58 protein-coding genes, 1 pseudogene and 1 riboswitch (2 of these 60 only partly in view) are annotated in these 57671 nt (G+C 45.1%); of the genes and pseudogenes, 16 read left to right on the top strand and 43 right to left on the bottom strand.

Going from position 1 to position 57671, the window contains the following annotated elements; translation table 11 throughout:
• On the top strand, window positions 1-653 hold the 3' portion of the coding sequence (locus OA34_RS01495; protein ID WP_039672065.1) for a DUF4405 domain-containing protein. The gene continues 175 nt to the left of window position 1, outside the view; 653 of the gene's 828 nt are visible here — the last part of the coding sequence; its start codon lies off the left edge, out of view; its stop codon occupies window positions 651-653.
• Window positions 650-946 (top strand): EF-hand domain-containing protein, encoded by a 297-nt coding sequence (locus OA34_RS01490; protein WP_039672064.1) that lies wholly within the window; start codon window positions 650-652, stop codon window positions 944-946. The genes OA34_RS01495 and OA34_RS01490 overlap by 4 nt, the downstream gene beginning before the upstream one ends.
• A 27-nt stretch (window positions 947-973) precedes the next feature.
• Here OA34_RS01490 and OA34_RS01485 read toward each other — a convergent pair whose 3' ends face one another.
• From OA34_RS01485 to aroQ, 15 genes are all read right to left on the bottom strand, one after another.
• Window positions 974-1336 (bottom strand): EamA family transporter, encoded by a 363-nt coding sequence (locus tag OA34_RS01485; RefSeq protein WP_039672063.1) that lies wholly within the window; start codon window positions 1334-1336, stop codon window positions 974-976.
• On the bottom strand, window positions 1336-2469 hold the full coding sequence (gene rffA, locus OA34_RS01480; protein WP_039672062.1) for a dTDP-4-amino-4,6-dideoxygalactose transaminase: 1134 nt from the start codon (window positions 2467-2469) through the stop codon (window positions 1336-1338). Before rffA ends, OA34_RS01485 begins: the two co-directional genes overlap by 1 nt.
• Before the next feature lie 124 nt (window positions 2470-2593).
• Window positions 2594-3283: a WbqC family protein gene (locus OA34_RS01475; RefSeq protein WP_039672061.1), complete on the bottom strand. Its 690-nt coding sequence runs from the start codon at window positions 3281-3283 to the stop codon at window positions 2594-2596.
• A complete protein-coding gene (locus OA34_RS01470) occupies window positions 3280-4209 on the bottom strand; it encodes a glycosyltransferase family 2 protein (protein WP_039672059.1) in 930 nt (309 codons plus the stop codon). The genes OA34_RS01475 and OA34_RS01470 overlap by 4 nt, the downstream gene beginning before the upstream one ends.
• A gap of 21 nt (window positions 4210-4230) precedes the next feature.
• Window positions 4231-5922, bottom strand: a complete 1692-nt coding sequence (locus OA34_RS01465) for a hypothetical protein (protein WP_254376791.1) — start codon at window positions 5920-5922, stop codon at window positions 4231-4233.
• Between the two features lie 2 nt (window positions 5923-5924).
• Window positions 5925-6659 carry an LOG family protein gene (locus OA34_RS01460; protein WP_039672451.1) on the bottom strand — a complete coding sequence of 245 codons (735 nt, stop codon included), beginning with the start codon at window positions 6657-6659 and terminating at the stop codon, window positions 5925-5927.
• A 10-nt stretch (window positions 6660-6669) separates the two neighbouring features.
• A complete protein-coding gene (gene fliY / locus OA34_RS01455) occupies window positions 6670-7542 on the bottom strand; it encodes a flagellar motor switch protein FliY (RefSeq protein ID WP_039672057.1) in 873 nt (290 codons plus the stop codon).
• 15 nt (window positions 7543-7557) lie between these two features.
• Window positions 7558-8613 carry a flagellar motor switch protein FliM gene (gene fliM, locus OA34_RS01450; RefSeq protein WP_039672056.1) on the bottom strand — a complete coding sequence of 352 codons (1056 nt, stop codon included), beginning with the start codon at window positions 8611-8613 and terminating at the stop codon, window positions 7558-7560.
• Window positions 8606-9319, bottom strand: coding sequence for an RNA polymerase sigma factor FliA (locus OA34_RS01445; protein WP_039672055.1), 714 nt, complete (start codon window positions 9317-9319; stop codon window positions 8606-8608). Before OA34_RS01445 ends, fliM begins: the two co-directional genes overlap by 8 nt.
• Entirely contained in the window at window positions 9291-9659 is a 369-nt protein-coding gene (locus tag OA34_RS01440) for a hypothetical protein (RefSeq protein WP_039672054.1), read from the bottom strand. The genes OA34_RS01445 and OA34_RS01440 overlap by 29 nt, the downstream gene beginning before the upstream one ends.
• A gap of 22 nt (window positions 9660-9681) precedes the next feature.
• The gene (locus tag OA34_RS01435) at window positions 9682-10557 is read right to left on the bottom strand and encodes a MinD/ParA family protein (protein WP_039672053.1); all 876 of its coding nucleotides are present in this window, start codon (window positions 10555-10557) and stop codon (window positions 9682-9684) included.
• Entirely contained in the window at window positions 10538-11815 is a 1278-nt protein-coding gene (flhF, locus tag OA34_RS01430; protein WP_039672052.1) for a flagellar biosynthesis GTPase FlhF, read from the bottom strand. Before flhF ends, OA34_RS01435 begins: the two co-directional genes overlap by 20 nt.
• Before the next feature lie 3 nt (window positions 11816-11818).
• The gene (folK, locus tag OA34_RS01425; RefSeq protein WP_039672051.1) at window positions 11819-12286 is read right to left on the bottom strand and encodes a 2-amino-4-hydroxy-6-hydroxymethyldihydropteridine diphosphokinase; all 468 of its coding nucleotides are present in this window, start codon (window positions 12284-12286) and stop codon (window positions 11819-11821) included.
• Complete coding sequence (locus OA34_RS01420) at window positions 12283-13308, bottom strand: M24 family metallopeptidase (protein WP_039672050.1); 1026 nt, start codon at window positions 13306-13308, stop codon at window positions 12283-12285. Before OA34_RS01420 ends, folK begins: the two co-directional genes overlap by 4 nt.
• Window positions 13309-13788, bottom strand: a complete 480-nt coding sequence (gene aroQ / locus OA34_RS01415) for a type II 3-dehydroquinate dehydratase (RefSeq protein ID WP_039672049.1) — start codon at window positions 13786-13788, stop codon at window positions 13309-13311. It lies immediately after the preceding gene.
• A 360-nt stretch (window positions 13789-14148) separates the two neighbouring features.
• Here aroQ and mqnF point away from each other — a divergent pair, with 360 nt between their 5' ends.
• Genes mqnF through OA34_RS01400 form a run of 3 tightly spaced genes read left to right on the top strand, consistent with a single transcriptional unit; the run spans window position 14149 to window position 17077 of the window.
• A complete protein-coding gene (mqnF, locus tag OA34_RS01410; RefSeq protein WP_039672048.1) occupies window positions 14149-15375 on the top strand; it encodes an aminofutalosine deaminase family hydrolase in 1227 nt (408 codons plus the stop codon).
• Complete coding sequence (gene sppA, locus OA34_RS01405) at window positions 15369-16229, top strand: signal peptide peptidase SppA (RefSeq protein ID WP_039672047.1); 861 nt, start codon at window positions 15369-15371, stop codon at window positions 16227-16229. The genes mqnF and sppA overlap by 7 nt, the downstream gene beginning before the upstream one ends.
• Window positions 16226-17077, top strand: coding sequence for a YitT family protein (locus tag OA34_RS01400; RefSeq protein ID WP_254376797.1), 852 nt, complete (start codon window positions 16226-16228; stop codon window positions 17075-17077). Before sppA ends, OA34_RS01400 begins: the two co-directional genes overlap by 4 nt.
• Before the next feature lie 4 nt (window positions 17078-17081).
• Here OA34_RS01400 and OA34_RS01395 read toward each other — a convergent pair whose 3' ends face one another.
• A complete protein-coding gene (locus OA34_RS01395) occupies window positions 17082-18107 on the bottom strand; it encodes a YeiH family protein (protein ID WP_039672046.1) in 1026 nt (341 codons plus the stop codon).
• Window positions 18108-18303: 196 nt separating this feature from the next.
• On the opposite strand from OA34_RS01395, the gene OA34_RS01390 reads away from it, so the two are divergent.
• On the top strand, window positions 18304-19185 hold the full coding sequence (locus OA34_RS01390) for a LysR family transcriptional regulator (RefSeq protein ID WP_039672044.1): 882 nt from the start codon (window positions 18304-18306) through the stop codon (window positions 19183-19185).
• A 1-nt stretch (window position 19186) separates the two neighbouring features.
• Here the strand turns inward: OA34_RS01390 and ribB are convergent, their stop codons facing one another.
• Window positions 19187-19822, bottom strand: coding sequence for a 3,4-dihydroxy-2-butanone-4-phosphate synthase (ribB, locus tag OA34_RS01385; RefSeq protein WP_286682786.1), 636 nt, complete (start codon window positions 19820-19822; stop codon window positions 19187-19189).
• A 95-nt stretch (window positions 19823-19917) separates the two neighbouring features.
• Window positions 19918-20071, bottom strand: a riboswitch (FMN riboswitch).
• A gap of 32 nt (window positions 20072-20103) precedes the next feature.
• Window positions 20104-20988, bottom strand: coding sequence for a DMT family transporter (locus tag OA34_RS01380; RefSeq protein ID WP_039672043.1), 885 nt, complete (start codon window positions 20986-20988; stop codon window positions 20104-20106).
• Window positions 20989-21061: 73 nt separating this feature from the next.
• Between OA34_RS01380 and OA34_RS01375 the strand changes: the two genes are divergently transcribed.
• Both OA34_RS01375 and OA34_RS01370 read left to right on the top strand, forming a co-directional pair.
• Window positions 21062-22054, top strand: a complete 993-nt coding sequence (locus OA34_RS01375) for an adenosine deaminase (RefSeq protein WP_039672042.1) — start codon at window positions 21062-21064, stop codon at window positions 22052-22054.
• 46 nt (window positions 22055-22100) lie between these two features.
• Window positions 22101-22289, top strand: coding sequence for a CCE_0567 family metalloprotein (locus OA34_RS01370; protein WP_039672040.1), 189 nt, complete (start codon window positions 22101-22103; stop codon window positions 22287-22289).
• Window positions 22290-22324: 35 nt separating this feature from the next.
• On the opposite strand, the gene OA34_RS01365 is transcribed toward OA34_RS01370, so the two are convergent.
• The 9 genes from OA34_RS01365 to OA34_RS13420 form a co-directional block, all read right to left on the bottom strand.
• Complete coding sequence (locus OA34_RS01365; protein ID WP_254376801.1) at window positions 22325-23152, bottom strand: hypothetical protein; 828 nt, start codon at window positions 23150-23152, stop codon at window positions 22325-22327.
• A 3-nt stretch (window positions 23153-23155) separates the two neighbouring features.
• Window positions 23156-23773, bottom strand: coding sequence for a penicillin-binding protein activator LpoB (locus OA34_RS01360; RefSeq protein WP_039672037.1), 618 nt, complete (start codon window positions 23771-23773; stop codon window positions 23156-23158).
• Between the two features lie 11 nt (window positions 23774-23784).
• Window positions 23785-24192, bottom strand: coding sequence for a DUF1425 domain-containing protein (locus OA34_RS01355; RefSeq protein WP_039672036.1), 408 nt, complete (start codon window positions 24190-24192; stop codon window positions 23785-23787).
• Window positions 24179-25522: a COG3014 family protein gene (locus OA34_RS01350; protein WP_039672035.1), complete on the bottom strand. Its 1344-nt coding sequence runs from the start codon at window positions 25520-25522 to the stop codon at window positions 24179-24181. Before OA34_RS01350 ends, OA34_RS01355 begins: the two co-directional genes overlap by 14 nt.
• Window positions 25523-25729: 207 nt before the next feature.
• Entirely contained in the window at window positions 25730-26989 is a 1260-nt protein-coding gene (xseA, locus tag OA34_RS01345; RefSeq protein WP_039672034.1) for an exodeoxyribonuclease VII large subunit, read from the bottom strand.
• Complete coding sequence (gene ubiE / locus OA34_RS01340) at window positions 26986-27705, bottom strand: bifunctional demethylmenaquinone methyltransferase/2-methoxy-6-polyprenyl-1,4-benzoquinol methylase UbiE (RefSeq protein ID WP_039672033.1); 720 nt, start codon at window positions 27703-27705, stop codon at window positions 26986-26988. The genes xseA and ubiE overlap by 4 nt, the downstream gene beginning before the upstream one ends.
• Before the next feature lie 62 nt (window positions 27706-27767).
• Entirely contained in the window at window positions 27768-28535 is a 768-nt protein-coding gene (locus tag OA34_RS01335; RefSeq protein WP_039672032.1) for a hypothetical protein, read from the bottom strand.
• A gap of 11 nt (window positions 28536-28546) precedes the next feature.
• The gene (locus OA34_RS01330; protein ID WP_039672031.1) at window positions 28547-29464 is read right to left on the bottom strand and encodes a manganese-dependent inorganic pyrophosphatase; all 918 of its coding nucleotides are present in this window, start codon (window positions 29462-29464) and stop codon (window positions 28547-28549) included.
• Between the two features lie 72 nt (window positions 29465-29536).
• Window positions 29537-30214 carry a hypothetical protein gene (locus OA34_RS13420; protein ID WP_286682785.1) on the bottom strand — a complete coding sequence of 226 codons (678 nt, stop codon included), beginning with the start codon at window positions 30212-30214 and terminating at the stop codon, window positions 29537-29539.
• 182 nt (window positions 30215-30396) lie between these two features.
• Between OA34_RS13420 and OA34_RS01320 the strand changes: the two genes are divergently transcribed.
• The gene (locus tag OA34_RS01320; RefSeq protein ID WP_039672030.1) at window positions 30397-31662 is read left to right on the top strand and encodes a coproporphyrinogen III oxidase family protein; all 1266 of its coding nucleotides are present in this window, start codon (window positions 30397-30399) and stop codon (window positions 31660-31662) included.
• On the opposite strand, the gene OA34_RS01315 is transcribed toward OA34_RS01320, so the two are convergent.
• The 11 genes from OA34_RS01315 to pdxR all read right to left on the bottom strand — a co-directional run bounded on the left by OA34_RS01315 (window position 31652) and on the right by pdxR (window position 46646).
• The gene (locus tag OA34_RS01315; protein ID WP_254376807.1) at window positions 31652-32503 is read right to left on the bottom strand and encodes a cache domain-containing protein; all 852 of its coding nucleotides are present in this window, start codon (window positions 32501-32503) and stop codon (window positions 31652-31654) included. The two genes, OA34_RS01320 and OA34_RS01315, sit on opposite strands and share 11 nt — an antisense overlap.
• The gene (locus OA34_RS01310; protein ID WP_039672028.1) at window positions 32500-33681 is read right to left on the bottom strand and encodes a sensor histidine kinase; all 1182 of its coding nucleotides are present in this window, start codon (window positions 33679-33681) and stop codon (window positions 32500-32502) included. Before OA34_RS01310 ends, OA34_RS01315 begins: the two co-directional genes overlap by 4 nt.
• Window positions 33668-34339, bottom strand: coding sequence for a response regulator transcription factor (locus tag OA34_RS01305; protein ID WP_039672027.1), 672 nt, complete (start codon window positions 34337-34339; stop codon window positions 33668-33670). The genes OA34_RS01310 and OA34_RS01305 overlap by 14 nt, the downstream gene beginning before the upstream one ends.
• 8 nt (window positions 34340-34347) lie before the next feature.
• Window positions 34348-35316 (bottom strand): NrfD/PsrC family molybdoenzyme membrane anchor subunit, encoded by a 969-nt coding sequence (nrfD, locus tag OA34_RS01300; protein ID WP_039672026.1) that lies wholly within the window; start codon window positions 35314-35316, stop codon window positions 34348-34350.
• On the bottom strand, window positions 35313-35879 hold the full coding sequence (locus OA34_RS01295) for a 4Fe-4S dicluster domain-containing protein (RefSeq protein WP_039672025.1): 567 nt from the start codon (window positions 35877-35879) through the stop codon (window positions 35313-35315). The genes nrfD (OA34_RS01300) and OA34_RS01295 overlap by 4 nt, the downstream gene beginning before the upstream one ends.
• 2 nt (window positions 35880-35881) lie before the next feature.
• The gene (phsA, locus tag OA34_RS01290) at window positions 35882-38146 is read right to left on the bottom strand and encodes a thiosulfate reductase PhsA (RefSeq protein ID WP_039672024.1); all 2265 of its coding nucleotides are present in this window, start codon (window positions 38144-38146) and stop codon (window positions 35882-35884) included.
• Between the two features lie 74 nt (window positions 38147-38220).
• On the bottom strand, window positions 38221-41022 hold the full coding sequence (locus tag OA34_RS01285; protein WP_039672023.1) for an EAL domain-containing protein: 2802 nt from the start codon (window positions 41020-41022) through the stop codon (window positions 38221-38223).
• 124 nt (window positions 41023-41146) lie between these two features.
• Window positions 41147-42100, bottom strand: coding sequence for an NrfD/PsrC family molybdoenzyme membrane anchor subunit (gene nrfD / locus OA34_RS01280; protein WP_039672022.1), 954 nt, complete (start codon window positions 42098-42100; stop codon window positions 41147-41149).
• Window positions 42097-42669: a 4Fe-4S dicluster domain-containing protein gene (locus OA34_RS01275; RefSeq protein ID WP_039672021.1), complete on the bottom strand. Its 573-nt coding sequence runs from the start codon at window positions 42667-42669 to the stop codon at window positions 42097-42099. Before OA34_RS01275 ends, nrfD (OA34_RS01280) begins: the two co-directional genes overlap by 4 nt.
• Window positions 42670-42684: 15 nt before the next feature.
• The gene (gene phsA / locus OA34_RS01270; protein WP_039672020.1) at window positions 42685-44976 is read right to left on the bottom strand and encodes a thiosulfate reductase PhsA; all 2292 of its coding nucleotides are present in this window, start codon (window positions 44974-44976) and stop codon (window positions 42685-42687) included.
• Between the two features lie 287 nt (window positions 44977-45263).
• Window positions 45264-46646, bottom strand: a complete 1383-nt coding sequence (gene pdxR, locus OA34_RS01265; protein WP_039672019.1) for a MocR-like pyridoxine biosynthesis transcription factor PdxR — start codon at window positions 46644-46646, stop codon at window positions 45264-45266.
• Window positions 46647-46736: 90 nt separating this feature from the next.
• Here pdxR and OA34_RS01260 point away from each other — a divergent pair, with 90 nt between their 5' ends.
• From OA34_RS01260 to OA34_RS01250, 3 genes and pseudogenes are all read left to right on the top strand, one after another.
• Window positions 46737-47105 carry a hypothetical protein gene (locus OA34_RS01260; RefSeq protein ID WP_039672018.1) on the top strand — a complete coding sequence of 123 codons (369 nt, stop codon included), beginning with the start codon at window positions 46737-46739 and terminating at the stop codon, window positions 47103-47105.
• Between the two features lie 10 nt (window positions 47106-47115).
• Entirely contained in the window at window positions 47116-47724 is a 609-nt protein-coding gene (locus OA34_RS01255) for a pyridoxamine 5'-phosphate oxidase family protein (RefSeq protein WP_039672017.1), read from the top strand.
• 139 nt (window positions 47725-47863) lie between these two features.
• Window positions 47864-48771 (top strand): annotated as a pseudogene (locus tag OA34_RS01250) (sensor domain-containing diguanylate cyclase).
• 212 nt (window positions 48772-48983) lie between these two features.
• Here OA34_RS01250 and OA34_RS01245 read toward each other — a convergent pair.
• The 4 genes from OA34_RS01245 to OA34_RS01230 all read right to left on the bottom strand — a co-directional run bounded on the left by OA34_RS01245 (window position 48984) and on the right by OA34_RS01230 (window position 53208).
• Window positions 48984-49934 carry an ankyrin repeat domain-containing protein gene (locus OA34_RS01245; RefSeq protein WP_039672015.1) on the bottom strand — a complete coding sequence of 317 codons (951 nt, stop codon included), beginning with the start codon at window positions 49932-49934 and terminating at the stop codon, window positions 48984-48986.
• A 101-nt stretch (window positions 49935-50035) separates the two neighbouring features.
• Complete coding sequence (gene mnmL / locus OA34_RS01240) at window positions 50036-51688, bottom strand: tRNA modification radical SAM protein MnmL/YtqA (RefSeq protein ID WP_286682784.1); 1653 nt, start codon at window positions 51686-51688, stop codon at window positions 50036-50038.
• A 30-nt stretch (window positions 51689-51718) separates the two neighbouring features.
• Window positions 51719-52066, bottom strand: coding sequence for a nitrous oxide-stimulated promoter family protein (locus OA34_RS01235; protein ID WP_039672013.1), 348 nt, complete (start codon window positions 52064-52066; stop codon window positions 51719-51721).
• Between the two features lie 137 nt (window positions 52067-52203).
• On the bottom strand, window positions 52204-53208 hold the full coding sequence (locus OA34_RS01230; protein ID WP_039672012.1) for a c-type cytochrome: 1005 nt from the start codon (window positions 53206-53208) through the stop codon (window positions 52204-52206).
• 175 nt (window positions 53209-53383) lie between these two features.
• On the opposite strand from OA34_RS01230, the gene OA34_RS01225 reads away from it, so the two are divergent.
• Genes OA34_RS01225 through OA34_RS01215 form a run of 3 tightly spaced genes read left to right on the top strand, consistent with a single transcriptional unit; the run spans window position 53384 to window position 56077 of the window.
• Complete coding sequence (locus OA34_RS01225; RefSeq protein ID WP_286682783.1) at window positions 53384-54274, top strand: cache domain-containing protein; 891 nt, start codon at window positions 53384-53386, stop codon at window positions 54272-54274.
• On the top strand, window positions 54271-54936 hold the full coding sequence (locus tag OA34_RS01220; protein WP_039672009.1) for a response regulator transcription factor: 666 nt from the start codon (window positions 54271-54273) through the stop codon (window positions 54934-54936). The genes OA34_RS01225 and OA34_RS01220 overlap by 4 nt, the downstream gene beginning before the upstream one ends.
• Window positions 54917-56077, top strand: coding sequence for a sensor histidine kinase (locus OA34_RS01215; RefSeq protein WP_039672008.1), 1161 nt, complete (start codon window positions 54917-54919; stop codon window positions 56075-56077). The genes OA34_RS01220 and OA34_RS01215 overlap by 20 nt, the downstream gene beginning before the upstream one ends.
• Before the next feature lie 5 nt (window positions 56078-56082).
• Here OA34_RS01215 and OA34_RS01210 read toward each other — a convergent pair whose 3' ends face one another.
• Window positions 56083-56298 (bottom strand): cold-shock protein, encoded by a 216-nt coding sequence (locus tag OA34_RS01210; RefSeq protein WP_039672007.1) that lies wholly within the window; start codon window positions 56296-56298, stop codon window positions 56083-56085.
• A gap of 208 nt (window positions 56299-56506) precedes the next feature.
• On the opposite strand from OA34_RS01210, the gene OA34_RS13415 reads away from it, so the two are divergent.
• A protein-coding gene (locus tag OA34_RS13415; RefSeq protein ID WP_286682782.1) for an EAL domain-containing protein crosses the window boundary here: on the top strand, window positions 56507-57671 show its start. It continues 1331 nt past the right edge of the window; the window shows 1165 of its 2496 coding nt (coding positions 1-1165); the start codon lies at window positions 56507-56509; its stop codon lies beyond the right edge, outside the window.

Genomic DNA, 57671 nt, shown 5'->3' with positions numbered 1-57671 from the left:
TTCTTTTTTTAATAGGCTCGATCGTGCATATATACCTGAACGTGCCGGCGTTACTGAGTTACCTTAAAACGAAAGCATCAACGTTTTCGTTTTTCAATAAAGAGTTGTTACTAGCATTGGCGTTCAATCTTTTCTTTTGGGTCGGAACGCTCTATTTTTGGCAACCTTTCGATGCCTTTTTGGACTTTTCCGATCAGCTTAAGAACTCTTGGGAGCAAAAAGCGGATTCAAAAGCACCTTACGGTCATGCCGAACTTTCAAGCCTAGAAGAGTTTGCGATGCGTACCGGCACACCGCTTTCCCAGCTGGTGCAAACCTTAACCGATGCACAGCTTATAGCCGTCGATCCTTCCAAACGTATTATCGATATTGCACAATCAAACGGTTACTCGCCCGCACAAATGTTCGGCTTGATGGCAAAACAAAAACCTGCTTCGTCATCGTTACAAGAAGGCGGCGGATACGGTCGATTAAGCCTTGAGGAGGCTTCCAAACGCCAAGGATTTTCGCTACCGCGTGCTCTTGTTTTTCTTCGCGAAAAAGGATTTGACGCACGTGAGACATCGACACTCAAAGAGATTTCGGACGCACTCAATACAAAACCTATGATGCTCTTAGAGCAACTTAAAACGCTAGAAAAGGATTCCCAATGAAACGTTTTTTATGGCTATGCGCCTTTGCCTCTTTACTCTTAGCCGCCGATACGACGCGAGGACCGATGAGCTTTGACGATTTCGATACCAACAAAGACGGAACACTCAATCAAGAAGAATTTGATGCGGCAAAAGCGCAACGTATGAGTGCAAGAGCCCAAGCGGGCGGAGGCATGAAAAATGCGGCGGATGCTCCCGATTTTGCTTATTTTGATATCAATCACGACGGAAAAGTAACCAAAGACGAGTTTCGTCAAAAACAGTTGGAACGGCTTAAAAACAGACGTAATTAACGCAAGAGGCGTCTTTACGCCTCTTGTTTACCCTCGACTGGAAATAAAAATACCCAGCACGATCAATGCAAGCCCGAGAATTTTATACAGTGTCACACTCTCGCTAAATAAAAAGACAGAAGAGACAAACACCACGACAAAGGTGAGTCCCATAAACGGATAAGCGTAGCTCAGTTCAAACTTAGTCATCGCCGCCATCCAGCACAACGAGGCGACAAATGCGGAGATAAAGCCACTTAAAATAAACGGATCTAAAAAAAGTTTCAATAAAAAAATCAACTTTTCAACCGATGCATCGGGCAAATGCCCGTGAAAAGGAATGCGCCATTTGATAACAAGCTGTCCGTAAACGGTGAAAAAAATTGTTCCAAAAATGTATAAATGCGCCATTAGCATGCACTCCATTGTTTTAAGACATCGCACACCGTTTCGATCTCTTCGTTGGTAATGCCATAATAAAGGGGTAAACGAATCAATCGCTCACTCTCTTTGGTCGTGTAAAGATCTTCACCAAACATGCGTCCAAATTTAAGCCCTGCTGGAGCACTGTGCAATGGAATATAGTGAAAAACAGCGCCGATATTGTGTGTTTTAAACTGCTCGAGTAAAGCTGTTCGTGTTTCCAAATCTTTCACTTTAAAGTAGAACATATGCGCATTATGCACACACCCCTCAGGAATAAACGGAAGCTCGATTAGCCCTTTTTTCGCTAATGGTTCTAGCATTGTGTAATACGCTTTCCACGCATTCAAACGGTGGTTTTGAATCACATCCACCTCTTCTAAATTCCCCCAAAGGTACGCGGCTTGAAGTTCACTGGGAAGGTAACTGCTTCCGATGTCCATCCAGCCGTATTTATCGACCATACCTCTGAAAAATTGGCTACGGTTCGTTCCTTTTTCGCGAATAATCTCAGCACGGTGGGAAAAACGCTCATCGTTAATCAGTAAAAGTCCACCTTCGCCGCCACTGGTGACGTTTTTCGTTTCATGAAAACTAAACGCACCCAAATGTCCAATGGTTCCAAGAGGCTTTCCTTTGTAGGTAGCTTCAAACCCTTGCGCCGCATCTTCAACAACAAACAGATTGTGACGCTTTGCAATATCCATGATGACATCCATATTGCATCCTACCCCTGCGTAATGCACGGGCACGATCACTTTGGTTTTCGGTGTAATCGCCGCTTCAATCAAGCGCTCATCGATGTTCATCGTCTCAGGTCGGATATCGACAAAAACGATTTTCGCCCCACGCAAGGCAAAAGCATCAGCCGTGCTCACAAAGGTGTAACTGGGCATAATGACCTCATCGCCCTCTTTGATCTCCAAAAGTAACGCCGCCATTTCAAGTGCGTGTGTACAAGAGGGGGTTAAAAGCGTTTTAGCACATTTGTAACGCTCTTCAAACCATTGTTGTGTGCGTTTGCCAAAGGGGCCATCACCCGAAATTTTAAGGCTGTTCATCGCCTCTAGGACATATTTGTCTTCATTGCCTGTTCGTGGAGGTTTATTGAAATGGATCATTTGTTTACTCTTGAATAAGTTTTAGAGAGTTTTTGCAACTCTGTACACGCTTTCAAAGCAAAGCTTCTCAAGCTACGCTAACGCTGAGTTTTCCTCGGCGGAAAGCCCGCGCACCTTTGGTGCTTTAGTGACTACTTTTAAGAAAATTTTTGGCATTTTCGCCTTCATTGAAGATGAGATCGATCACACTCACACCATGTTCAAACGGTGGAAACAGTTGACGGTACTCAGCGTACCCACTGTAATCCATCCATTCAACCGCTATTCCTGCTTCCACAAAAATGGATTCATCCAAATAATCTTTTGCCGCAGGACCACTCAGATAGGTCGTGGCACCTAACTCTTGACATAACGCCAAAAGCCGCTCGCTTTTTCCTTCAGCCAAGACAAACTCTCTAGAATCACGAATCACCGTTTTGATCTCTAGCATTGCGCAGATCGCATCGATAAAATGACGATTGATCTCGCTAATCGTCTCCATCGTCGCATTCCTATACAACGCTTCAAAGGACTCTTTGTACGCTTTAAAATAAGGCGCTTTGGCATAACTTTGCGCGATGCTTCGCCAATGGTTCACGTTCCATTTGGCATCGGTGATTTTTGTCTCATTGATCTTTTGGTGCAAACTCTCCTGACGCACCGGAATACTGAGCCATTGAAGCCCGTTTTTCGTCTTAATTTTGTTGCGATTGCGCCAGTCGTTTTTAGTGTACTGCATATCATCGTACAAAACAAACTCGTCTACGCTGCCGATAATATCGAAATACCCTTTCCACGGGATATAATTCGATTGTAAAATAGCGATTTTTTTCATAAATTGATCGTTTCTTGAATAATATAAAGCGGTCGGCGTTTGACCTCGTCAAAAATCTTGCCGATGTAAAGCCCCGTAATGCCGATAATGGCAAACAAAAGTCCAAACATAAAAAACATCGACACCATCAAACTCGTCCAACCTTCAGCCGGTGTGTGGTAGAAAAAGTAGCGAATGACCAACCATCCCGCATAAAGCAAACTGGCAAAAGCAATCAAAAATCCCAGTTGAATCGAAAGCCTTAACGGTTTATTAGAATGCGAAATAATCGAATCGATCGCAAGATGAATTAATTTTTTGAGGCTATAGGACGATTTTCCGTAAGCACGTGCAGCATGATCGATGTCGATCTCGGTTTTTTTAAACCCGACCATTTGGGCAAAAAGCAAAAAGTCGCGACTGTGTTCACGGTAGCGATTGATCGTTTCCACCACTTTTCTCGCATAAATACCGAAATTAGCGATACTGTTATCGTGCTTGGTATCGGTAAAATACTCTAATATGCGGTTAAACGCGTATGAGCCGAAACGCTTAAACCAGCCGTCTTTGCGCTCTGTACGTCTGGCAAAAACAATATCGTACCCTTCGACGACTTTGTTGTAAAGCTTGCTAATTTCTTCGGGACGATCTTGTAAATCGCAATCCATCACGACGACCCATTCGCCTTTAGCATGATCGAGTCCGGCGGTAATTGCGTAATGCTGTCCGAAGTTGCGTGAAAGATTAATGCCCTTAACGCGTTCGTCCCTAGCGCATAGCATCACGATACGCTCCCACGAACCTTGAGGACAGGCATCGTTGACAAAGATAATTTCAAAATTGTCGCTGATAGGACTTACGGTCTTCACCAAGCGATCGTATAACTCGAACAAACACTCTTTACATCCGTAAATAGGGGAAACAACGCTGATTTTTACAGACTCCACATGTAACCTTTATAGCAGGGATTAAGGAGCCGTCATTATACGCTTTTTCTTCCTAGCTTCCGCTTTAGTTCGCTTCACGTAAAGCGGATTTTTTTCGAAAACAAAAAAGGTATATTTGCCCAGCGTAAATTGTTCCAGCGGATCGGGCATATTAAAATCGCGTATCGCTCGGTACATGTCGTCTATATCTTCGGGGATAACCATAAAAAAGACTTTACCGTCGGTCGTATCTTTTTGGTACCATCTGTCGCTTGAGAGCCATTTAACCAGTTTCATGCCCTCTTTTTCGTCAAAGTCTATCGGACGAATATCGACCTCGCCGTCGCTAAAAACGGTATAAATATGCGAATCCCAATACTCGGCGTAGCCAAAATGCAACCCTCTGCTTTTGAGCTCTTCCACCAAAGCGATGCGCTCATCCACAATGCCGCGCCACTCTTTGGGCGAAACATACTGCCATGAAACGCCTAGAGCAATCGTAAGGCTGACGCTTAAAATCAGTTTCATAAAAAGCGAAAAAAAGCGCCACATAATAACGTTACAAATGAGCACCATCATAATAAAAGGCGAAAGATACCGTATGTTGTTGCGTGCCGCCCATGCGTGTTCATGCAATGCCGTCGTAGAGTAAAGCACCAAAAGCAACGCAAAACCGACGTAAGAAAACAAAACGAAAAGTCGCTCGGTCGAGCTCATTTGGTAAAACGCTTTTTTGATGTGCAATGCCGGAATGACAAGCACAAACGGGAAGAGAACAAATTTTGCCAACGAGACGATGCCCTCAAGCGAAGAAGCTCGGACATTCGTTCCCCACTCCGAACCGATAAAATTCCACAACCCCAATAAAGCATGCGCGGCGTGAACCGGCAAATCCTCCAAAGGCACTAAAGGCGCGTTATTTGCGCCTCCCGCAAAATGTAAACTCTCCAAAAGCGTAAAATGGGTAATCGTCGCTCCCGTCATTACGGCACAGGCGAAAATAGAAATTGCGATGCGCTTGATCGAAAGCATACGCAACATCGCTCCTTTAAACGTACGAAGACTGTCGCGTGCAAAATAGACTAAAAGGGCTAACGCACCGAAAAACGGCGTGATGTAATAGACGAAAAAGCGTATCGGATTGGCAAGAACCAACAGATACAGCAAGATCATAAAGGCAATAAACGCTTTAATTTGCGTCCGCTTGCTAATGACATGCGGGCTCAATTTTCGGAAAATAAACATAAATGCGATCATAAAAATAAAATACCACGTGTACGCCGCTTCGCCGTAAAGTTCGCGTAAATACATCGGTGAATAGCCGATGCTGACGACTACTCCTCCCATCACGCTGGACGCTCGCGAGAGCATCAGCGAACGCAAAAAGAGGTAAATAAAAACGATCATAAAAACGCTAACTTCAAAAACGGTAAACGCATGGGCAAAATAGCCGTTTTTACCTGCAAGTACCCAAGGAATGACTAAAAGCTGCTTGTAGAAAACCCATAAATCATTATTGACGTACCACCAATGACTCGGGAAAAAGCTCTCGGCCTGCACGATCTCTTCGGCCAAGATATTGGCGATTGCGGCATCGGAATTGAAAAAAGCGCGATAGGTTTTAAAAATATAAAAGCTAATTTCGTAAAGCGTAAAGCCTAAGAGCAACAATGCACCCAAAAAAGGGAGGTTTTTTTTCAAAAGCGTTTTATAACAGAGTTTGTGTGGAGGCATCGTTATTCTTGGTTCGATAAATGTTCAATCGCTTTTTTATAATAGCGACTCTCTTCCAAGCCTTCGGCTTTGAGAGCGTTCGTATACACGATCAAGCGTTCGTCGATTTGTTTGACGATTTCGTCAAAATCATCGGTTAGCGTAATTAAATTCACGTCTTCCTCTCGAATCACACGGTTTTCGACCATCGTCGTTTTAATAAAATCATACAATTTTTCCCAATAACTTTTGCCGTACAAAAAGATACTGATCTGCGTAATTTTCCCCGTTTGCGTCAACGTCAAAGCTTCAAAAAGCTCATCCAGCGTTCCAAATCCGCCCGGAAAGATAACATACGAAAGTGAATATTTAATTAACATCACTTTCCGCACAAAAAAATAGTCGAAACTTAGATGTTTGGTCGTATACCGATTGCCCGATTGCTCATGCGGGAGATTGATATTGAGCCCGATCGATTGTGCCGATTTAGCATCGAACGCACCTTTGTTCGCCGCTTCCATAATACCGTGCGATCCGCCGGTCACGATCGTGTACCCTTTTTTCCCGAGGCGATGAGCAAGGGCATAAGCTTCTTGATAGTAATGATGATCGGGATGAAACCTTGCACTGCCGAAAAACGTCACCGAAGGTCCTAAATCCTGTAATTCGTCAAACCCTTTAACAAAATCGGACATAATGCGAAGCACGCTCCACTCGTTAGAGTGTTCGGTATCTTTAATATGGGAAGGTATTTTCATCATGCTACGCTTATCGTAATTTTTCCAAGCGTTCGCGCTTCGTGCCGATTTCTCCGATTTGAACACCGAAGTTACCGTCGACGATCACGACTTCGCCCATAGCGATCAGCTTATCCCCGACCAAAATTTCCAGAGGATCGTTCGCCAATTGATCCAGCTCGATGACCGATCCGATGTCCATGCTTAAGACGTCTTTGAGCAACATCTTCTTTGAGCCGATACGCACGCGAATCGGGAGCTTAACGTCTTTAATCAACTCGATATTATTCAGCTCTTCTTGCGTCATTCCTCCCGAGGAGCGTTTCATTTCGGGTGTGGGAGCTTCTTCGAATAAGGAGACGCTCGGACTTTCTTTGGGAACGGTGACCGTCTCGCCGATGAGCGGTGCCAACTCGTGCGTAATCGCAAAAGAGATGACATCATGCGAATGGTGAATTGCCAAGTGGTAGATAAACAGTTTTTCAAACGCTTTAAAATCGACTTCTCCCGTGGCGTCGATATACTCGACGTTATCGATTTCAAACTCAATTTTAGGCATATTTTTTTGACTGCCCAAAGAGCGTGAAAACGCACTTAAGATATTCGAGACGATCTCTTTAATCGCATCGAGGTCTTCTGCGTCCATCTCCTCCTTTTCGTTTCCTTCTCCGCCGAGCATCATATCGCCGATAGCCGTAGCAATCGAAGTCGCAACGGTCACGCGCATCTGTCCGTGAACTTGACCGCCAACCGTGACATCGAGCTTTGCTAAAGGCGGACTCAATTTTAATTTGCTTTCGCCGTTTTCTTCTTTATTGAGTTCAACCGTAGGGGCAACGCCGGTAAGTCCTTCGATCGTCGATACGATCTCTTGCTCCAATAACTGTACGAATGTTGTATTCACGTTTTTCCCCTATGCCTATATTTGCGTTTCAAACGACGATATTTTTGATTTGCGGATCTGTTCCAACTCTTCAAGCGCGCTTTTAATTTCGTCTTTATCGGTACGAACCAACTCTTCGATTTTAATCGATTTTCGAAAACGGTGCAAGCCGATTTCGGCTAAGAAAAGCTCTTTTTTATCGATCATAACGATCGCCTTATCGTCTGCGGCGCGATCGAGACGGATAATATCGCCTTTTTTAAGATCCAAAAGTTCTCCGACGCTTAGTTCCGCTCTGCCGATAATCGCCTCGTTAAAGACTTCCGCACGCGAAATCAAGGTATTGAGCTCTTTGTTGCGGCTCTTTTTGGCACTCGTTTCGCCGAGCATAATATCGCGGTTTGCTAAACGCGATAAAATCGGTTCAAGGTAAATAACGGGATAACAAAGGTTGATCATACCGCTGGAGTTACCGATGATAATTTCCATAACGACCATAATGACGATTTCGTTTTGCGAAACGATCTGTACGACGTTGGGACTGGACTCTTTGGTTTCGACGGTAGGGTACATGTCGGTAATCGGAGCCCAACCCTCTTTCAAACGTTGCATGATAATGCGTAAAATCGCATCCAAAAGATTGAGTTCGATATCGGTAAGCTCTCTGGTCGCCTCATACGCTTCGCCCATGCCTCCGAGCAATCGATCGATCATAGGAAATGCGATGGAAGGGTTAATCTCGATAATACAATTGCCGTCAAGCGGTTTAATCGAAAAAACGTTAAAACTCGTCGGACTCGGGAGCGACATCAAAAATTCGCCGTAGGTCATCTGATCCACCGAATGAAGTTGGATTTCGACGATACTTCGCATAATAGACGAAATCTGCGATGCCAAGTTTCTCGCCATTTTGTCGTGAATACCTTTCACCGCGCGTAATTGTTCTTTTGAAACGCGGTTTGGACGTTTAAAGTCGTAAAGAATGACTTGTTTCGTCTCGCCGGTATCGCCTTCACTAATCAGCGAATCGCCGTCTTCCTCGACAACTTCTAAAAGGGCGTCGATCTCTTCTTGACTTAAAATATCAGCCATGGTATAGTCCCAACCGTTCTTTAATCTTCGCTAAAAGCTTCTTATGAATCTGAGAAATTCTCGACTCGCTGATCTCCAATATTTCGCTAATCTCTTTTAAATTGAGTTCTTCAAAATAGTACAGTTGAATAATCATCTGCTCTCGTTCGCCAAACGTCGATAAAATAGCGTGAACCATCTCTAAAAGCTGGTCTTTTTCGACTTTTTGCGCCGTATCTTCACCGGAAAGTACCGTGATTTGTTCATTCAGCGACATGACCGAAACAATCATGGCACTGTTGCGCGCTTCGGCGATTTTTTCGATGTCTTCGTTTAAGATCTTTGCCAAATAAGCATCGTCGGGTTCTTCGCCGTGCTCGCCTAAATAAGCGGTAATTTCTTGATCGACCAGTTTAATCAAACGTCGGTTAGAACGGCTCATCGTATCCAAAGAGCGTAAAAAATCGAGCATCGCTCCGTAAACGCGTTTTTTTCCGTAGCCCCAAAAGGAGTCGTTTTGCTCTTTATCGTAACGACGCGAAAGTTTAATCATCTCTTCGGTGCCGATCGAAATCAAATCGTTCACGTCCACTGAAGAAGGCAGGCGTTCCCTTAAGCGATACGCCATCGCTCTGACCGCGGGAAGGTACTGCAAAACAAGCTCGTCTTGCTCTTTTTTTAAATTTTGACTGTACGGGTTAGGCTGCTTTTTTAACGTAGGATTCATGACTCTCCGTTGAGCCTTTCACGAGCTTTTCATACTGTTGGTTCATCAAATCGATACCGCTTAATAAATTATCCATAATTTTTTCCCTGTCCTCAAGCTCATGGATAAAATAATCCCCGATCTCTTCATGATCTTTTTTATTAAAAATATAGGTGCTCAATCGATCAAAATCAAAGAAATTCATAATGGCAACATGAATAATCAAATAAAACGTCAGCGTAATCTCCAAGGTGTAAAAGAGCATCTCCTCGGGTTCGCTAAAATTTAAAATTGAAAACGCCAAACCGATAAAAAACCCGCACACGGTAAAAAAATAGATAAAATTGTCTGATTTGACCATGCCCAACCTTTGTGAAATGTATCTAAAATTGCTCTATAATACGCTTAAAGAAGCTTCCGAAGCTTTTATTCGTATCACTTTGAAGCACTTTTCGTTCCAATTTATACACCAGATTATTGACGATACGCTTCATATCCAAAGACGCCAACGAATTGGGTGCGTCGTTGGTAAACAGCGTGCGTTGTTTAATGCTCTTTGAGACGATTTTATCTTCGGGGAGTTTTCCGATCAGATTTAGTTTTAATCCGTTGCCGATATTGGCTTGAGCGACTTTATTAATCTTATCAAAAACGAGTTGCGCCTCTTTTTCGCTCTTAACCATATTTAAAATCAGATGAATATACGATTGGGTTTTACTCGTAATTTTAATCGTCGCGTACGCGTCGGTAATCGCGGCAGGATCGGGGACGGTTACGACGATGACTTCGTCGGCGGCTTCAAGAAAAAGCTGAATATGCTCTCCGATACCCGCTCCCGTGTCGATAATCATAAAATCCAAATCATCAAGCACTTTTGTCTCTTCCAAAAAACGTTCGAATAAAAACTGTTCGGAATACTTCAGAATCTCGTCACCGCTTTCTCCGGGAATCAAGATAAGATTCTTTTTAATCGGAACGATGACGTCGTTTAAAGAGCATTCGCCTTTGAGTACATGTAAGATATTTTTATCGATACGCACGTTTAAAATAACGTCCAAATTCGCAAGACCGATGTCGGCGTCGAAAAGCCCGACTTTATAACCGTTATTGGCTAAAATATTTGCCATATTGGCGCTGATAGTGCTTTTACCTACGCCTCCTTTACCGCTCGTGATCGCGATAAATTTCGTGCGGCTTGCCGCCTCGCCGTTCGATGCCGCACCGACGAGCTCTTGAAGTTTATTTGCTTGCGTTTGCATGTTCACCTCTTTTTTTCTCAAAACCGTCTAAAATACACTCGACTAAAAAATCGCTGGAGGCGGGAACGATATCGTCCGGAACCTCTTGCCCGATCGAAAAGTAACTCACGGGCTTGTCGATATCGTAGATCAAAGAAAAAATCGTTCCAAAAACTTTGGTTTCGTCGAATTTGGTAAAAATAAGCGTGTCGATCGTTAAAAAGGAGAAGTTATGATAAATCTCTTTGAGGTCTTCGAGCTTGCTTCCCGCGGAAAGCACTAAATTGACGTCGATTTGAAGATCGCTTTTTTGAAGAAACGTGTTGAGCTTCATTAATTTTTCTTTATCGTACTGCGAACTTCCGACCGTATCGATCAAAATGACGTCGCAATGGCTGAGCGACGAAAGCGCTTGGTTAAAATCGTTCGGTTCTACCACGTCTTCGATCGGCAAGCGCATCATTTTAGCGTATTGAAAAAGCTGTTCCACCGCTCCGATTCGATAGGTATCAAGCGTTATAATGCCGACTTTGGCGCGTTTTTCCTGAATATACGAATAGCGCGCCGCCAACTTGGCGATCGTTGTCGTCTTTCCCACGCCAGTAGGTCCGACGAACATCATAATGCGCTTGCTTCCTTTGGGAAGCTCGGTTTCCATACGTACGGGAATCAATTTGCGAAGCAAAACTTGAAAATAGCGTTTAATCGTCTCGGAACTGTTTTTCATACGACTGGGCATATGTTCCAACGTCAAATTCATAATATTTTCAAGATGATCTTCGCCCATGCCGCTGGTTTTGGCAAGTTTATAAATTTCGGCAAACTCGGAGGGAATCGCCAAATGATTGCGATGGTGCGCTTTTTCTTCCCAAAACATCTCTTGAATCAACTTGATTTTATCGGCAAGTTTAGTAATCTCACTTTTAATTTCGCCGATGCTTTCGATATTTTGAGCTTTATCGACGGCTTTGGAAGCACTACCGAAACTTCCCGTATCGCCCGTTGCTTGGGCGATTTGAGAAATCTGTTTCGCCGCCTCGGAGAGGCTCAACAATACGTCCTCGCCGCTTTTGTATTTTGACTCGATCTTAGGTTCTGACTTTTGCACTGGAAGCTGTTCTTCGTCCACCGCGACCACCACTTCGTAAAGTGCGCTCGTACTAATCGTCTTTTTGCGCAGTTGTTTGGTGCTGATGACTAAAGCATTCTCGCCGCACTCACGTTGAGCGAGTTTGAGTGCTTCTGCCGGTGTTTCACCGCTAAACGTATGAAATTTCACCCATTATCCTTTGAAACGTTTTAGCATAAAAAGCGGAACGACGACCGATAAACGTTCGCTCCATCGAGGATGCGGGAGCGTCAACCGTGAATCGTTGCGTCGAAGACGATCGAAAAATATTATATCCAAATCAAGCGTTCTTGGTCCATTTTTAAAGCGTCTCACGCGTTTAAATCGTTTCTCTACATGTAAAAGCATCGTAAGCAACGCTTTAACATGTAAAGAAGTCTCTACGAGCATTACCGCATTGTGAAAATCGTTTTGTTCGTAATAGCCAAAAGGCGGATTTTGCAAAACGGGCGAACTCTCTTGGATACGCAAGCGCGGATCGTTTATAAAAAACCGATAGAGGTTGCGAAAACGTTTTTTAACATCTCCCTCATTGCCTCCGATACCGATCAATGCTTCGTATTTAAACCGTTTGGGCAAAGACGAACGCATCGGAAAAAAACGGATTTTTTCTAATTTCACCCCAGAACCTCAGCGCCGTTTGCTCGTACGACGATCGTATCTTCGATACGCACGCCAAACTCTCCGGGCAAATAAATCCCCGGCTCGATCGTAAATACCATATTTTCTTCGATGATCGAGGAGGAACGTGCTCCGATCACGGGCAGTTCGTGAATGTCCAATCCCACGCCGTGCCCCGTAGAATGCACGAAATACGCTCCAAAGCCCGCTTTTTCGATAACGTCGCGCGCGGCTTTGTCGATCTCTTTGGCTTGAATGCCCGCACGTACCGCCTTAAGTGCGGCTTCTTGGGCAAACAAGACGGTATCGTACACTTTTTGTCGGCGTGCATCGTTGAAACGTTGCTCTTTTTCAAAGCCGAAATGTTCGTTAAAATAGCTCGTACGCGTACGATCGGAACAGTAGCGTCGGTATTTTACGCCCGCATCGAGCAACACGAGTTCGCCGTGTTCTAAACGCTTACCGGTAGGAAGCGCATGCGGTTTGGCGGCATTTTCGCCGAATGCAACGATCGGATCGAAACTCAGCCCCAACGCACCCTCGTTTTTAAAAATCGCTTCGGCTTCGAAAAAGGCACGTTTTTCATCGAGTCCTTCATGCGTTTTTAAAAACTCCCCAAAGCGCGCAAACGCCTCTTTGCCGTACCGTGCCGCTTGTTTTAAAAGCGCCAACTCGGCTTCGCTTTTCACGATACGTTTTTCTTGCGAGAAATTGGCTTTTCGTTGAAAATGGACGTTCAATGTGGAGCTAAGACGCTCATAAGCGTCCACGCTCCACTCGCTTGGATTGTAAACCAAACGTGAAATGCCGCTTTTTCGTACCAACAGACGAACCGTTTTCAACAAATCGCGTCTGTCGCCTAAAACAACCTCGGCATTTTGAATCGCCTGCGTTGCTTCGGTCGTATAACGTGCATCGGTAATGAAAAACGCTTCACTGCCGAGTTTCAGAAAAATCGCATTATCGCACGAAAAACCGCATTCGAAATACTGTGCGTTTTCGTCTTTGAGGATATAATTCATTTACGCTTTGGCTTGTCCGGCGGCTTGCGCTTTGCGAAGCGCGTCGAGTTCGCCTAACATTTGCATCATTGAGATCATGGCAAGGTGATAGCCAAAAGGTCCAAAACCGCTGATTTGTCCCGTACAAACCGCTGCAGTCATACTTTTTTGACGAAACTCTTCTCTACGGTAGATATTGCTGATATGCACTTCGATCGCGGGAAGCGAAACCGCACTGATCGCATCGCGAATCGCGATAGAGGTGTGCGTATACGCCGCCGGATTGATGATGATACCGTCGGCATCGCCCAAACACTCTTGGATCTTATCGACGATTTCGCCTTCCAAGTTGGATTGAAAAAATTCGATCTCAAAATTATTTTGTTTGGCGACCGCTTCCATTTGCGTATGAATTTCTTCTAATTTCATCGCACCGTAAACGTTTGGTTCGCGGTAACCGAGCATATTGAGATTAGGACCTTGAATCACGACTATTTTCATGAATAACCTTTATTAAAAATTTGTTCTTATTATATCAGCGGTTAGTTTAGGATACAATTACGCGATTTTATTCGCATTTCACTCAACGCAAAAGAACGCAGAACACGCCTTTAGAGCTAAGCTCTAAAACGAAGTTTCCGTGAAAAGCTACGTTAACACTGGGTTTTGCCAGACGCAATGCCCGCGCACCCTTCGGTGCTTTTTTATCTTTGTCACGCCTTTAGAGCTAAGCTCTAAAAGCTACGTTAACACTGGGTTTTGCTCGGCGCAATGCCCGCGCACCCTTCGGTGCTTTTTCTTACGAAAAGGTATTTTGTAGGAAGTTGAATACTCTTCTTTGGAAGAACATAAAGGAAAAACGTGAAGTTATTGATTGCCGATTTCGTCCTAACATGTAACGCGACGTTTGAGATCATCGAAAAAGGCGGCGTCGTTTTCGACGAAACGATTATCGACATAGGACAAAGCGATGCGCTTCAAGCGCGTTATCCGGACGCTACGCTGATTCAAACACCGCCTCATAGCATTATTTTGCCGGGCTTGATTAACGCCCATGTGCATTTAGAGTTTAGCGCCAACCGTACGATGCTTCGTTACGGCGACTTTATTCCGTGGCTTCAATCCGTCATTCAACACCGCGAAGAGCTCAGCGCACTCGCAACGCATGAACACATCGCCGCCGCGCTTCGCGAAATGCTTCAAAGCGGAACGACGACCTTAGGTGCCATCAGCAGTTTCGGAGCCGATTTACACGCTTGCGTACAAACGCCCCAACGCGTCGTTTATTTCAATGAAATTTTAGGCTCCGCTCCTAGTGCGGTCGATGCGATGTACGCAGACTTTGCGAGTCGCTTTGAGGACTCAAAAGCTCACGAGGGCAATCGTTTTATTCCGGCTATTTCGGTTCATTCACCCTATTCGACGCATCCGATTTTGGCGAAAAAAGCCTTGCAAAAAGCACGCGAAGAGGGGTGCATCGTTTCGACGCATTTTATGGAAAGCCTTGCCGAGCGTGCTTGGCTCGATAACGCCGAGGGGGATTTTCAACCCTTTTTAAGCGCGTTTAATCCCCACGCAAAACCGATGTGCGATGCCTTAGAATACCTTGCCCTGTTTGAAAACGTTCCGACGCTCTTTACCCATGCGGTTTATGCCGATACCGAAGAGCTGCACGCCCTTTCCGATCAAAAAGCAACGCTCACGCATTGCCCCGTTTCCAATCGTCTTTTGGGCGCAGGCAAACTTGACATCGCCAAAGTGCTTGCCGCAAAAATAAACCTTACCTTAGGTACGGACGGACTCAGCTCCAACACCTCGCTTAGCCTTTGGGACGAGATGCGAAGTGCTTTGATGATGCATTACGAGCGCGATCTTACGACCTTGGCAAAACTGCTCTTGCAAAGCGTGACATGTAACGCGGCAAACGCCTTAAAACTTCCGTGCGGATCGCTTGAAAAAGACCGCTATGCCGACCTTGTCGTCGCAACGCTTCCGCAAGCGTGCGACCGAGAAACGCTGATCGTACAAACGCTCCTACACACCCGTCGCATGGAAGCGATTTATATTCACGGAGAAGCCTTATGTTAAACCTACTCAAAAAACCCTTTATCGTCTTAGGTGCGATTTTAAACTACGTTCAAACCCACTTTAAAACCGTCGTCTTACTCTTAATCGTCGCATGGATCGTCGTCTCGCAAGAGGAGATCAAAGAGCCGAACCTTGCGATCGTCAAAATCGAAGGCGAAATCTTAAACATCGACGAAATTTTGGATACGATCGAAAAAGCCGAAGAAAACGACCAAATCAAAGGCGTACTCTTACATGTCGACTCTCCCGGCGGCGCACTTGCTCCTTCCATCGAACTCTCGTTAGCGGTTAAGCGATTGGCGGAGAAAAAACCCGTCGTCGCGTACGCGGCGGGAAGCATGACCAGCGGCAGCTATTACGCTTCGATTTGGTCGAACACCATTATCGCCAATCCGGGTGCCTTTATCGGCTCGATCGGCGTACTTTTCCAAGCACCCAACGTCGCCGAATTGGCTAAAAAACTAGGTATTTCGGAGCAGATTATTACCGCCGGCGAATACAAACAAATGGGAACGTTTACCAGAGAGTGGACGCCTAAAGAGAAAGAAGCACTCAAAGGTCTGATCGGCGATGCATACGACCTTTTCGTCAAAGACGTAGCAACCGCGCGCGGGCTGAACCTTGCGAAACCCGACGAATTTGCGAACGCACAGGTTTTTATCGCCTCTAAAGCCTTAAACGTTCACCTCATCGACGAAATAGGTTCAGCACAAGAGGCGAAAAAGAGGGTTGAAGCTTTGGCGAACGTCGCGCATCCCGTTTGGGAAAAACCCGACCCGATGGACAAGTGGATGAAAAAACTCGAAAGCTCGACCAAGCTTCCGCTTCTCAATTTAACCGGGTATCTTAAATGACAAAAGCCTTATTGTCGACGCAACTTCTCCAAACGGCGTACGTCTTTTTAGGCGCATTATCGATGGCGTTTGGCGTCGTATGCTTTCTCTCCCCTAACGGTGTGATTACCGGAGGGGGCATCGGTATTGCTTTGATTTTGCACTTTTTCATCACGCAACTCACGTTAGGAACGCTGATCGTATGCGTGAGCATTCCTTTTATCGTTTTAGGGTACGTCTATTTCGGCAAACTCTATTTTCTAAAAACCTTGGTCGCGCTTTTTGCAACCTCTTTTTTTACCGATCTTTTTCGCGAAGCCTTACACCTCAAACCGCTGAGCGACGATTTATTGCTTGCGGCGGTATTCGGGGGTATTTTTATCGGTCTTGGCGTAGGCTTGATTATCAAAGGACGTTCTTCGACCGGAAGCACCTCCGTTGTGGGAGAAATCGTCGCGCAAAAGACGAAGTTCAAAGCTGCCGAAGTGCTTTTGAGCATCGATCTTTCGATTATGATCGTCTATATTTTTGCCTACGGCGATATTTCAAGAGCCCTTTACAGTATGTTCGGCGTGTACGTCACGACCAAAGTGATCGATACGATCATTACGGGTCGTCCGTCTAAAAAAGTCGTCAAAATCATCTCTAACAACGTTGAAATCCTCACCGAGCAGATTCGAGATCGCATCGAAGAGCACGGTACGATCTTTACGGGAACGGGATTGCATCATGAAAAGCAGATTAAAACGATGATTTTACTGTCCGTCGAAGCCTCGAAAATTCAACTCTTAAAAGATATTATCCGTGAATACGATCCCGAAGCGTTTCTGATCATTTCCGAGGCAAGCGAATTTTTAGGTAGAGACTAACGCGCTACAACGTCAAAGAAAATTTAACGATGGCAAAGCCTCCGAAAATCAACCATACAAATAAAATCGTCGCTAAATAGACCGGCTTCATACCCACGTTTTTAAACTTGCTCGCATTGGTTTCCATGCCCAAAGCACTCATCGCCATGGTCAACAAAAACGTGTCCAAGGCGTTGATCGTATCGACGACATGTAAGGGCAGAAGATGCAGCGAATTAAACCCCGCAACGACAATAAACAAAACCGCAAACCACGGTATCGTAATCTTAGTTTTGGTTTTGTAAATCGACTTGGAGGCACGCGTTAGCCAAAGTCCCAAAAGAATCAAAAACGGCGCCAACAACATAACGCGTATCATCTTAACGATCACGGCACTTTGCGACGTTTCATCGCCGATGGCATTTCCGGCGGCAACAACGTGCGCAACTTCATGCAAAGTTCCTCCTACGTAAATACCCATTTCGGAGGGACTCAAAGGCACAAACCCGGCACGGTACAAAAAGGGGTACAAAAACATCGCTATCGTTCCAAACACGACGACCGTGGAAACGGCAATCGTGCTTTTATACGCTTCGGCTTTGACGACGGGCTCGGTTGCCAGAACCGCCGCCGCTCCGCAAATGGAACTGCCCGCCGCGGTCAAAATCGTCGTCTCCTTATCGAGTTTTAGCAGTTTCGTCCCGACCAGATAACCGATGATAAACGTCAATGAAACGACCAATACGCTCGTAACGACGCCCGCCAAACCGACTTCGAGGATATTTTGAAACGTCAAACGAAAACCGTAAAAAACGATCCCCGTACGTAAAATCGTTTTAGTCGAAAATAAAATACCCGCAACCCACTCCTGCGGCAACTTGGAACGCAAGGTGTTAGCATAGAGCATTCCGAGCACAATGCCCACGATCAACGGGCTTAACCCCAAATGTTTAAACAGCTCAAACTCGCTCAAGTACGTAGCACTCGTCGCAAAAAGTGCGACAAACAAGATACCGCTTAGGGTATGAGACCGATTTTCTTTACGAAACATTCCGCTTCCTTCTAAAAATTTCAACCATTATAGGAGCTTTTTATTCATAAACAAAATAAATTAAATTTGCTATAATCATTAATATTTTAAATCAATTTCGTGTAAAAACGATTCAATAAGTCCTACGACCTCGCGTTAGCACATCATTTCTAACGTGTAAAAAGCGCTTGACGCTAATTTTGAAGAAAGAAAGAAAATGACGCTCAAAGAACTCTCTTTTTTTTACCGTTTATGCGAAGAGCCCCATTTTTCCAAAACGGCACAAAAGTTAAACATCACGCAATCGGCACTCTCCTTGGCGATCAAATCGCTTGAGCACGACATCGGTGAACCTCTCTTCGATCGCATCGGGAAAAAGTTGGTTTTAAGCGAAACGGGAAGACTTTTTAAAGAGCTAACCTACCCTGCTTTTACGGCACTTTTAGAGGCTCAGAGTTTGTTTAGCGGCAATGCGCTTTTGGGTATTTTGAAAATCGCTTCGAGCAAAACTATCGGCGATTATTTGACGCCCCGCATCGTGTTTGATTTTCTACTGTACCATGAAAACGTACGCATTCACAAAGAGATTCATAATTCGGCAACGATCATTCAGATGGTTAAAAACGGCATCATCGATGTAGGATTTATCGAATCGGCATGCGATGAACGCGAAATCGTCAAAGAGACGATCGGCTATGACGAACTCATCGTCGTCACCGGCGATGGCGCATTGGCAAATCGGTGCGTCTACATCGACGAATTATTCGAAAAAAAGTGGATTTTACGGGAAAAAGGATCGGGTACGCGCGAAGTTTTTTTAGAAGCATTAGGGGAGATTGCGCGTTCTTTGCCCGTCTTCACGGAATTTAGCGAATTTGAAGAGGCGAAAACCCTTCTGTTACACTCTGCGGATATTATGACGTGCGTCTCGCGCGTCGTCGTCGAAAAAGAGCTTCAACGTCGCGAACTCTTTGAAGTTCAGCTCAAAAACGTCTCGATTCGTCGTCCGTTTTACCTGATTTACCACAAAGACAAGTACCAAAGCAAACTTTTGAGTACGTTTAAAACGCATGTCCTAAACGTACTCCGTCCTTCTTAAATTAACACGCGTTTTGGCGACGATAGTCGATAATCTCTTCGATAGAGACGATCGGGAAACCGCTTTTGCGCGCAAAAGCGCGTACGTCTTCTCCTTTAGTCATCGTGCCGTCCGGATTGGTCAGCTCGCACAACACCGCATAAGGCGAAAGTCCCGCTAAACGCATCAAATCTACCGAAGCTTCGGTATGACCGTCCCGTTCCAGCACGCCGCCTTCTTTGGCGCGAAGCGGAAAAACATGCCCCGGAGAGACAATTTTGGTTTTACCGTTTGGATGAATTGCGGCTTGAATCGTTCTCAGACGATCTTTGGCACTCACGCCCGTACTGACGTCTTCTTTGGCTTCGATGGAGACGGTAAAGCCGGTGTGAAATTTGGATTGGTTGTGCGCGACCATCATCGGCAGTTCCAACGCATCCACTTTTTCGGAAGGCAAACACAAACAGACGATTCCGCTGCATTCGCGAATCAGCAACGCCGTTTGTTCCAACGTTAGCGTTTCGGCATGAAAGATAACGTCGGCTTCGTCTTCACGATCGTTTCGGTCGGTAACGATAACGCCGCTACGGTTGCGTAACGCTTCCAAAGCGTTCGAGAGGGAGGTAGGCGCGACAAAACGCGCGCAAGGTTGATTCATGGGTTACTCCTAAGAAAATGAGTAAACTTACCAGAATCAGGGCATGTTTAATACTTAGAGACACGACCTTGTCATACAACAATGGTAATAAAGGACTCTATTCTCTCTCATCCGGACTGTAACCGTTGGTTTTGGAGTTGCACCAAATCTGCTTGACCCTTCACATTCTTACATGTAAAGGCGCTCGCGGACTCTCTTACATGTAAGATTACCGCCAGTAGGGAATCGCACCCTGCCCTGAGAAATAAGTTTCGTTGAAATCATACAACCGATTGGCTTAATTAAAAACGCTTTTTAAGACTATTCACGATACCCGAACTTATCACCAACGCCAATCCGATAAAATAAACGGGTAAAATCGGCTCGTCAAATACCGCGATGAGAAAACTTGCCGACAAAACGGGCGTGATAAAAATAAAAGGAGCGACAAACGATGCATCGGCGTTTTGCAGCGCCTTAATCCAAAAGAGATACGAAATGCCGTTTAAAAAAACACCGTTAACGGCGATAAAGAGCCACTCTTGTGCCGTGGGAAACGTAAAGCTTGAAAACGTCTCCATCGAAATAAACGAATACACCACCGCCGTGAAAAAGTAGACGCTCACGGCATTGGTTAGATTGATGCTCACTTTTTTACTGAGCACCGAAAAAAGCGCGAACGAAAAAGCACCGATTAAAACGGTGATAATGACGCCGATATTACCAAAATCGACTTGCGCCAAATCGCCTTTGGTAATGACAATCGCCACGCCCGAAAAACCCAAAATCAACGAAACGATTTTAGCAAATCCGAGACGTTCTTTCAAAATAAAGAGCGACAAAAGTACGATAAAAATCGGCCACGTGTATTGCATGACCAAAACTTCCAAACCGTTGGCTCTTTCGTAGCCGAAATAGAGCAACAAATAAAACAAGAAGTCTAAAAAACCAAGACCCAATAGCGCAAGATACGTTTTAGCCGAGTATTTGAGCAATTCATGCGTCCGTTGACGATACGTCGCCACCGCCAAAAGCGATAAAAACGACACGACGCTGGAGTAAAAAAGATACTGATGATGATCGAGTCTGGATTGGGAAAGTTTGGCAAACGTCGGGATCATCGACCATAAAAAAATACAAAGTGCCACATAAAAGATGCCCTGTGCTTTTTTGGAAAGCGGTTTCATTCACGTCCTTTTTGAAAAATTTTATTATAACGTGTTCTTTCAAAATTGCTATAATTACGTAAAAAGAGCCATAATGAACGATCTTATCGCCAAACTCCCCAAAGCCGAACTTCACCTTCACATCGAAGGCACCTTAGAGCCAGAACTCCTGTTTACGTTGGCGCAAAAAAATAACGTCGTTATCCCTTACCCCAGCGTTGAAGCTGTGAAAGAAGCTTACCGTTTTACCTCGTTGCAGTCGTTTCTGGACATCTATTACGCTGGAGCGGCGGTACTCGTCGACGAATCTGATTTTTTTGAACTGACGTGGGCGTATCTTCTTAAATGCCAAGCCCAAAACGTCTTACATGTAGAGATTTTTTTCGACCCGCAAACCCACACCGCCCGCGGTATCGCGTTTGAAACCGTCATAAGAGGCATTACCCGTGCGTTAGAGCGCGCCGAAGCGGAGTTGGGTATCAGCGCGTATCTCATCATGTGCTTTTTACGCCATTTAAGCGAAGAATCGGCGTTTGAGATGCTTCAAGCATCCCTTCCGTTCAAAGAGAAGATTATCGGCGTAGGACTCGATTCCAGCGAAGTGGGACACCCGCCTTCCAAATTTAAGCGTCTCTTTGAAGCCTGCGCAAAAGAAGGCTACGCCATCGTCGCGCACGCCGGCGAAGAGGGAGATAGTGGCTATATCTGGGAAGCGATTCGATTATTACATGTGAGCCGTATCGATCACGGCATTCGCTGCGACGAAGACGACTCGTTGGTTGCTTACCTTAGGGCGCACCGCATTCCCTTGACCGTTTGCCCGCTTTCCAACGTCAAACTCCGTGCGGTCAACGATATGAAGCACCATAACATTCTCAAACTTCTGCATCAAGGGCTTTTAGTGACGGTCAATTCAGACGATCCGGCGTATTTTGGCGGCTATGTCAACGAAAACTACGAAGCACTGATTCAAAACTTACATGTCAGTCCCGAAGAGCTCAAAATTTTGGCGAAAAATTCGTTTGAAGCCTCGTTTTTACCGCAAGAACGCAAAGAGTATTTTTACCGATACATCGACGCGCTTTGAGGAATACTCCTTGCACTCTTCTTGCATGACATGTAAGGAGTTAACGATGGACGAAAAAGAGCTTAAAAAAGAGTTGGCGCGTCTGAAGCGCATTGCGGTAGAAATTGCCGGAGAGATTCACGACATCGTCGAAGATACCTTATGGGTCAAGTACGAAGAACTGCCGATTCTCTCGGCTAAGGTCGTCGAAGCGGTCAAAGAAGCTGAAGCGTTTAAAAAAACTTACGGACTCTAAAAGGCTACGAAGAAAAAACCTTCGTAGCCAAATGATTACTCTACCAGACGCTTGCCCGGAGAGTCTTGGTATTCCGCGTCCGATTCGCTCGGATTGGGGATACGTTTGCCTAAAACCGCCGCCGTGATCTGCATTGCGACCTCTTCGACCGCCATATCGACGACTTCGTCGGCAGGAATGTAATCTCGTGCGTCAAACGTTTTGGATCCTTTGCCCGTAAAGGTTCGAGCGAATACCGACGTTCCGTCGCTTGCACGCGTAATCTTGATATTGATCTTACATGTAGCGTTAATTGCATAACGTCGATGCGTACCGTCGGGAACTTTACGAATACCGCCCAATTGCATTTTCACAATATCGCCGGTTAAGACATAATCTCCCGCGCGTTTAGCAATCGCCTTTTTAGCCGCTTCTTCCGATGTCTTGGCACTCATATATTCGGGATTTCGCGTGCCCAGTTTCACACCGCCTTCGCTCAAAGCCGATTCAATCATACCGGTCAATTTTTCCGAGTCGAAACTCTTCTCGACGATCACTTTATCGGTGCTCGCGTGAAATTCGCTCTCGTCTTTGGACTTAAGATCGTATTTGCCGTCAAAACTCCCTTTGGATTGGGCACTTGCGCTTCCGCTGTAATAGCCCTCGCGATAATTTGCATCGTAGGAAGCGGAGCCTTTTTCATGAGCATAACCTTTGAGCGACGACTCGGCTCTTGCGTATTCGTCGTAAAACTCGCGCGTCACTTGATACGTATAGCGCAAAGGCATTACCACGACGCTTTTGTCAAACGGAACCACCTGAGCATACGCTAAGCATTCCGCCAGCAAAAGAGCTACCACTATTTTTAGGCTAAATCGTTTCATACGTTACCAACCTAAAGAGGGTTTTTTGCTAACCTTACGAATCTCTTTTTCGTCTTCCCACAAAATCTCGCTGCTTTGAGGGTCAACCAACTGCAACATAATACTGTAGTAATTGTCTTGGACGTTGGCGTTGGCTTTTTTAATCGAGCGAACGGTTCCCGTAATCACATAATCAAAATCCGTCATTGCTTTGACGTTCTTTTTCTTCGTCGAAGTCTCTAAGAAATCTCGTGCCTCATTGACTTGTCCTAAGTTCGCGCTGTCCGCAACAAAGCGAACCGAACCGGATTTAAGAAGTTTCGATCGAATTTTTTCGGTAATCGCACGCGTATCGATATGCTCGTAACTTTGGTTTTTGACTTCCATCAAACGTACTTTCGGAGGTTGTTGCGCTTTCGCGATGTAGCGAACTTCCAAAAGCGATTGCGCCATCATTTCGGCCGTTGCTTGAAGATCGGTCGAACCGAAATCTGCCGTGACCGTTTCAACCGCTTTGGCATCGCCGTACGCAACGTTGCTATCGCCGCCGTCTACTTTTCCTGCTCCTCCGGTCGTGGCACATCCGGAAAATAATAATGCGGCTACCGCCGCGCTACCGATAATTTTTGAAATAGAACCCATAGGCGTACTCCTTATTTTTTGGTTGAAATAATTAATTTATAATCAACGATAGAAGGTATTGTAGCAGCTTCTACCACTTTAATCTTTTGATTTCCGATGACGGTTTTCGGTCTCCAGCTGGTCGTCTCTTTGAGTTGACCGTACTGATCGTACCATTCGACTTGGTACACGAAATCGCGTTTTTCACCGTTATCCGCATTGATAAACTCTGCCATCAATTTCAAAAAACCGTTCTCTTTAAACAACTTAATATCACTGACGAGTACGTCCATATCGTCAACGTAATTGACTTTATCGACGCTAAGTGCTTTATTGCGTTCCATCACGGCATCGCGTTGCATTTGCGAATTTTGATTGGCGCATCCGCCGAGCATTAAAAGAGCGATCGCACTCAAAGCCAACGATTTAATATTCAACATGATCGACCTCCACGTTTTGACTAGAAAGATACGAAACGAGAATCAAAGAGCCGTTTTTGGTCTCCTGAGGGATTTGAACACCGAACTCTTGACCTCCCAGTTTCACGATGACAGTATCGCCTTTTTTCGCTGAAACTTTCGATAAGTATCCGGAGTTAGGAAGCATCTCCCAGTTTCGATAACTTTGCTCCATCGTGCTTGACGTAACGTCCATCAAAATCGACGCCGCCAAACCGCCGAGCAAGCCGCCGTGATCGGACGCTTGTTTGGCTACGACGCCTTTGGTCGTCGCACGAACGACTGATTTCATAATTTCCAAAGGAAGCTCGTCTTTGAGCGTTTTATACGCCATTTTGTCCGTTTTTAAAAGTCTAGGAGAAGCACTCTCGCCCATCAACGGCGAATAGATATTGACGTAAGAAATATCGTCTTTGGGGTGTTTGAGCGAAGGAAGGTCTAGCACCGTATAATAATTTAAACTCGGTAAGGGAAAGCGAATCTTGTCGATACTTTGCACCGGCGCTTGTCCCGTAAACGTTACGACGTAAACATCTACCGTATCGGGTGTTGCTTTTTGTTTGGAAGGTGCAAACACCGTAGACGCTTCCGGAGAGAGTGCTACCGCTCTTTTTTGGCTGATTTCAGAGTATTGCGTGTCGTTGGAGATACGACTGACGACGGCACTTAGAGCATACGAAAAAGCATCTTGATAGTTGTTTGCCATCGCTCTCACGTCGGGGTCTTGTAACATTTCGCCCATTGAATAGCCTGCGGGAATTTGATCGGTATTGGGATTGCCCTTAACCTCTTCTTTCTTTTTTTGCGTTTCGGAGAGTTTTTCTTCGGACTCTTTGAGCCAGAATTCTTGACGTTTTTCCATTTTACGCATTTCAACCGTCGCACCCTCAAAATTGCCCAGCATCGCATAGTTAAGCCCGTTTAACGTATGCATCAGCGTTCGCTCGTACCCTTTGCCGTAGTACGTTTCCGCACCTTTAGAGAACAACAACGATCCCATACCTGCTCCGACGTTTCGCATGCTTACTTCCGCGCGCGCTTCGTACTCGTCTAAAATCGCCTCTGCTTTACCGAAAGCTTCGATCGATTTTTCGTATTGTTTATTGCTTTGATACAAGCGTCCCAAGTTCAACCAATGCCACATTTCGCTTTGTGCCGAGGTATCTTTTTCCATCTGTTCGATGGTTTTAGCGACCGTCTCTTTTTGATTTGCCCCCGCTTGTAACTGTTGCGTCGACACCGCCGGCGTACATCCCGTTAAGAAGAAAAATGCGACAACACTACTGATACCCAATGCCCCAAAACGATTCATAGCAATCCTTTTTATGGAAGATAAATAACCTGTCAAACATCAAACCTTTACATCGTAAAAATTTGCCTATCATAGGCAAAAAATATTTAAATTTTTATTATTATGGTAAGAAAAGAATCGAACGATATACGACCGCATTGTAACCTACTATCGTTACGTCTTGCGTTATAAAAAAGGTACCGATCTGCTCGCCGATCGCAAAGAAGGTTACAGGTCTAAAGGTCGTTTGCTTAAAGCTTGGGCTAGAAGGATTGTCGAGGGGGTTTGAAGTTCAAATACTTCGTCGATTTCGATGGTTTCGAGTGCTACTTTTTTACCCTTTCGGACGATTTGTGCATAACACTCTTTTTGCTCTCGTTTGGGCTCTTTTGCGCTCAACGCATTGCGATACGTTAAGAGACGTTGCTCGTGCGTGCTCAAATTTTGGCGCGTTTGAAAGACAAGGCGTTCGAGTAGACCTTGACGCGCATACGCCTTTTCGCGCAATAAACGTTCGAAACGTTCGTTTAATTGCCCTTGCAATAAAGTGATCTCGCTTTTCCATAATGCCATTTTACGATCGATAGAGTGTTGATGAAACAACTCTTGAAGCCGCGTTAACGCAAGAACTTTCGTATGCAATAAACGTTCGACCAAACGTTCGTAGTGTTGCGCCGTGTCGTCTAAGCGCTGGAGCATTTCGATTTGATCGGGAAGCAACATCTCCATCGCCGCAGAAGGCGTGGGAGCGCGAACGTCCGCTACAAAATCGCTAATTACGTAGTCGATTTCATGCCCGACCGCGGAGACGATCGGCGTTTGACATGTAAAGATAGCATCGGCGACGATCTCTTCGTTAAACGCCCACAAATCTTCGATACTACCGCCGCCGCGCGCGATGATAATCACGTCTACGTTTAAGCGATCGGCTTTGGCGATATTCTCCGCAATGCTAAACTTGGCATTTTCGCCTTGCACCAAAGTATCCAAAAGCGTTATCTTTACGAGCGGCCAGCGTTTTTGAGCGACTTTGAGCATATCTTGGAGTGCAGCTCCCGTCGCCGACGTTACTAATGCGACATGTTCGACGAATTTGGGAAGCCTCTTTTTTCGCTCCGCATCAAAATAACCTTTGGCAGAAAGTTTTACTTTGAGTTGTTCGTATGCTTTAGCAAGCGCACCGCTACCGGCGGGCTCCATGCTAAGGCAATTGATTTGGTACGTTCCTCTGGGAGAAAAAACCGATAATGCGCCGTGAACGATCACCGCCATACCCTCTTCGAGCTGAAATTTGAGGGCTTTGGCGTTGCCTTTGAACATCACGCAAGCAATCGCGGAATCGGCGTCTTTAAGCGTAAAGTAAAGATGCCCCGAGCTGTGGTACGTTGCCCTTGAAATTTCTCCCTCGACGCTAACATGTAAGAACGTCGCTTCCAAAAGCGACTTGATCTGGTTGTTGAGGCTTGAGACGCTTTGCGTTTGACTCATCGTTTTCGAGCAATAACCAAAGTCGAAATATCCATCGAAAAACTTTTGCAAAATTCGGTTTCAAATCCCGCATCGTCCAGCTCTTTTTGGAGCATGCTTGCGGTTAAAAAACCTTCGATGGAGTTAGGAAGGTATTCGTACGCCGCTTTATTTTTGGAGATGAGTCCGCCTAAAATCGGCAAAATTTTCGTGAGGTAAAAATCTTTAATCGTAAAAAACAAGCCTTTTTTATCGTCTTTCGTAAACTCCAAAATCACAACGTAGCCGCCTTGTTTGAGCACCCTCGCAAACTCTCTAAAAGCTTCTTGACGTTTCATCACGTTGCGAATACCGTAACTGATGCTTACAATATCCGCGCTTTCGTTTGCTAAAGGCAATGCCGTCGCTTCGGAGATAAAAAACTCGAATTCCGGAAATTTTTGCTTCCCGACGTCACTCATTCCCACAGAAGGATCGACGCCCATGATTTTGCCGATCTGACGGTCTGCTTTAGTCGCTTGTTTTGACCAATAGCCCATCATATCGCCCGTTCCGCATGCGACGTCGACGATAAGTTCGATAGGTTTGTTATAGCGTTTAAACGTTTCGTCGCACGCTTTTTTGCGCCACTGAATATCGATCCCCATGCTTAAAACACGGTTTGCCCTGTCGTACGTACCTGCGATCTCATCGAACATTTGAACGATTTTTTGCTGTTTAGTGTCGGTATTTTCCAAAAATGAATCCTCTTAAGGCGAACATAAAAAGAATATTGTAGCGAATGAAGTTTTAGATAGCCTTAGCGTATCGCTTTTTTGAGGCGTTTTACCAGTGCATTGGGCTCTTTTTTGACCATTTTTTTGATGAAAAAGAGTAGAGGTTGATTGCCTTTTTTTTGGAGAAAAAAGTCGCTTTTTTCCGTTAAAAGCGTCTGTATATCCCATAAAAAAGCCTGATAAGCAGAGCTTTGCATACGATCTAACAGTGCCGTACGCTCTTTACATGTCAAAACACCCAAGACGTTTTGCAAACGATCGATCATCGCCGTATCGAATAAGAAGCGGGAAATTTTAAGCAGCATCGCGATACGTTTGAGTTGCCGATACGTTTTTTTAAGTGCGTCGCCTTCATCGTCGAGCAAGGCTTGCACCGCATTTTTTAAACGTAAAGTTTCATGGTAAAGAAGCACTTTAAACACTTTTTGGGCACTCATCCCGCCCATAAACGTAAAGTCCATCGAAACGTCCGCCAATCTATCGCATTTGGCAAAAACCGTCTGTTCGTCAAAATCATACTCTTCGGGAAAGCCGAAAAGCTTCACAAAGCGGTTTTTATAGCGCCGATCGTTCGTGACGTCGCGCAGAATATGCAAAGCGGCGTCTTCGTTCAATACCGCAAGCGTCGCTTCGTCGTCATAACGTACGCCTAAAACACCGAATGTCGCATACGTGTCGCAATAAAATTGATCGATATTTTTTTTATATGGAGTCGAAGTGCTCTGCAAATAGCCAAGCACTTCATGGGGGTGTTCAATCAGGTATTTTTTTTTCCAAAACGACTTTTTCACAAAGTACGCTTTTAAAACTGTTTTTCCATGACGGGAATTACCTGTTTTTTACGGCTTAAAACGCCCTCCACCCACATCTCATGGTTCACAAGTTTGGTGTTAAACGCGTTTTCGATTTTGCTTTCGTCGTCGCTTACGACTAAAAATTGAGAGCCTTCGATCATGATGTCGGTTAAGAGTAGCATCACGGTATGGCGATGACCTTCGTGTTTATACGCCTTCATATCGGCAAAAAGTGCCTCTTTCATCTCGTCGAATACTTTTAAATCCACGACTTCAAGTTGACCGATGCCGATTTTATGACCGCCCATATCAAAATCTTTAAAATCACGCAATAGGAGCGTACGAGGGCTTGCTCCTTTGACCGCGGATTTGACTAAAAACATCTCCATTCCAAGTTTTTTGAAATCTTCCACGCCCGCAATATGCGCCAACTCTTTTACCGCTTTGGTGTCCGCTTTGGTACATGTGGGCGATTTAAACAAAACCGTATCGCTCAAAATTGCCAGCATCATAGCACCCGCAATATTTTTCGGAATGTCGATTTTATAGTGGTCATACATCTCTTTAACGATCGTATTCGTACAACCCACCGGACGAATCCAACACTCAAGCGGCGTGGAAGTCGTAATGTCTCCGAGTTTGTGATGATCGACAATGCCTAAAATATTCGTCTCTTTGAGATTGTGCGGTGCTTGTGCAAGATCGGAATAGTCGGTAATGTAAAGGTTGTCGCCTGAAAAATCGTTCTTTAAAAGAGGTTTTTCAAGTCCGAACGTTTTTAAAATAAACTCCGTCTCGGGGCTAATTTCGCCTTGGCGTGCAGGCGTACAAGCTTCGCCGAGTTCGGTTTTAAGGTACGAGAGTGAAATCGCCGATACGATCGAATCGGAATCGGGATTGATGTGTCCGCATGCATACGTTTGCATTCAAATTTCCTTTAGTCTTTTTACATGTAATTATAGCCGATTCGTCTTTACTTGCACAAGAGGCACGCAACTTTAGGGACGATCTTGCCTCGGATCGTGACCGTGCGGTGATTCGGATCTTCGTTGCTCGGGCTGATGCACGGGGGAACGATATTCTTGTTCACGAGGGGAAGATGGCGAAGCTGCTTCTACGCGCTCTTTACGTACCGGACTTGCTTCCGGTTTTTTACGCACTTCTTCACGGCGATATTCGGGAGAGGCGGACGATGGTTTTGGCGTATAATCACGTCGTATCGGTTTTAAAGAAGGTTTAGGCGGTACGACGTAATAACGATTTTCCTCGTAATGCACGGGCGGTACGTAGCGATAAACGATGTCATGATGACGGCGCAACTCCATAAACGGCGGCGCATAAACGGGAATGTCTAAATAAAGTGCCATATCGTCCCAATGCGAAAAACGTCTTTCACGGTACAGACGCAACACGTAACGCGGGTCTTTGTTAGAGAGTTCCGCCAAACGAAAAATCATATACGCATCCGCCGGCTCGTAGACGCTATCCAAAATAGAGACGACTTCGGCTTCGTTGTAGCCGAAGCGATCCATCAAACCGTAACGATAGGCGTACGGATCGGAATGCGAACGCAAATTTAAAGTGACAACCCAATCAAAATCCGCCGCACAAAGCGTTTGCGACGGGAGTGTTAACGCCGTCAAAACCGATAAAACTATCCACAAATAGCGTTTCATTTATTTCCCTTTCAAGGATTCTTTCGCGCTATTATGCTACAAAAACGTGAATTGAGCGTGAAATTCCCCTCTTTTTCTCACGTTTGAGCGTTATAATCTTGCGTACGAATTAAAAATTTACATAAAAATTACTTTTGTTACTTATAATAGCGGCAAAAGAAGGGCTTTAGAAAGGAAATTTGATGTTACGCCATCCCTCAAAAATCATTACGAGTGCAACCAGTTATTTTATGCACCAATACACTAAGCACTATTTAAACGTCGACAATCCTTCCAAAGGATTGCCGTTGCCTCCGGAAAACAAACCTTACTTACTCTACGTTCACGTACCGTTTTGTTCGATGTTTTGTCCTTACTGTTCTTTCAACAAATTTACCTATACGAAAGAAGCGGCAAGCGTTTACTTTCAACACTTGCGCCAAGAGATCTTACATGTCAAATCGTTAGGGTACGATTTTGATTATTTGGTGATCGGCGGAGGTACGCCGCTTATCGACGAAGATGAACTGATCAAAACGATCGAGCTGATTAAAACGCAGTTCAATATTCAACACGTCTCGTGCGAAAGCGATCCTAACCATATCAAGCCGAAAACCGTTTTACGCTTAGACGGGCTCATCGATCGCCTCTCTATCGGCGTACAAACCTTCGACGACACGCTTCTTAAAAAACTCGGTCGTTTTGAAAAATTCGGCTCCGGCGAAGAGGTGTACCGCAAAATCGAATCGATGCTCGGCATTTTACCGATTACGAGCGTCGATTTGATCTTTAATTTTCCCGAACAAAGCGAAGCCGGACTCGTTCGAGATTTGGAACTTCTTAAAAAACTCTCTCCGGAACAAACGAGCGTTTATCCGTTAATGACCTCATCGTTGGTCAAAAACAGCGTGCGTAAAAGCCTCGGAGAATTTAGTATGGCGCATGAAATGGCTTTCTTTAAAACGATTAAAAAGCAGCTCAAAACCGCCTATCCTTCACGTCACGGTTGGTCGTTTTCCAAAGAGCAAGACGCGATCATCGACGAATACATCATCGATCACGAAGAGTACGTCGGCGTGGGCTCGGGTTCGTTTAGCTTTTTAAAAGATACACTTTACTTAAACGAGTTTGCGCTCGATCAATACTCAAAACATATTCAAAACCGCAACAGTGCCGTGATTAAAGAAAAAACCTTTCCTCAAAACTCGCAAATGTACTACCGCCTTATGGTCGATCTTTTCAACGGCAAACTTTCCAAGAGAAAATTTCACAGTATGTTCGGCGTCGAGATCGAAGAGGCGTTGGGCAAAGAGCTGATGTTGCTTCGTTTGGCAAAAACCGTCGTCGAAGACGAGCATACGATCAAAACGACGGAATTTGGCGACTACCTCTTTTTGGTCTTAATGAAAGAGTTTTACATGGGTATGGATCGTATCCGCAACAATGCGCGAAAGAATCTTATCCTTTAAACGACGCCAAGGAGAGGCTTTCGCTCCACGTTAAGACGAAAAAGCCGACATATTCGCCGTTAATATCGACTATTGGCGTGTAAAGCACGTAACTGTCTCCCATTTTCATATAGCCCGTGCCTTGAAAATTGGCACTTTTGATAAAATGAAGCCCGTTGGTTGATTGATTGACGATCGTGTAATTATCGAGCCTAAGATTTGGAGCATACTCCGAAGCATTGGCGATATCGGCGTATTCGTTTTTCATCAAAACGTACAGCTCCACGCCGTCTTTTTTGAAATAACGGCTCATATCTTTAAAATCCACAACCGTTTCGATCGTTCCGACATACTCTTCTTGGTTAAAAACCGGAGCGATCGCACGCATAAACATACCGTTGCGTCCGATCTCAATCCCTTTAATAGAACGTTTGGTCGCTTTAACTTTTTCAAGCGCATGGCGAAAAGCACTTAAATCGTCGTTACTTTCATTGCGATAGTCCCATAAGCGCATAAAACTTTTGAACTCTTTGGTGTGCAAGTGTAAGCGTGCGTTTTCAAACACGCCCGAGAGAGCCATCGTATTTTTAATGTCGAGCAAATAATCCAAACACTGCGTTCGATCTTGGTTTTGAAGGCAACCGATCACGTGAGGGCTTTTGGCTAAAATAACCGAGCTCGCCAACGAGACGTGCGTCGTCTCTTCGATCTTGTTGTGTAACGTCAAAAGCAGCGCGTCCATCTGTTTTTTAAGGGTTTCGTCCTCTTCGAACGAAATCGATTTGTTGTATAAAAAAAGCAAGCAGAGCCCAAAAAAGAGCATTACCAATGCGCTGAGGAAAAAGCGTTTTTCTTTCATCATGTCAAACCCTTTTGTTCGTTTTCAACTTTATCGAGCCATTTTTGGTGATCGAGCTTAAAAACGTAGGTAAAGCGCGATCCTTGATTCTCGTACGATTCGATATCGATATCGACGTCGTTTTTATTGCATATATTTTGAACGATATTGAGTCCTAAGCCAAAGCCGCCTTGCACGCCGTCTTCTCTTTCAAAACGCTCAAAAACTTTATAGAGGTCTTTAATGCCTTGCCCGTGATCGATAAAGCTCAAAATACAACTGCTTTCGTCTTTACGGTGAAGGTATATTTCGACGATGCCTTGAAAAAACGAATACTTAATCGCATTGGAAAGCGTATTATCAAGAATGCGTTGCAGTTCGACCTTACTGATAAAAATCATCATCGCCTCTTCGATCTCGTACTTTAAAACGATGGATTTCGAGCGTGCAATATCTTCGAAAAATGCGATGCGTAACCCGAGGTATTCCGAAAGGTTGATCGGCTCTTTCGCATACACCACTTTTTTGTGTTTAATATAATATTCCACGTCTTCGTACGTCATTTGCATCTGTTTCGTTGCCGCTTTAATGCGCTGAAGGTGTTTGGAAGAGGTTACGTAATTGGAAAGCAACTCGACGTTAATGTTAATGACGCCCAAAGGCGTTTTGAGTTCATGCATCGAATCGTTAAAAAAATCGTTCATATAGCGTTGCATCCGCTGATACGGATAGATGCTCGAATGCACGAAGACGTTGCTCAAAAGATAGATCAAAAACAAAACGATAAAAAAAAGCATCGTCGTCACGAAAATAATCTTGGCATAATTTAGCTTGGTTTGAACTACTACGAAAAAAAGCCCTCTATCGTCGGTTTGTACCGCTTTTTGGTAGTACAAAAACGGATACACCACGCGTATCTTAAATTGCACGTCCACTAACGTTGCTTCGATGCCTCGGTACAAAAGCGTATGCATTTCGTCGTAAATATTGAGATGAAACCGTACGCTACGCGGAATATCAAACTCCTCTTTGGCAAAAATGCTTTTTTCGTGCGTTGCGACCCATTCGAAAAGTTCTTGCGAAGCTTTGTATTTTTCTTCCGTCACCGTACTTTGAATCGCAAAAAAACTCGGAACGCTAAAAAGTGCCATGACGATTAACGTATAAAGCCAAACCGAACGAAACGGATTAAGCGTCAACATCGATTTTATATCCCAACCCGCGCGAGGACTTGATGAATGCTTCGACGCCTACTTTGAGTCTGATTTTTCGAATGTACATTCGAATGTCGGCATAACTGATCTCTTTGCCTTCCCAAACGTTTTCACGCAGGGTCTCGATATCGCAAAACGTATTTTTGCGTCGAATTAAAAAACGCACCAACTCTTGTTCTTTGGAACTTAAGATAATCGTTTGATCGTCTTTTTTGATCTCACCCGTTTCAAAATTGAAACGAAGGCCGCATGCTAGCTCAAACAATCCTTCGTTTCCGGTTTGGTAATGCTTTTTAATCAGCTCTTTAACGCGAAGTTCCAACTCTTTGAGCTCAAAAGGTTTTTTGAGATAATCGTTACAGCCAAGCTCATAGCCGATTGCGATATTGTCGATATCGACCAAAGAGGTAATGATGATGATGATCGGCGTGGTAATCTTGGCTTCTTTGATGTATTTGATCAGTTCGTGACCGTTGAGCTTGGGAACTTTCACGTCCAACAAAAACAGATAATAGGTTTTTTGCATAATCGCGTCCAGAGCACTCTCTCCGTCGAAAAACGCATCGACTTCATAGCCCAAAAACTCCAAATACTCTTTAATGCTTTCGTTGTAATTGTAGTCGTCTTCGAGCAATAAAAGTTTCATGATCGTCCTTATCCAAGATAGATTTGTCCGGCGTAAATAATGTAATAACGTAGCAATAAAACACCTAAAAGCACCGCCGTTGCATTGGTTAAAATATACCCCACCCGATAGACGTGGCTTCGTAACGCCAAAATAACCGTCGCAAGCGGCAATAACAACCCGATGCCGATGACTCCGAGCCAAAAGACCAACGCCAATCCGCCGTGGCTCAGTGCCGCTTTCGCCACCGACGAAACTTCGCCGCCGCCGTAAAAAAGACCGACGAAAAAGATACCCAAAAGCGGCAATTCGGTCATAATAACCCGCAAATCCAGCACCAAAAGGTACTTGATGCTCTCCGTGTTGATCGTACTTTTAAAAAACACCAATCCGATCAAAATATTCACCGCAATCCCCGAAGAGATGCTCGAAGTCAAAAAAACGATCGGCAAAACAGGACTGTTCCACAGCGGAATCGCATACAATGCCGAGAGTAAAAAGCCCGTATAAGAGCCTACGCACAATGCCGCCGCCATTAAAAAATACTCGATCGTTTTTGCATACGAGTGCAAACTCTTGACCCATTCGATAAAGCTTCCCAAAGGCAAAAGCCATGTGTATTTCACGATCGTCCGTTCAAACACCAAAAGCGTAAAAACCAACACGATCGGCGTGTAAATCAGCAAGAAAAGAACGCCCAAGCTCATAACCGAGAGAGGATTAAAACGAATCAAAAGCCAATAAAACGACAACGGACGCCCTAAATCCGCGACCAATAAAAAAAGTCCCGCTAAAATCGATACGGGAGCGACCAAAGTTCCAGACTTAATCATCGCATCCCAAATCGAAGAGTTACTACGTTCGTGTCGATTCCATTTGACCAGCAGCGCAACGATAATCGAACCAGCACTCATACCGGCTAAAAAGAGATAGACCGCAATCGCCCACGACCAGTGCATCACCTCGTACTGCGCCGTACTTCCCCACATCGGGCTCATACTTTAACTCCTTTGCGTGCGGGGATAAAGCAGACTTTCGGTTTCGTTCCCAAATGCGCTTTGGGAAATAATAGAGTCTCTTTGCGTGAAAGCATCGCAACCGTCGAATTCTCTTGACTCACATCTCCAAAACGTAATGCTTCGGTCGTACAAACGCTGACGCATGCAGGATCTAGCGCTTTTGAAAGCCGGCTATCAAAACAAAACGTACATTTTTCGACCACGTTTTTGAGAGGATTGATAAAGCGTGCATGGTAAGGACACGCCAAAATACAATACTTACATGTAATGCATTGCGACTCGTGAATATGCACCAAACCGTCTTTGCTCTGAAACGACGCTCCCGTAGGGCATACGCTCACGCATGGAGGCTCGTCGCACATCACGCACGAGCGTCTTTCAAAGTGCATTCCAAGGTGCGGAAAAACGCCTTGCGTCGTGACATGGACTTGCAAACGATAAACACCCTCAGGCACGTCGTTCTCCAAACGGCACGCCACATTACAGGCTTGACATCCGATGCAAAGATTTTCGTCGAAAATCAGTCGATACGCTTTTGCCATCGCTATGCCCTCACGATACGAACGCCGGTATTGGTAATCATCGCACCGCAAACAGGCGCGGTTTTTAACGGAAGCAGTTTGGAAGCACTCGATCCTTTACGATCAATCTTAGGCAGTAAAGGTGTTTGCCGTCCAAATCCCATATACAAAAAGAGCGTATCGGGGCGAATGCCTTCGGTAAGAAACACTTTCACCTTCTCTTTGCCGATCTCGTTTTCGATGTAACATGTATCGTTTTGACGCAAACCGTGAGCTTTTGCCGTACTCGGATGCATCCAAAGAGGATTGTCGGACATCAGGGCGTGAAGGTAAGGGACGTTTTGCGTATGTCCGTTGGTATGAATCGCGCTTTTGCCCGAGATCAGCGTATACGGATAGTTTTGTTGCACGTCCATATCGACCGCGCAAGGTACGCCGTATCCCTCAAACGCTTTTTCGATATGCGCGCAAAAGAGCTCGATTTTGCCTGAGGGCGTTTTGCGTCGGCGTTCGAACATCTCTAAGACATGTCTAGGCTCAACGTGTGCATAACGTTCGCAAAAAGCACGGGCACTCGCCTCTTCTCGTAAAAAAAGATGCGGTATCGTCGCTTGAACGTAGCCTCGTTTCACAAGACTTTCCAACAATGCGCTATTGCCTTTGGCTTGGTACGCGCGAAGCTCTTGCATCGTTTTCCACGGATACGCATGCGAAAAACCCAATGCATCGGCTAAGCTTCGAACGATCTCGTGCAAGCTTCGAGTGCGGTGCAGGGGCGTTAGGGCACGATTGCGCATCGTATAGGAAGGAACAAGCCCGTGATGCAGGTGAATACTTTCGTCCCGCTCTAAATAGGTCGATTCGGGTAAAACCACGTCCGCCATCATCGCCGTATCGCTCATGTAAATGTCGTTCACGACGATCAAATCCAACGATGCCATCGCCGTTCTCATTTTTTGCGGATCGGCAACGGTTACCAACGGATTGTGGCGCGTTAAAAACCATCCTTTAATCGCGTAGGGTTGTTGCGTTAAAATCGCGTCCGCAATCGCATTGAGTACGCCGTGCTTTTTCGGAACGAACCGATACGCGCTTCTCTCTTCACCCGCACCGTCGATACGCGCAATGCCGACTTCCGGAGTCGGATAGGGCGATTGCAGTAAAGGAAAAAGCGGCTCTTGAATCAATGCGTTGAGCATTTCGGGCGTTTTTGCAAAGTAGATACCGCCTTTTTTCTCCACGTTTCCCATCAAAACATTGGCGATTAAAATCGCGCGGGTACGCTGAAACTCCGCCGGAGACGTCGTCGCTTTGTGCCCCCAATCAAGTATGCAACGCGGTGCGGCGCGGTAAATTTCGTCCGCCAAACGCTCGATCGTTTTCGCGTCGATTCCGGTGTAACGCTCTTGCCATTGCGGAGTCGTCTCTTTCAAAGAGGCCTTTAACGCGTCCAAACCGATGCAATAACGTCGGACAAATGCGTGATCGTATTTAGCGTCTCTGAGCCATACATGTAAAAGGCTTAAGACAAACGCAAGGTCTTGCCCCGCCTTAATCGGATACCACTCGTCCGCCTTGCCCGCCATGATCGAAAACCGCGGGTCTAGCACGATCAATTTTTTGGAAGGGTTCGCCGCAAAACGCGCCATGGCTTTGCTTAAGGGAATGTCTAGCCCTTCAAAGAGGTTGTGCCCGAAATTGACGATATAATCGGCATGCTCGAAATCCCGATACGCCCGTTCGCCGAACGTCTGCTCCAAGGCACTCTCAATCGCGATCGGACAGGAACTCCAATGTGAAAACGTATTGGGAGAGCCGTAATTGGCGGCAAAAGAGGATAAAAGATCGAACGATTCGCCCGTTTTGGACGAAAACAGCATACTCTGCGCACCGTAGTTTTGTTTCAAACGCTGCATCGACGAAGCGACAAACGCCAAGGCTTCGTCCCAAGATGCTTCCCTCCAGCGGTTTTCCCCGCGTCGCCCGACGCGCATTAACGGCGTCCTCAGGCGGTCTTGATCGTATAACTGCGAAACGCCCGAAAGCCCTCTGGCACAAATACTCGAGTGCATACGTGCATCAAACGCGTTGCCTTGAAGCCATACGGGTTTTTGATCCACCACGCGTACTTCGATAGCGCAACGGCTGCTGCACATTTCACATACGCTTCGCACCCATTTGTCTTCGCCTTTGAGTATGCTTGGCTCCCAAGCGCGGAGGCTTCCTTGCATGCTAAGGGCGGCGGTTGAGAATTGAAGGAATCGTCGTCGGGCATAAGACTCTATCACGTATGGCTCGCTTAAAGATTTTTCTCTTACGCAAAGGATGTAAGAATTCTGTCTTATTGTAAGGTATTTTCGCTTTAAAGCTCTATAACCCGATGCGGTTTGCTAAAAAGATAGCCTTGAGAAAAGTCGACGTTTAAGCGTTCCAGCTTGGCTTGCACCGTTTCTTTATCCACAAATTCGGCGACTATTTTATAACCCATTTTATGCGCGAACGAGACAATCGTCTCGACCGTCATCTCTTTGGTCGGATCGGTATCGATCTCTTGGATTAACGAGCCGTCGATCTTGATATAGTCGATTTTGAGTCGCGCCAGATAGGAAAAATTGGAGTAGCCCGTACCGAAATCATCGATAGCAATACGGCATCCTAACGCTTTTGCCTCTTGAATAAAAAAGCTCATCTCTTCAAAATTGTCGATACCCTCGCTCTCGACGATTTCCAAAATGACCCGATCGCCGCAACCGTATGTGCGAATCGCGTCGTACAAACACTCCTTAACCGACACGGAGAGAATATCGTGGACGTTGAGGTTTAGCGAAAAAGCGACGCCTTTGTCGTGAAGATAGGCAAAGGATTTTTGAATCATGATTTTCGTCAGCTTTTCGTAAAGCCGCGTTTTTTTGGCTTGTTCCAAGAAATGGTACGGACTTAAGTAACTCCCGTCCTCTTCTTCCAAGCGCATCAGCACTTCGTACTTGGTAATTTTTTTTTGCACGTTGTCGTAAATGCCTTGATAAAACGGTACGATGCGATCGTTTTCGACGGCATGTTGAATTTTATGAATGATTTGAATATTGTGTTTTGTTTTATCTTTGAGCGTTTCGTTGAGGTTGTACGTCACAATCACCTCATCGCGTTTTTTAGCCTCTTTGAGCGCAATATGCGACTGCATGTAGATATGCTCGTCGCATCCAGAAGCGATGCCGACATTCAGGCGCACAACGATTTCATAGCCTTGAATGAGAAAAATATGCTTTTCCAGAGAATAAATCATACGGTAGAGTTTATCGCTGTTTTTATGCTGCCATACGTGATCGTTTTCTTTAATCAATAAGGCAAATTCATCTCCGTTGATGCGAAAAACGACGCGGTGTTTTTCCGCAAAGCGTTGATCGAGCAACACTCCGATCTCTTTGAGCAATGCATCTCCCACGTCGTACCCTAGATAATCGTTGATCTCCGAAAAACCGATCAGGTTGATAAGCATCAACATCTTTTCGTTCGTATCGCTGCGTATTTCGTTAAAAAGAGCTTGACGGTTTCCAAGTCCCGTCAATTCGTCGATGAGCTGTTCTTGAATGATGCGGTCTTTAACGATTTGTTCCGTAATATCCGTGCTACTCGTAATATACTCCATCGTTTGCCCGTGTTCGTTGATGACGGGAACCAAGGTACTTTTGATGTAAAACGTTTCGCCTTGGCGGTTGAGGCATTTTAAAACGCCTTGCCAAATCCGTTGCGACTGAATCGTTTCCCATAGCGTACTATACGAAGACTCATCGTGTTCGGGATGGCGAAAACGGCTGTGTTTCGTACCGATAATTTCGTCTCGCGTATATCCCGTAGCGGCGCAAAACGCATCATTGACGTAGGTGATGTAGCCTTGGGGACCCATTTTCGAAAAAATAGCACTGTGGTCTAAAACGGTTTTATACTGGCGTAGGAAGTTGACGCTTTCGTCCAATTCGCATTGCGTCGTATTGACCAAATGCGTCAAAAATTTTAAAACCGAATCCGTGGGGCGAAGCATCGTTTTTTTGAGAGGAATTGGGCGAATGGAGGATTCGCTAAGGGCTAAAATTGTCGTCGTAACGTTTAACAGATGGTTGGCAATGCGACCGCGGTAAAACTCGCCGTAGGTAAAAAATCCGACCGTAGGAGCGATTTGCTCCAACAATGCCAACTCGTAATGCAGTTGATCTTTTAAAAAATATTTTCGAACGGCACAGGAGTAAATAAACATCGCTTCAATCGCGTTTTCGCAAAGAGTTTGTTGTAATGTTTCGGCTTTTTCCATAATCTCTTCGATATTGCCGATCGCAAAGCGCACGCGATCTCCTTCGCGAAACTCTCCGGCAAAACGATACGAGCGGTCTTTGTTGACACCTACGATTGAGCGGCATACTTCCACGTTCTCGCTTTGGCTCACCAACGGAAATGCGATGGCACTCGCGGGCAATCCTCGAATCATATCGTTGCCCAAATAGTGCCGATAGACCGTTTCGATCGGTTGATGATCGAGTTCGTACAAATCGTTTCCCTTGCAACGCGTAACCGTCATCGTTTTGCCGATTTGCGTCCATCCGAACGAGTAATCTTGATGTACATGTAAGCTATCGCCTTCCAAAATCGCCAAAACGACGCCGTGATCTTCAATGCGGTCGGCATGAAACAGATACGTTTGCGCAAACGCAAAACTATCGGCGGCGTTTCCTCCGGCGACGACGACGTGTGCGGCGGCTTCGCCCAAGGCTTGAATAAACGCCTCGTTCTCCTTACTTTTCAAAGGTTCGGTAAAAGCGATGCAGACTTTCGTCAAAGGCGTTATCGCGCGCGATGCGATTTCGTACGCGCTTTTTCGATCGGCAACGTCGAGGTAGTAAACGCCGGCGCGTGAAGTTTCCAAAAGGCAAAACGAAAGGACGATCGTTTCTTGGGACATTTGAGCTCGGTGAATTTCTCCGGCACTCGTCGCTCCGATGACCACACTTTGCGGTAAACGGGTATGAAGGTAATCTAAAATATTTTGAAGAACGACGCAATCGCCGCTTCCGCTAAAAAGTTGTATGAAAAGATGCTGATCGGGTTGGAAGCGCGTCTCGACGAAGTTTTGTAAGGTCTTAAAATCATCATAAATAAGAGAGTACAACTTCATGACGATTCCTTTGAAAATAATACGAAAGACGTATTGTATCACAACAAAAGAAAATCTTACGCTAAGATTGTGTCACGGTACGAAAAAACCCCTTAGAGCCTAGCTCTAAGGGTTGACATGTTCTTTATCCGACGAAGGTTTGTCCGGCATAAAGCATGTAGTAACGCAGTGCTAAAACACCCACAAGAACGATAAGGGCGTTAAAGATCACAAAGGCGTGGGAGTGTTTGACTCCGTGAGGCAAAGCAAAGTTCAATCCGATAGGCAAAAGCAAGCCTAAACCGATGACGCCCACCCAAAGAAGGGTCGAAAGACCGCCCGTACTGAGTGCCGCCGCTCCCGCATGTGCCGTTGCGCCTCCTTGGTACATCATTCCCACGAAAAGAATGAAGATGAAAAAGAGTTCCGCAAAGATCACTTTGACGTCCAGTCCGTGCAAATAGCTCACGTTGGCGTCTTTCGTCGAGTGGGTAAAGAACAAAAGTCCGACGACAAGGTTTGCCGAAATACCCGCCGATACGCCCGAAGCCAAAAAGAGTGCCGGAAGCACGGGCGTATTTAAAAGCGGATAACTGTTCATCGCCGAGAGCAAGAAACCGGTGTACGCACCTACGCCCACCGCCAATACAAGCGTAATCGCTTCAAGCGCTTTGCCGTAATTGAGTGCCAAATCTGCAATCGGTGCTAAGAATTTAAACGGTCCATCCACGGCTAACTCTTTTTTGAAAACGCCGAGCAAGAACAAAATGGAAACCGGCATATACGCAAACAAGGCTAAAACACCGATCGTCATGACCGAGCCGAAGTTATAATGAATCAACAATTTCCAAAACATCAACGGTCGGGTAAGATCGAAAATCAAAAGGCACAAACCCGCACCGATCGTAACGGGTGCTAAGATCGCGCCCGCTTTAATAATTCCGTCCCATGGGGAAACATCGTTACCTTTCATCCATTTCACGACGATGGCGGAGATAATCGCACCGGCGGAAAGTCCTGCCAAGAAGAGATAAACCGCGATCGGCCAATGCCATACGACCGTATTGTATTGCTCCATAGAGCCCCAGATTTGATTCATGAGTTGATCCCTCCTTTATGGTTGGGTACGATATACATTTTCGGTTTGGTTCCGAGTCTCTCTTTTTGGCGGTACGTAACGCGTTCGGAGAGCACTTTGTTGATTTTACTTTTTGGATCTAAAAGATCGCCGAATACCAAGGCTTCGGTCGGACATACCGTGACGCATGCGGGCTCTTCGCCTCGGCTTAAGCGCGATTCGTGGCAGAACGTACACTTATCGGGTGCTTTGGTCACCGGATGAACGTAACGCGCTTGGTAAGGACATGCCGCGACGCAGTAAAGACAACCGACGCACAAGTCGTTATCGACTAAAACGATACCGTCTTCGTTGACATGGGAAGCTTTGGTCGGACAAACGCTTACGCACGGCGTATTTTCGCAATGCACGCACGATTGTCTGTGGTATTCGTAGCCTAAACTTCCGTTAGGATACTCTTCTTGTTTGACCCATACTTGTAAACGGTAAACGGAATCGGGAATTTTATTTTCGGACCTACACGCAACGTTACAGGCTTGACAGCCGATGCATAAATTGTTGTCGTGGACCATTGCATATTTTTTTGCCATTGTTTTCTCCTTACCTTACGCTTTTTTGACTTTAACGCCGACGACGTGAAGGTTCATACCGCTATTGGGCGATACTAACGGCGAATAAAGCGAGTTACTGTTCACGCCTTTGCCGTAAGCTCGTTTTAAATCTTTACTGATATGTCCGAATCCGAAGTACGCAAACACGGTATCTTCGCGCACGCCTTTGGTCACGAGCGCTTTGCCTTTTTGCGTGGCATATTTGTTATACACTTCGATCTTATCGCCGTTTTTAATGCCTAAACGCTCTGCCGTTTTAGGGTGAATCCATACCGCCGCATCGTCTAAAAGATTGTTGAGCCATGCGTTGTTGCCGTTGTGACCGTTGGTGCGAACGGCAGATTTACCGTTGATAAAATAGAGTTCGTCGGCCTCTTTGTATTTGTAAGGCTCGTAATGAAGAGCGCCTTTTTTGGAAACGGTCTCGAGTTCCGGACTGAAAAGTTTGATTTTGTGCGGAAGGTCTATCGTTCCTTCTTCATTGACTTTAGAGGCCGCGCTCGGGAATTTTTTCACGAACTCCGCAACGCTTTTCTTATCTTGAAGCAAGAGCGGTACGCCGAAACTCGCACTTCCGGTCGCTTTGAGTTTTGCCAAAAGATCAAGATTGTCGCCGACTTGTTGCAAGCGGTAATCTTCGATGTCTTTGTACGGGAAATAAGCACCTAAGCCCATTTTTTCCGCTAACTCTTTAGCGACTCTCCACCCCGGACGACATTCTCCGATCGGTTCGACCACTTTTTGGCGACCTACGCCGTAGCTTGGGTTTTTACTGCCGCTGGCGGTAAACTCTTCGTCTCGCTCCAAATACGTCGTATCGGGAAGGACGATGTCGGCAAACCATGCGGTATCGGAAACTTGAATATCAAACACGACCACCAAGTCCATCGCTTTGAGCGCTTTGATGACGTTTTCGGTATTGCTTTGTGTCATGACGGGATTGTTACGGGCGATAAACCAACCGTGCAACTTGTATCCCACACCCGGCAATTCGTTGAGTGCGGCATGCGGAACAAGGGTCACGATACCGTTTCCTTTTTTACAAAGGAAAAATTCGCTGTCTTTTTCGCCGATACGGTCGATTCGAGGTACTGTGACTTTCGGATACGCCGGTGTTTTAGGTTTTTTGAGCACGGGTGCTTTAGGATCGTTTTCGCCTAAGTATTTGTTGTAAAACGCGGCACTTTTATTGAGGTAATAACCGCCTTCTTGCTCTATCGCACCGACCAAAACGTTACACATCATAATCGCGCGACGAAGTTCCAACTCTTGCGGCGTTAGGGTAACGCGATGGCACCAGTCGAAAATGGCTTTGGGAGCCGCTTTGGCAAATTCACGCGCCATTCGTTTAATCGTATCGGCGGGAATATCGCATTCGACCGCCATTTTTTCCGGCGTGTATTCGGCGACGCTGGCTTTGAGTTCTTCAAACCCTTCGCAATACTTCTCGACGAATTTTTTATTGTAAAGATTTTCGTTGATTAAAACGTTGATAAACCCTAAAACAAACGGAAGATCGTGTCCCGGTTTGATCGGATGCCATTCGGTGGCTTTCGCCGCCATCGTCGAAAATCTCGGATCGAGTGAAATGACTTTCGCGCCGTGTGCAAGTGCGTCCATGTATTGACGGGCGTAAGAGATAACGATACCTTCAAAAACGTTGTGACTTGGGTTGATAATGTATTTTGCTTTGGCAAAATCACGGCTTATGCCGCCCTCAAACACATCGTCCATCGCCAAATCGTACGCCAAAGGACAGGTCGCTTCGTGTCCGAAAAGGTTGTGTGAACCGTAGGCTTGCGCTAAATGGTGAAACCATGTTTTGTTCCAACCGCTACGTGCGGTAAATGCCACCGTGTGCGCGCCGTATTTTTGTTTGATGTCCTCTAGTTTTTTGGCAATGAAAGTGTATGCTTCGTCCCAACTGACCTCTTTCCACTTTCCTTCGCCTCGCTCACCCACACGCATAATCGGCTTGACCAAACGTTGCGGATCGTAGAGCTGGTTAAATCCCGAACTACCTCTTGCACAGACTTTACCGCCTCGGCTCTTATCGGCGGGATTGCCGCGAATAAACATTCCTTTACCGTCCTCGACACGTGCTTCGATGGTACACGAACTCGTACACATCTCGCAAATGCTCGGGGTAAACTTTGTGTTTCCCTTGTATTGCTTTTTGGCCTCTTCCATCGCCCCGAGCGTGCCGGGAATGCTAGAAAGCCCTGCTACCGCCGCAGCAGTTGAAGAAAGCTTGAGAAAACTTCTTCGACTAAGCATTTGAGTCATCTTTCATCCTTTTCATAAGATTTCATAGTGCAATCTTAGAAAAGCTATGTAAATTTTATGTAAATTTTAATGACGACTTTTATCTTTATTTTTTGAGTTTACAAAAGCTCATTATTGCCTTAAAATAGTTATATATAAAAAAATATGACGATAAAATATAGCATAAAACAATCAATAAGAATCTATTATGAAAAAAGGAGGAAGCTAAACTTTCAAAAGGGCTCAGGCAAACATTAAAAAGATCGTTCTTCTTATTTGCGTACCGTGCGATACCATTACGGTAGAGCTTACCGTGCCAACGTTTCTATCCAAATGGTATTGAGAAGTTCTATAGCATCACTGATCTCTTCTTCCCTCAGTCCTCCAAACCCCATACGAATCGCTTCCCATGTCTCACCGTACAGATCGCTTGCGCAATAGAGTTTCATACCCTTTTTAAGGGCATTTTCACGCAAACGTTGCAGATCGATCGCAACCGTTGGACGCATGATGATCGCTAAACCTCCACCTTCGCTGATGATCTCGATCTGATCGCCTAGCATGCTTTTGAGTTTATTGCGCATGAGGTCATGTTTTTTACGATTGAGCGTGCGAATCTTACGCAAGTGTCGCTCCCAATGCCCCTCTGCCATAAAAAGCTCTAACGTCTTTTGCGTACTCAGTGCCACGCCACAGCGTTGATGGCTCATCTGACACATCGTGGTGTAGGCTTCCAAGTAACGATGCGGCAAAACGATGTAACTCACCCGAAGAGCAGGAGAAAGTGCTTTGGAGAAGGTTCCCATATAAATGACATTGGCACCGTTTTCCAGTCCTTGCAGTGCTGGAATCGGACGGTTTTGGTACCTCAGTTCGCTGTCATAATCATCTTCGATGATCACTCCTCCCTCCCGTTTTGCCCAGTGCAACAACCGCATACGATGCGTTATGGGCATACTGACGCCTGTGGGGTACTGGTGCGATGGGGTGATGTAAACCATCTTTGCCGTTGTCTGCTCTAACGCATCGATGTTAAGACCACTCGCATTGACCTCAATGGGTGCAATGGCATAGCCGTACTGTTTAAAAATAGTCCCTGCCGCGGGGTATCCGGGATGTTCAACGGCGATTTCATGAAAGTGCGTTTGAAAAAGGGTTGCGATCTGCCGCATCGCATCGCTAGAGCCTGCACAAAGAATGATTTGTGAAGCATCGCAAAGCACACCACGTGAATGCCTCAAGTAGCGTGCTATCTCACTTCGAAGCCCTTCCTCTCCTTGTCTATTCGTGTACGCACCAAAATCGAGCGGTGTTTTCATTGCTTTGATAAAAAGGCGTTGCCACAGTTTGAGTGGAAAGGTGTCTGGACTGAGTCTTGCGGGGAAAAAATCGTAACGAATAGATGGCTCAGATGGCGTCTCTTGCATGGGCGAAGAGAGCGCTGTGGGGGTGAGTTCATGTACGATGTCGGCGACGAAATAGCCGCTTTTGGGCACGCTTTCGATGTACCCTTCGCTGTAAAGTTGCTGATACGCTAGCGAAACGCTGTTTTTGCTGATGGCGTATTGAACTGCCATTTTACGTACCGAAGAGAGTTTGGTGCCTTTTTCGAGCTGATGGGTGACGATGTCGTGCTTGATCGCATCGTAGAGTTGAATGTAAAGTGGCTTATTTTGGTTAAGATCGTACATAACTGACCCTTAAAATATTTCAAAAACTGGCTCTTGTGAAGAGTACAGATTAGGATTATAATACCACAATTTAAATCAAAAGGAGTTCGTATGATTTCAGACACACTCAAACGTGTGATGCAAAAAGAGGGCGTTGTCGCCATCGTCGCTCAAGGCAAAGAGTTTCCCTGCGTTGTCAATACATGGCATTCGTATGTGCGTCTTACTGAAAATAGCTTGATTATTCCTGTGGGTGGTATGCACAGCATCGAAGAGGCATTAAGTCGCGATAACAGAGTTTTAGTGACAGTAGGCAGTAAAGAGGTCGAGGGATTGCATCATATGGGAACAGGATTTTTACTGCGCGGCAACGCCTGCATGATAGAAGAGGGCGATGCGTTTACGGCTGTCAAAGAGAACTACCCGTGGGCAAGAGCGGTGTTGGAAATCAACCTGACAGAAGCAACACAAACCGTTTAGGAGAGAAAGCATGCGAAGAGCTGAGTTTGAAGTGCATGATCCCGCACTCATCGAAGAAGTTTTGAACAGTTGCGAGTATGGAACGCTCAGTCTTGTCGATGGCGACGAGCCTTACGGCGTGCCGATCAATTTTGCGTGGCATGAAAACCGTCTGGGGTTTCATGGATCGCTTGAAGGTCGCAAGATGGACGTCATCGCTAAGAGTGCCAAAGCCAGTTTCAGCGTAGTCAAACCGCTTTCGCTTTTGCCCTCGTATTTTAGCAACACGCGCTCGGCGTGTCCGGCTTCACAGCTCTATATTTCTGTCCATTGTGTGGGGGAAGTAAAGGTCATTTCGGATTTACATGTAAAGTGTGAGATGCTCAATGCGCTGATGCAAAAACTCCAACCTGAGGGCGGGTACGACCCTATCGAAGCGGACAATCCTGTCTACGCAAAAGTGGTTGAACGACTGGGAATTTGTGTTTTAGAACCGACGTCTATGAGCCTTAAAGTCAAAGCCGGGCAAAATCTTACGGAAGAGCGAAGAACACTGTTGGTGGAGAAATTGCGTCAAAGAGACAGTGCGATCGATCGTTTGAGTCTTAAAGTGATCCAACAGCTCAATGAACAACATTAAAGGATAGTGTGTATGCCAAAGAATGAAGGATTAGGGGAGATAACGTGATGTGTTGAAGAATAAAATTCTTACATGTCAAGATGCTTAGGCAAAATTTAGATAGAATTTAATGCATCAAATGACATTGAAGAGGTGATATATGAGTAAAAAATTTAATCTTTTGCATACACATATTAGCCTTGAAGCACTTTTTGAATTAATGCCTGTAGCAATGGTTCTCATCGATAGGTCCGGTCGGAATATTGCCTTCAATCAAAAGCTCAGAACGTTACATGGATTTACACCCAACATTCTTCTTCGACGAAGAGTAAAAGAGTTTTGCCAAAAAAGCGCAGCCAATATTGAACGCGATTTTTATATGCACGATAAAGGCTTAGATGTGCCAGACCACGAAATACAGATAAACAATAAAATTTACCTTGTTGCCGTTAGACCTATCCGAGATAAGAGTGGTTTTGCCGTCGGAGAAATGGCAAGCTTAACCGATATTACGCAACAAAAGAACACTGAAAGAGCACTTGTATTAGCCAATGAAAAACTCGAGTTTCTGGCAAATAACGACCCTCTAACCGGATTGTTAAATACGCGCGCTTACTATACCGTATGTGAACAGATGATTAATATATCTCATCGTAACCATACATCCTTTTCTGTTCTCTTTGTCGATCTTGATCATTTTAAAAATATTAACGACACCTATGGACATAATGTCGGAGATATCGTTCTTAAAGCCGTCTCAAAATGTATCATTGATTTTTGTAGAAAAAGCGATCTTATCGGTCGAGTCGGCGGTGAAGAGTTTTCAATATTCCTGCCTGATACCGACAATACAAGTGCCGTCAATTTTGCCGAAAAACTACGTGCGAAGATAAAAACATAAGTATTACGGCGAGTATTGGGGTAGCTTCAAAAATGACACATCACAAATCTATAACAGATATTCAGCGCGACGCAGATCATGCCATGTATCATGCTAAAAAAAATGGTCGTAATAGGGTTTCATGTTTGCATCACCCCTGCTATGTTGAAGCAAAAAAGGAACTATAAGCTTGTAACGTTTATCTTTACATGTAAAGAGTTGTAGACAAGATTGAGTTAGAATTTAACCAATAAAATTGACATTTAACGGAAGAAAATTAAAAATTTAGTTGAATGAAAGAAAGTTGAATTCTTTTCCAATCTTTCTTTCCATAATTGCCTTTTCCATTAATTAAAATCATATTAGACATTGAGAAGATAGTTTTCTCTTGTGACGAATGTCAAATACGATTTTTTAAAAAATTGACGACATCATGTCTATTATGCATAACTGCAAATTCTTTCAGAGATTTTCCATAAGAAACCTTTTGTGTAATATCAGCTCCTTTTTCAATCAAAATTTTTATCATTTCAAGATTTCCATGCTTAAAAATTGCCAATGCAAGTACTCCGTCTCCTTCTCCATGCTTTTTTTTATTCGGATAAGAGAAAATTGATTCTCTAGGATTTACCCCGTTTTCAAGTAACAAGTTAACTGCTTCTAATTTGTTGCAATTTACAGCAAAATATAAGGGGGAATAGCCTGCTCCAAAAGAATCATATTCAAGTTTATTTGGGCTTGTTCCATTAGTAATAAATTCATACATCTTTGACAAATCACCAAGTCCAGCACATAAATGCAAGTTCAACGATACACCATGTTCAACAAAGATTTTCGCTACAGTTGTTGAATTATCGCAATACAATAGAGCTTGAGCTAGAGGAGTTTCTAATTTATTATTTTTCAATCCTTCAATATTTGCTCCATTATTTAGAAGTAATTTTACTATTGACTCATATCCATGTGTGGCTGCTATACTTAATGGCGTTCTCATAAATTTTTCAGCACTTTTTCCACTACCATCATATGTGTCGTATGTTCCATCCACAAACGCTCCACGCTCAAGTAAAAGCTTGCATATTTCTATATTCCCTTCAGCCGCTGCTATATATAACGGACGACCTTCGTCAAGATCTGCCCCATAGTCTAATAAAAGCTGGACTACATTTAAGTTACCATTCTCTATTGCACACGAAATAGGAAGTTTTTTATAGCTGCTTTTCCCATCATTTCCATATTTGTTAGCGTTAACACCGCCTTCTAAAAGTTTTTTTACAAGTGCAATAGCACCATTCCGTGATGCTTTACAAAGTTCATCAGCTCTATTATCAAAAAGACCAAATAACCCCATTGTATTCCTTTTTATTTTTGTTGTTAGTTTATTATATTATCCATCAATTTACCTACATTTTATGCGTAAAAAGATAGAAGTTGAGAACTAACCTTTTCACTTCAATCTTTACATGTCAAGACTTTTTGACGTTCGCTTTCGATCTCTTTATCGCTTAAGATACCGTAAGGATCACGGTACGGCTCTTTAACATGTAAGGACTTCGACACCTTTGAGAGTGTAGCGACGACACCTTTGATGTCGCTGTTTTCGTCATTGGCAACGTGCACGTCAAAGCCTGCGAGCGTGAGTCCCGCTTGGCTGACATGTAAAGCGGTGGAGGCGACCAAAATGCCATCTAGTTTGAGCCGTTTTCGCAGGTTTTGGAAAAATTCTAACGTCACAAGCGTAGCGTTATTGCTCTCGATAAACGGGTCTGAAAAGATGACGTCGAAGCACTCGTCCAAACGCGTCATCGCATAACGTGCTTCGGCGTTGAGAAATTCAACCTTCGTAAAATCGCCCTCATAGCGTTGATCCGTCAAAAGCGACTCCAGCAATTGTACATGTAAGGCATCCGAAACAACCTTGGCACTTTGGCTCAACAGCAGACGATCGTGGTCGATCGCCTTGACATGTAAGGTGTGTTTTCTGAGGATTTGTGCTACTTTAAGAGCTTCAAGCGTGTTGTACCCCATCCCAAAACCGATCTCCAATAACCTTACGTCGCCTTGTTCCAGCCGCTTTTTTAAACACGATTTTTCCAAAAAAAGCCTTTGCGCTTGAGCGTACGCACCCGCTTTAGGATGGTAATAATCACGGTACATTTCGTTCCAAAAAGTCGTACTTCCGTCTTTTAAGTCTATTTTTTGCGGTATTACACTCTTTGGTGCGCTTTGGTTTTCGATGCGATCGCCTTGAGAGATTCCGCGATACCGCATCGTTTGAGCGACGTATTCACTAAATTGCCCCTTTGCCATATGCCATTTTGGAGCGACCAATTCGCGCTCGGGCGTGTCGGTGGCAAGGCGCACGATCGGTATAGACGAAGGCACGTAACGAAGCAACTCGATCAAGGCTTCGGCATACGCGTATTCGTTTAAAAGCGTGAAGGGCTCTTGAGCATATTCGCGCGCCAAATCGGTGTTTTCGATGATATGCAAATTGTGAAATTTAATGCCATCGATGCCCTCATTCACCAAGCCTTGCAGACTCTCTTTCCACATATCAGGCGTTTCATTTGGCAAGCCGATGATAAGATGCGCATAAACCTTCAACCCTTTTACATGTAAACGTCTGATCGCATCCAAAGAACACGCGACGTCGTGCCCGCGGTTGATGTGCTTCAAACTCACATCGTGCAACGTTTGCACACCCAGCTCCACAACCACGTCTATTGTTTGGTTTAATTCTGCCAAATACTCCAACGTCGCTTCGCTCAAACAATCGGGTCTCGTGCCTACATGTAACGCGCGAAACGGATAGAGCGACAGCAGTTTTTCATACGTCTTTTTTTGCGTAACCAACGACGCAAACGTTCCTGTGTAGGCTTGAATGTAAAGCGCAAAAGACGAGGCTTTGTAACGCCTTTTGGCAAACGAGAGTGCTTTTTGGATCTGCTCTTCCACGCTTTTAGCATCCGCAATCTGCGCGGCGCGCGCTCCGTGTTCGGGGCAAAACGAGCAGCCGCCGCTTCCGTCTTTTTCACGGTTGGGGCAACCAAATTCCACATTGACGGGAATAGTGTACAACGCTTCGCCGTAGCAAGCGCGCATAGACGCTTTATGGCTTAAATACGGAAGCATTTACTTGAAAAGAAATTGGCGCATCTTGGTCAATCCCAAACGCATACCGCTGTAACGCATAATCTTCGCCATCTTTTTCCACACCGGTTTTTCATAGCACGGATTGAGACATTTGCGACAACTGGGTTTGGGTTCTTGCGTGCAGTTTCGAAGCCTCTCATAGGCGTACAAAAAAAGCGTTTCGCACTCTTCGCACAAACGATACGGCACTTCGCATACGTTCTCTTCGTGAAAACGAACCTGTAACGTACCCTCTTTTTTGGGAACGTCGTTGTGTTCTTTATCGCAATGCAATTGTAAAAAACGGTGTAGGGTTTGGCTATCGTTAGCAAGTTTATCGCGCGTCATGATCTCTCTTTGCATGTAAAAATAGATGCTCTAGCAAAAAGCAATAGTATCACAAAATCATTAACGCGGCGTTCTCTTTTGAACTTAACGGTTCTTTTTAAAAAAAGAGCGACCTAAATCGCCCTTTTTCGGAAGGATTATTCGGCTTTTTTCGCGGGAATAATAATGCCTTGGTACGGTCCGAATTTATGTTGATGACGATTTTTTCCGTCATCGTACGGTCCGACGTCGCTATCGGGCACTTTAACTTTTAAATCGGGAAAATCTTTTTCGCGGTTGGCTTTAATATCGCGCGGTTTATCGTAGTTGTTAATATACGCCGCAACGTTATACGCTTGCTCATCGGTTAAAACGCGATTATGATTGTCCGCGCCTAAAGGCATATTGGCGACGATCCAGTCTGCCGCACGAAGCACGCGGTACATACCCGCACCCGTATTGTAACTGTCTTTGCCCCAAAGCGGCGGATACTCGTAACCGTTGGCTTTGCCTTCGCGTTTCACGCCTTGTCCGTTATCGCCGTGGCATGACGCACAATATTCTCGATACACTTTTTCGCCTTTGACCGGATCGGCGGCTTGCTTCATGACCATTTTACGATCTACCTGAGGAAATTCCGCTCCTTCGACCTTAGCACCGACGGGAATGCCTTGTCCTAACCAGTACATGTACGTTACGATCGCACGCATCTCTTTGCCGTTTTCGGGAAGCGGCTTTCCGTTCATACTGCGTCCCATACAACCGTTGACGCGCTCTTCGATGCTACCGATCGTCTCGTCGCGATTGCGGTATTGAGGGAAGTTGGCGAATGTCGCCATAAACGGAGCCGACCATCGTTTCGTACCGGCTTCTTGATGGCATGACGAACAGGCGAGGTTATTGCCCGCATAGCGCATTTTTGGGTCACTCACTTCCGGTCCGATGTATTTGTACGTTTCATGAACGAGAGCCTTACCGTAACGAACGGTATCGCCGAATAAATTGTTGGGAATCGTACTTTCATCCGGTGCCTTCCAATCTTTGACGACGACGGGTTTAAATCCTTTGTCGGCACGTTTATTGAGTTCGCCTACGTCCAATGCAAAAAGCCCGCTTGCATACGTTAACGCCAATGCCGCCGAAACTAAAGATAATCTTTTCATTTCTGCCTCCTTTTAAATTTTTAGACTATCGTAATCATAAACATTTATCGTCAATTTATCGTCAAAAACGCTCAGAGCGTTTTTCGGTATAATACTTTTCATCTTTATAGCAAAAGGAGATGCCATCAAAACCGTTCGCATTTACGCCCTTTTGTTAGCACTTTTTAGCCTATCGATGCTCATCATCGGCTTTTTAATTTATCGAACCAACCACAACCTTTACGTCGAAGACGCCAAAAACAGCGTCGAGAGCGTTTTAAATCTTACCCAAGAGCTGATCTCCCATAAAAAACAACTCGCTCTCAGCGTGGCATTGATGCTTTCTCAAAACGAAGCGATCAAAGAAGCCTATCGGCACGAAGATCGACATGCGCTTTTTACCGTTATTAACCAAGAGATTGTCAAGACGAAGCAGTACCTTCAAATGGAACATATGGAAGTCCAGTTTCATACCAAAGACGCCAAAGCGTGGGTCAGGAGCTGGGACTATGAAGACTACGGTAACGAACTTGCCTCATGGCGCAAAGGCATTGCCTTGCTTCATCAAACGCAAACGCCTTTGGTCGCGATCGAGCTTGGAAAACGCCTCAATATCAAAGCATTGACGCCGATTTTCGATCGGGGCGTTTTTATCGGCTCGTTGGAGGTCATTTTAGGCTTTGAAGAGATCGCGCAAAACCTTAAAAATAAAAAAATCGATTTCGTGGTTTTGATGCACCGCGACTTCTTGGAAATCGGTTCATGGATGAAAGATTTGGAACAAATCAACGATTTCGTCGTCGTGAATAGCAGTTGCCCCGCTTCATGCCACACCGCTTTATACACCATCGCGACGCCCGAAACGTTGGATAAGGGATTTGCGCGCATCGACGGTATGTTATTCGGATTTACGCCGCTCTTTGACATCGAATCCAAACCCATCGGTTACGTCGGCGTTTGGTTTGACGAGTCGCTGCTCAAAGACTCCCTGCTTTTGCGCGCGACGCTAGCCCCTCATCCGCAAAGTATGCATACCAAAACGCTGATGCCCTCTTCCCAAACGACGCAAGAGGTTTTAATTCGATGAAAATTTTACTGCTTGAAGACGACTATGCCTATAAAGAGAGTATTCAAGACTCCCTCGAAGAGATGGGCTACGCCGTAGACGCGTTTGAAGACGGACAAAAAGCGTTGGATGCCCTGTTTGAGAACCGGTACCATCTGGCACTTTTAGACATTCGCGTTCCCAACGTCGACGGCTACGAGATTTTAAAACAAATTCGCAAAGCCAAACTCGATCTGCCGATTATTTTTATCACGTCGCTTACCGACATCAACAACCTCAGCCTCGGTTATGAGCTCGGATGTAACGACTATATCCGAAAACCTTTTTCGCTCAAAGAGCTTCAATACCGCGTTACGCAGGCTTTAAATGCTTACCATATGCGAACGACCCTCGACATCACGCTTTGCCACGGTTTTAGCTATCGCTTGGAAGATCAATCGTTATGGTTTGACGCGATGCAGATTCCGCTGACGCAATACGAGAAAAAACTCCTCTTTTTGCTGGTCAAGAACCGCGGTAATTATATCTCGACCGAAAACATTCATGCCTACGTGTGGGAAGACAAAGCCGTAGGCGACAACGACATTCGTATGTTGGTCAAAAAATTGCGCGACAAAACCGACAAAGAGCTCATCGTAACCGCCAAAGGCATAGGATATAAAATTGAAAAATGCCACGCATAACGTCCTTATCTTTGCCCTTGCCGTCACGTTTCTAACGCTTTTGGTCGTGTTGTTTCCGACGCTCAATTATCTCTCCGCTTCGTTACGTCTTTCGCAATTTAACCAAGAACGCGAATTGCGGCTCTATGCCAAAGAGGTCGAAAAAAGCATTTACGCTATTTCTCCGATGCAAAAAACCTTTATTTTTCCACGTTCGATTCTTTACAAAGGGGCGCTTCTCGATGCTTCCAACCGTATCGTATTTTCGTTGATCGAAGAGCCGATCCCCCTCTTTGAAGACGCTTTTTACAAAAGCGGTCAGTCACTCTTTTACAAACAAACGTTACTGAACAACCCTTTACATGTCAGCTTCCTCGTCGTGCAAAAAGAGCTTTCGTACTCGCAAGTGATTTTTGACATTTTGATTATGATCGGCGTCGTCTTAACGGGGATGTTCGTGATTTCGTTTTTGCTGATGAAGATGCTTTTAAAACCTTACATCGAAACGTCCGCTCGTATGAACCTCTTTTTTACCGACGTGATGCACGAGCTTAAAACACCTTTAGGCATCATGCAACTTAATATCGAAGGACTAAACAGCAAATACAAAGACAAACGCCTCAGTCGCTCTCTAGCGGCACTCTCGACGCTTGCGACGCTTTACGACGATTTGGAGTACCTCATCAAAAACAAAACCATCACCTACACGCACGAATATCTGGATTTTTCGATTTTTTTGGAAGACCGTATCAGCTACTTCGAATCCCTCGCCGCGTCTAAAGAGATTACGCTCTTAGCGACGATCGCTCCGGAGCTGTTCATTACGATGAACCGTATCGAATTGCAACGCCTCATCGACAACAATCTTACCAACGCGATTAAATATTCCCATCCCAAAAGCACGATCGAGATTTTTCTTTATCCCTGCGAAGAGGGTATCGTTTTTGAAGTGAAAGATTACGGTATCGGAATTAAAGAGATCGATAAAATTTTTACGCGTCACTATCGAGGGGATATTTTTAAAGGCGGATTCGGAATCGGTTTGAGTATCGTGAAAAGTATTTGCGATAAATACGACATTGCGATCAACGTCGAATCAAAAGTGGGAGAAGGGAGTCGATTTTCGTATCGATTTTTAAAGAGGGAATCGCTTCCCTCTTAAAAGGCTTACAGACCTGTAACGTTCTCGGCTTGTGGACCTTTTGGACCTTCGCCTAGTTCGTAAGTTACTTTTTGACCTTCGGCCAAAGATACACGACCGTAACCGGTTCTGTTTACTTGGCGAAAGTGTACGAATACGTCTTTGCTGCCATCATTTGGTTGGATAAAACCAAAACCTTTTTCGTTGTTAAACCATTTAACGGTTCCCTCTAATAAAGCCATTCTAAGCTCCTATGTAAAATACACTCCCTCACGGCAGTGGTTGAAAAGTAGAAAATTGAGTATTTTTGGAGTGTTTTAGAGAGCTTTCGAAGAGCCGTGACACAAAACCTACCAAAGATGAACTCGAACCTCATCTTTCTAGAAAAATAGTTTATCTTATTTTTAAAAATAAAGCAAATTTAAACGCACGATTCGCTATACTCTTTGCATGAAACTGACCAAAACCTATACACTTTACACTTTTCTCATCTTAGTATTGACCGTTTTGCTGATGATGGGCGTATGGTTTGGCATCAAAACGGACGAACATCGAAACATTTTAAAAGAGCAATGGAGTGCTTTTGAGAGGTATCAAAGCGTTTTGGAACTCGAAAGCCGTTTGATTCGTAAAACCGTCTACGATTATGCGGCATTAGACGCGCTTCAAGCTTTTATCGTTTCCAACGACACGGCATGGGGACGTTCCCATTTGGAACCTCTTTTAAAACGTTTGGACGTCGACGCGATTTTACTTTTTAATGCACGTAAAGAGTTGATTTACCGCTTCGATACGTCAGCCGCTTATACGATACCCGATTTGCATCGTTTTTCAGCTCAAACGCCTGCTTTCAAAGAATTTTTTTCGTTAGACGCGCAAACGCGACTTAACCAATATTTTTTAGCACCCCTTTACGCTCACAATGCCTCAGAGGAACACCCTATCGGTTTTTTCGTGATCGTACGGCAATGGGATCAGGCATTTTTCCATGAAATCGCTCAATTGACGCGCGCTCAAACCGCAATTATTCCTCCCTTGAGCGACAAAGAACAACTCGAAATGCCGTTTTTGCTTCCTTTAAAAGCCTTAGACGACACGACGGTCGGCTTTTTACGCTTTGAGTATCTCCCCTCGGCATTGATGTTTATGACGGAACTTCAAACCGTTTTATTTACGGCGGGATCGGTGATTCTTCTTGTCGCATTTTTCCTTTTTTTCCTTCTAACGCGCAAAACGTTTTTCATTCCGATTCGCTATCTTTCCAAAGCACTGAAAACAAAACGTTACATGTACATTGCAGCACTTTCAAAACAAAAGCACGAACTCGGCGAAATCGCACGGCTGATCGTCGAACACGACCAGCAATCCCTTCAACTCAACCGCTATACCGAAGCCGTCGATGAAATAGCCATCGTCTCCAAAACGACACCCAAAGGCATTATTACCTACGTGAACGACGCTTTCGTGAACATTTCGGGCTATGCCAAAGAAGAGCTGATCGGCAAACCTCACAATATCGTACGCCACCCCGACAACCCTCCTCAATTTTTTTACGACATGTGGCAAACGCTTAAACACGGACGTACGTGGAAGGGTATTTTGAAAAATTTACGTA

This window comes from Sulfurospirillum sp. MES (genome assembly GCF_000789415.1).
In the GTDB taxonomy this organism is placed as follows: Bacteria; Campylobacterota; Campylobacteria; order Campylobacterales; family Sulfurospirillaceae; genus Sulfurospirillum; species Sulfurospirillum cavolei.
Note: the sequence above shows the minus strand (reverse complement) of the source record. Positions and strands in the feature narration are given on the sequence as shown.

What these genes read in the sequence shown, in the direction of transcription:
- OA34_RS01490 (WP_039672064.1), top strand. Translation starts at nt 650, where the DNA reads ATGAAACGTTTTTTATGGCTATGCGCCTTTGCCTCTTTACTCTTAGCC.
- OA34_RS01485 (WP_039672063.1), bottom strand. Translation starts at nt 1,336, where the DNA reads ATGGCGCATTTATACATTTTTGGAACAATTTTTTTCACCGTTTACGGA.
- rffA (WP_039672062.1), bottom strand. Translation starts at nt 2,469, where the DNA reads ATGATCCATTTCAATAAACCTCCACGAACAGGCAATGAAGACAAATAT.
- OA34_RS01475 (WP_039672061.1), bottom strand. Translation starts at nt 3,283, where the DNA reads ATGAAAAAAATCGCTATTTTACAATCGAATTATATCCCGTGGAAAGGG.
- OA34_RS01465 (WP_254376791.1), bottom strand. Translation starts at nt 5,922, where the DNA reads ATGCCTCCACACAAACTCTGTTATAAAACGCTTTTGAAAAAAAACCTC.
- OA34_RS01460 (WP_039672451.1), bottom strand. Translation starts at nt 6,659, where the DNA reads ATGAAAATACCTTCCCATATTAAAGATACCGAACACTCTAACGAGTGG.
- fliM (WP_039672056.1), bottom strand. Translation starts at nt 8,613, where the DNA reads ATGGCTGATATTTTAAGTCAAGAAGAGATCGACGCCCTTTTAGAAGTT.
- OA34_RS01445 (WP_039672055.1), bottom strand. Translation starts at nt 9,319, where the DNA reads ATGAATCCTACGTTAAAAAAGCAGCCTAACCCGTACAGTCAAAATTTA.
- OA34_RS01440 (WP_039672054.1), bottom strand. Translation starts at nt 9,659, where the DNA reads ATGGTCAAATCAGACAATTTTATCTATTTTTTTACCGTGTGCGGGTTT.
- OA34_RS01435 (WP_039672053.1), bottom strand. Translation starts at nt 10,557, where the DNA reads ATGCAAACGCAAGCAAATAAACTTCAAGAGCTCGTCGGTGCGGCATCG.
- OA34_RS01420 (WP_039672050.1), bottom strand. Translation starts at nt 13,308, where the DNA reads ATGAATTATATCCTCAAAGACGAAAACGCACAGTATTTCGAATGCGGT.
- aroQ (WP_039672049.1), bottom strand. Translation starts at nt 13,788, where the DNA reads ATGAAAATAGTCGTGATTCAAGGTCCTAATCTCAATATGCTCGGTTAC.
- sppA (WP_039672047.1), top strand. Translation starts at nt 15,369, where the DNA reads ATGTTAAACCTACTCAAAAAACCCTTTATCGTCTTAGGTGCGATTTTA.
- OA34_RS01400 (WP_254376797.1), top strand. Translation starts at nt 16,226, where the DNA reads ATGACAAAAGCCTTATTGTCGACGCAACTTCTCCAAACGGCGTACGTC.
- OA34_RS01395 (WP_039672046.1), bottom strand. Translation starts at nt 18,107, where the DNA reads ATGTTTCGTAAAGAAAATCGGTCTCATACCCTAAGCGGTATCTTGTTT.
- OA34_RS01390 (WP_039672044.1), top strand. Translation starts at nt 18,304, where the DNA reads ATGACGCTCAAAGAACTCTCTTTTTTTTACCGTTTATGCGAAGAGCCC.
- ribB (WP_286682786.1), bottom strand. Translation starts at nt 19,822, where the DNA reads ATGAATCAACCTTGCGCGCGTTTTGTCGCGCCTACCTCCCTCTCGAAC.
- OA34_RS01380 (WP_039672043.1), bottom strand. Translation starts at nt 20,988, where the DNA reads ATGAAACCGCTTTCCAAAAAAGCACAGGGCATCTTTTATGTGGCACTT.
- OA34_RS01375 (WP_039672042.1), top strand. Translation starts at nt 21,062, where the DNA reads ATGAACGATCTTATCGCCAAACTCCCCAAAGCCGAACTTCACCTTCAC.
- OA34_RS01370 (WP_039672040.1), top strand. Translation starts at nt 22,101, where the DNA reads ATGGACGAAAAAGAGCTTAAAAAAGAGTTGGCGCGTCTGAAGCGCATT.
- OA34_RS01365 (WP_254376801.1), bottom strand. Translation starts at nt 23,152, where the DNA reads ATGAAACGATTTAGCCTAAAAATAGTGGTAGCTCTTTTGCTGGCGGAA.
- OA34_RS01360 (WP_039672037.1), bottom strand. Translation starts at nt 23,773, where the DNA reads ATGGGTTCTATTTCAAAAATTATCGGTAGCGCGGCGGTAGCCGCATTA.
- OA34_RS01355 (WP_039672036.1), bottom strand. Translation starts at nt 24,192, where the DNA reads ATGTTGAATATTAAATCGTTGGCTTTGAGTGCGATCGCTCTTTTAATG.
- OA34_RS01350 (WP_039672035.1), bottom strand. Translation starts at nt 25,522, where the DNA reads ATGAATCGTTTTGGGGCATTGGGTATCAGTAGTGTTGTCGCATTTTTC.
- xseA (WP_039672034.1), bottom strand. Translation starts at nt 26,989, where the DNA reads ATGAGTCAAACGCAAAGCGTCTCAAGCCTCAACAACCAGATCAAGTCG.
- OA34_RS01330 (WP_039672031.1), bottom strand. Translation starts at nt 29,464, where the DNA reads ATGCAAACGTATGCATGCGGACACATCAATCCCGATTCCGATTCGATC.
- OA34_RS13420 (WP_286682785.1), bottom strand. Translation starts at nt 30,214, where the DNA reads ATGAAACGCTATTTGTGGATAGTTTTATCGGTTTTGACGGCGTTAACA.
- OA34_RS01320 (WP_039672030.1), top strand. Translation starts at nt 30,397, where the DNA reads ATGTTACGCCATCCCTCAAAAATCATTACGAGTGCAACCAGTTATTTT.
- OA34_RS01315 (WP_254376807.1), bottom strand. Translation starts at nt 32,503, where the DNA reads ATGATGAAAGAAAAACGCTTTTTCCTCAGCGCATTGGTAATGCTCTTT.
- OA34_RS01310 (WP_039672028.1), bottom strand. Translation starts at nt 33,681, where the DNA reads ATGTTGACGCTTAATCCGTTTCGTTCGGTTTGGCTTTATACGTTAATC.
- OA34_RS01305 (WP_039672027.1), bottom strand. Translation starts at nt 34,339, where the DNA reads ATGAAACTTTTATTGCTCGAAGACGACTACAATTACAACGAAAGCATT.
- nrfD (WP_039672026.1), bottom strand. Translation starts at nt 35,316, where the DNA reads ATGAGCCCGATGTGGGGAAGTACGGCGCAGTACGAGGTGATGCACTGG.
- OA34_RS01295 (WP_039672025.1), bottom strand. Translation starts at nt 35,879, where the DNA reads ATGGCAAAAGCGTATCGACTGATTTTCGACGAAAATCTTTGCATCGGA.
- OA34_RS01285 (WP_039672023.1), bottom strand. Translation starts at nt 41,022, where the DNA reads ATGAAGTTGTACTCTCTTATTTATGATGATTTTAAGACCTTACAAAAC.
- nrfD (WP_039672022.1), bottom strand. Translation starts at nt 42,100, where the DNA reads ATGAATCAAATCTGGGGCTCTATGGAGCAATACAATACGGTCGTATGG.
- OA34_RS01275 (WP_039672021.1), bottom strand. Translation starts at nt 42,669, where the DNA reads ATGGCAAAAAAATATGCAATGGTCCACGACAACAATTTATGCATCGGC.
- phsA (WP_039672020.1), bottom strand. Translation starts at nt 44,976, where the DNA reads ATGACTCAAATGCTTAGTCGAAGAAGTTTTCTCAAGCTTTCTTCAACT.
- pdxR (WP_039672019.1), bottom strand. Translation starts at nt 46,646, where the DNA reads ATGTACGATCTTAACCAAAATAAGCCACTTTACATTCAACTCTACGAT.
- OA34_RS01260 (WP_039672018.1), top strand. Translation starts at nt 46,737, where the DNA reads ATGATTTCAGACACACTCAAACGTGTGATGCAAAAAGAGGGCGTTGTC.
- OA34_RS01255 (WP_039672017.1), top strand. Translation starts at nt 47,116, where the DNA reads ATGCGAAGAGCTGAGTTTGAAGTGCATGATCCCGCACTCATCGAAGAA.
- OA34_RS01245 (WP_039672015.1), bottom strand. Translation starts at nt 49,934, where the DNA reads ATGGGGTTATTTGGTCTTTTTGATAATAGAGCTGATGAACTTTGTAAA.
- mnmL (WP_286682784.1), bottom strand. Translation starts at nt 51,688, where the DNA reads ATGCGCGCTTGCTACGGCGAAGCGTTGTACACTATTCCCGTCAATGTG.
- OA34_RS01235 (WP_039672013.1), bottom strand. Translation starts at nt 52,066, where the DNA reads ATGACGCGCGATAAACTTGCTAACGATAGCCAAACCCTACACCGTTTT.
- OA34_RS01230 (WP_039672012.1), bottom strand. Translation starts at nt 53,208, where the DNA reads ATGAAAAGATTATCTTTAGTTTCGGCGGCATTGGCGTTAACGTATGCA.
- OA34_RS01225 (WP_286682783.1), top strand. Translation starts at nt 53,384, where the DNA reads ATGCTCATCATCGGCTTTTTAATTTATCGAACCAACCACAACCTTTAC.
- OA34_RS01220 (WP_039672009.1), top strand. Translation starts at nt 54,271, where the DNA reads ATGAAAATTTTACTGCTTGAAGACGACTATGCCTATAAAGAGAGTATT.
- OA34_RS01210 (WP_039672007.1), bottom strand. Translation starts at nt 56,298, where the DNA reads ATGGCTTTATTAGAGGGAACCGTTAAATGGTTTAACAACGAAAAAGGT.